A 56166-nucleotide genomic window follows, 5' to 3' on the forward strand; every position below is an offset into this window, starting at 1 on the left:
TCCACCAACCCCGCGGTCATCGCCTTCCTGCGCGAACACGAGGACGACCTCGTCCTGTGCGTCCACAACTTCTCCCGCTTCGCCCAGCCCACCGAACTCGACCTGCGGGCCTACGACGGACGGCATCCCGTCGAACTCGTCGGCGGAGTACGCTTTCCCGCCATCGGTGAACTCCCCTATCTCCTCACCCTCGCGGGCCACGGCTTCTACTGGTTCCGGCTCTCCCGAGTCGCATCCCGTATCGGCCGACGACGCTGAGCGCGCGGCGCCGAGGAAAGGACGCCTCACCATGCCGAAGACCGTATCGCCCAGGCCGCGCGGCGAGGCCGGCCCCGACCGGCCGATGTCCTCCCTGACCGGGCTGCTCAGCGAATGGCTGCCCAGGCAGCGCTGGTTCGCGGGCCGGGACCGGCCCGTCACGGACCTCGCCCTGCTGTCCATGACCGAGCTGTTCCCGGGCTGTCTGCATCTGCTGGTGCACACCGGGCAGGGCGGTGTCCCGGCGCCCGGCGGCCCGCCCCCGGCCGGCGCCTGCTACCAGTTGCTGCTCGGCATGCGCGCGCATCCGGCGCCGCATCTGGAACGGGCGTTCATAGGCCGGGTGCGGGAAGGCCCGCTCGCGGGCGTCGCCCTCTACGACGCGCTGCACGACCCGCGTTCGGCCGCGCTGCTCCTGGAGCGGCTGCGGCAGCCGGGCACGGCGGGCCCGCTGCGCTTCGAGGCGGATGCGGCCGTGCGGGTGCCCGGCGGGCTCGCGCCGCGTCTGCTGGACGCGGAGCAGTCCAACTCCTCGCTGGTGTACGGCGACGCGTACATCCTGAAGGTGTTCCGCCGGGTGGAGCCCGGCATCAACCCGGACCTGGAGGTGCCGGGGGCGCTGGCCGGCGAGGGCTGCACGCGGGTGCCCGCGCCGGTCGCCTGGTTCCGGACGACCGAGCCGCGGCCGGCGACGCTCGGGGTGCTCCAGCCGTTCCTGCCGGACGCCGCCGACGGCTGGACGCTGGCGCTGCGCGCGCTCGCCGCGGGGGACGATTTCACCACCGAGGCCTATGAGTTGGGGCAGGCCACGGCCGATGTGCATGTGGCGCTCGCCACCGCCTTCCCGTCCGCGGGCGGCGGCGAGAACGGTCACACGGTGGCCGCGATGACCGCCCGGCTGGAGGCGGCCGCGCACTGTGTGCCGGCCCTCGCGCCGTTCGTCCCCAGGCTGCGCACCGCGTTCGGGGCGCTGGACGGCCACGACGCCGCGCCGCCCGCCCAGCGCATCCACGGCGACCTGCATCTCGGGCAGGTGCTGCGGGCCGGGCGGAACTGGTTCGTCATCGATTTCGAGGGCGAGCCCTCGCGCCCGCTCTCCGAGCGGCGCAGCGCGCAGTCGCCGGTGCGGGACGTCGCCGGCATGCTGCGCTCCTTCGACTACGCGGCCCGGCAGCGGCGCCCCTGGCATCCCGAGTGGGCCGACCGCTGCCGGGAGGCCTACTGCGCGGGCTATGCCGCCCGGGCCGGGTGGGACCCGCGCCGAAAGCACGCGCTGCTGCGAGCCCACGAGACCGACCGGGCGGTGTACGAGGCCGTGTACGAGGCCCGGCACCGTCCCGACTGGCTGCCCGTTCCCATGGCCGCGATCGAGCGGCTCGTCGTCAGGGAAGGCTGACACCATGGCACTGCGCGACACCTCGCTCCCCGGGCCGTCGGGCCCCGCGACGACGACGGCGCTCCGGCTGGATCCGGCCGACCGCGAGCGGCTGCTCGCCGGCGCCCACCACGACCCGCACGCCCTGCTGGGGGCCCACCCGGTGCCGGGCGGCACCCTGTTCCGGGCGCTGCGTCCCTTCGCCCGCGCGGTGAGCGTGCTGGTAGACGGGATGCGCAGCGCACTGGTCCACGAGGGCGACGGGCTCTTCTCGGCCGTGCTGCCGCACGCGACGATCCCGGCGTACACGCTGCTGGTCGAATACGCCGAATACGCCGAGAACACCGAGAACACCGAAAACGGGGTCACCGTCCACGAGACGGCCGACCCCTACTGCTTTCTGCCCGCCCTCGGCGAGCTGGATCTGCATCTGATCGGCGAGGGCCGGCACGAGCGGCTGTGGCGGGCGCTGGGCGCCGAGCCCATGACGCACCAGGGCGTGGCGGGCACCCGCTTCTCGGTGTGGGCGCCGAACGCCCGGGGCGTGCGGGTCACCGGCGACTTCACCAGCTGGGACGGCACGCAGTACCCGATGCGTTCGCTCGGCTCCTCGGGTGTCTGGGAACTGTTCGTGCCGGGCGTGGGCGAGGGCGCCCGGTACAAGTTCGAGATCACCTCGCGCCGCGGCGACCGGTTCCTCAAGGCGGACCCGATGGCGCGCCGCACGGAGGTGCCGCCCGCGACGGCCTCCGTGGTGACCTCCTCGCACTACGAGTGGGGCGACGACGCGTGGCTGGCGCACCGCGCGGACATCCCGGTGCACGAGGCGCCGTTCTCCGTGTACGAGGTCCATCTGCCGTCCTGGCGACCAGGACTGACCTATCGTCAGCTTGCCGATGAACTCCCCGCGTACGTGAACGAGTTGGGCTTCACCCATGTGGAGCTGATGCCGGTCGCCGAGCACCCCTTCGGCGGCTCCTGGGGCTACCAGGTCACCGGCTTCTACGCACCGACCGCCCGCCTCGGCACCCCCGACGACTTCAAGTACCTGGTCGACGCCCTGCACCGGGCGGGCATCGGCGTCCTCATGGACTGGGTACCGGCCCACTTCCCCAAGGACGACTGGGCGCTGGGCCGGTTCGACGGTGATCCGTTGTACGAGCCCGGGGACTCCCGGCGCGCGGAGCATCCCGACTGGGGGACGTACGAGTTCGACTTCGGGCGCCGCGAGGTGCGCAACTTCCTGGTTGCCAACGCCGTGTACTGGTGCGAGGAGTTCCACATCGACGGCCTGCGCGTGGACGCCGTCGCCTCCATGCTCTACCTCGACTACTCACGCGACTCGGGCCAGTGGACACCGAATGTGTTCGGCGGACGCGAGGACCTGGACGCGGTGGCGTTCCTGCAGGAGATGAACGCCACCGTCTACCGCCGCTGCCCGGGCGTGGTCACCATCGCCGAGGAGTCGACCGCCTGGGACAGCGTCACCCGGCCCACGGACAGCGGCGGCCTCGGCTTCGGCCTGAAGTGGAACATGGGCTGGATGCACGACTCGCTCCAGTACATGCGGCACGAGCCGGTGCACCGCACGTACCACCACCACGAGATGACCTTCTCCATGGTGTACGCCTACAGCGAGAACTACATCCTGCCGATCTCCCACGACGAGGTCGTGCACGGCAAGCGCTCACTGGTCTCGAAGATGCCCGGCGACTGGTGGCGGCAACGCGCCGACCACCGCACCTACCTCGCCTTCATGTGGGCCCACCCCGGCAAACAACTCCTCTTCATGGGCCAGGAGTTCGCCCAGGGCGCCGAATGGTCCGAAACACACGGCCCCGACTGGCGGCTGCTCGACCCCGGCTACCCGGCCGAACCCGACCACCGCGGCGTCCTCGACCTCGTACGCGACCTCAACACCGTCTACCGCGCCACCCCCGCCCTGTGGCAACGCGACACCGACCCCACCGGCTTCCAGTGGATCACCGCCGACAGCGCCGACGCCGCCGACGACAACGTGTTCGCGTTCCTGAGGTACGACGCCGACGGGACACCCCTGCTGTCGGTGTCCCACTTCTCCCCCGTCGTCCGCCACGACTACCGGCTCGCCGTGCCGAAGGGCGTTGCCGCGTGGCGGGAGGCGCTCAACACCGACAGCGCGCGCTACGGGGGCAGCGACATCACCGACCGGGGTCTCATCGTGCCGCGGGACGGGCACCTGTGTCTCACCCTGCCGCCGCTCGCCACGGTGTGGCTGGTACCGGCGCCCGCGGACCGGTCCGATCAGTTCCCCGATCTTGACCCCAATCGCGCTCGCCTGGGCTAGATTCGAGCACCGTCGGCCACAAAGGTGTTCGACGGCGTCACCCTCCGTACATCCCAGGAGCAGCGCATGCGCGAACTCGCCCTCGCTCCAGACCTCGCCCCTGACCTGACCGGCGGGCTCGCCGACACCGTCTTCGACACCGCGGCCCGCGACCCCACCCTGCCGGTGCTGGCCCGCCGCACGGACGACACCCCGGCCGGATGGCGTCAGGTGACGGCCGTCGAACTGCGGGACGAGGTGGTGGACCTGGCCAAGGGCCTGGTCGCCTGCGGGATCTCACCGGGCCACCGGGTCGCCGTGATGGCCCGCACCCGTTACGAGTGGACCGTGTTCGGCCACGCCCTGTGGACGGTGGGCGCGGAGATCGTGGCGATCCATCCGCACTCCTCGCGCGAGCAGGTCGAGTGGATCCTGCGCGACGCCGACTGTGTGGCCGTGCTGGTGGAGGACGAACAGGGCGTCATGACGGTGGGCACCCTGTGCGCGCGGCTGCCCCGGCTGCGACACGTGTGGCAGCTGGACACGGACGCGCTGCCGCAGCTCGTGGAGCGGGGCGCGGTCATCCCGCTGACCACCGTGGAGTCGCTGCGCCGGATCGTGCTGCCGGACTCGACCGCGGTCGTCGCCTACACCTCCGGCACCTCGGGCCGCCCGCTGGGCTGCGCGCTGAGCCACCGCGGACTGGCGTATCCGTGCGACACGCTGCTCGCGGGCTGGGCGCACACGGCGGCGCCACCGGGCGAGCAGGCGTCCGTGCTGGCCTTCCTGCCGTTCTCGCACGTGTACGGGCTGATGATCCAGGTGCTGTGCCTGCGCGGCGGCATCCTGCTGGGCCATGAGCCCGAGACGACCGACGCGGCGCTGGCCTCGGCGCTGCGCACCTTCCGGCCCACCTACTTCTACGGGGTGCCGTCCCTGTTCGAGAAGCTGTACAAGAACTTCCTGCGCGCGGCCCAGCAGGCCGGCCGGGGCGCGCTGTTCGAGCGGGCGGCGCGGACGGCGCGGGACTTCGCCGCGGCCGAGGAGCGGCGGCGGCTGGGCACGGGGGCAGGACCCGGGTTCGACCTGCGGCTCCAGCACGCCCTGTACGAGCGGACGGTGTACCGCAGGCTGCGGGCCACGCTGGGCGGCCGGGTGGTCCGCGGCAGCTCGGGCGGCTCGTCGCTCAGCCGGGAGCTGTCCCTCTTCTACGAGGGCATCGGCGTCTATGTGAACGACGGCTACGGGCTGACCGAGTCGGGCGGCGGGATCACCATGCAGCCGCTGGGCCGGGAGAAGTCGGGCACCGTGGGCCAGGCCCTGCCGGGCACCCGGATCCAGATCGCCGAGGACGGGGAGATCCTGGTGCGCGGCCCGTCGGTGTTCCAGGGCTACGTCAACGACGAGGCGGCGACGCGGTGGGCACTGCGCGGCGGCTGGCTGGCCACCGGGGACCTCGGGCGGCTGGACTCCGAGGGCTATCTGACCATCACGGGCCGCAAGAAGGACGTCATCATCACCAGCAGCGGCAAGTGCGTGGCGCCGGCCCCGCTGGAGCAGCGGCTGCGCATGCATCCCCTCGTCCACCAGGCGGTGGTCGTGGGCGACGACCGGCCGTGCGTGGGTGCCCTGATCACCCTGGACCCGGAGTTCCTCGCGCACTGGCGCTCGACGCCGGCGTCGCAGGGCGAGGCGCCCGGCCGGGACGTGCGGGAGGAGAACGCGCTGCGGGAGGAGATCGCGCGGGCCGTGGCCGCCGCCAACAGCGCCGTGTCACGCTCGGAGTCCATCCGGGTGCACCGGGTGCTGCCCACGCCGTTCGACACGTCCAACGGGCTGCTGACGCCGTCGATGAAACTGCGCCGGGACGCCATCGCCCGGCACTACGCCGCCGAGATCGACGCGATGTACCAGGCACGCTCGGAGGCCCTGCGGCGGCCGCCGCGGGAGGAGCCGGCCGACTGGGACGACTCGGACAGCGTGTTCCGTTGATCGGGAGGCGTAGCCGGGCCGCGCGCGGGAACCCAGCCCAGGAAGGGAAAGGCCGGGACGGCAGTCCGGTACACACGGCGCTGGGGATGACAATGGCGACCGGACCACGACGGAACAACACACCCCTCTCGGAGGAGGCCTTCGACCGCTGGGTCTCCTTCCCGGGTGAGCTGCGCAATGTGACCGGTGCCCGGCTCGCCGCGCAGGACTTCCTCGGCGACCTCGCGCGCAGAACGCCGCCGTCCGCGCCCGAGTACTGGGACGACATCCTGCTGGTGGTGACGGAGCTGGCCGCAAACGCCGTGCAGTACGCGCCGGGGCCGTTCGCCCTGCGGATGCGCCGCACGTTCGACGGTGTGCACATCACGATGCACGACACCAGCACCGTGCGTCCCGAGCCGCGGCCCTTCACCCCGCGCACGGGTGGCGGCGGCGTCGGGTGGCGGCTCGTGGACACGCTGTGCGACCAGGTCAGTGTGGTGGTCACCGACGGCGGCAAGGACATCCACGCCTTCCTGCCCTGGTGAGCGGCCGGGCCGTGCACACGGCACGGCGTCATCCGGGGCGCTGCGCGACCACGCCGCACCTCGTCACCGACAGCTGGCTCCGGTGCCGGTGCCCGGCGCCGGCTCGCCGCCCTTGACAGCCGCCTCAGGGCCCGGGCACGCAGCCGCCGCACCCCGGGGTCGGCACCGCTCGTATGGAGCGCGCCGGTCGGCGACGCCACGTCGGCCGGCTCGCCGCCGTGCGCCGGCGGTGGTCCGGGCCCCCGGTGCGGCACGGCCGTCGGGGGGCATGCCGGGCGGCGTGCGGGTTACTCCGGTTCCTGGCGGGGCAGACGGTGCCCACGCGTTCGAGCTGCCGCTCCCGGTGGCGGAACCACCCGGGGCGCGGTGGGATCGGTGTGGTGCGCAGCAGCGATCCGGTGCGGGGGAGCACGTCGAACCGGACCCGCCCGCAGCCGCAGAAGGGATGGACACCGTGACACGACCCAGGATCCTGGTGGTGGGCGCAGGCTTCGCCGGTGTGGAGTGCGTTCGCCGCCTGGAGCGGAAGCTGGCCCCCGACGAGGCCGACGTCACGCTGGTGACGCCGTACTCGTACCAGCTCTATATGCCGCTGCTGCCGCAGGTCGCCTCCGGCGTGCTGACGCCCCAGTCGATCGCGCTGTCGCTGCGCCGCAGCAGGCGGTATCGCACCCGGATCATCCCGGGCGGTGCCATCGGCGTGGATCTGAGGGCCAAGGTGTGCGTGATCCAGACGATCACCGACAAGGTCGTCGACGAACCGTACGACTACCTCGTGCTCGCCCCGGGCAGTGTGACCCGCACCTTCGACATTCCCGGCCTGACCGATCACGCCTACGGCATGAAGACCCTCGCGGAGGCCGCCTATGTACGCGACCACGTCATCTCGCAGCTCGACCTCGCCGACGCCAGCGACGACCCCGCCGAACGCGCCGCGCGGCTGCAGTTCGTGGTGGTCGGCGGCGGTTACGCCGGCACCGAGACCGCGGCCTGTCTGCAACGCCTGACGCACGGCGCGCTGCGCCGCTACCCGCGGCTGGACCCGGCCCTGATCAAGTGGCACCTGATCGACATCGCGCCCCGGCTGATGCCGGAGCTGGGCGACAAGCTCGGCCGCAGCGCCCAGGAGATTCTGCGCCGGCGCGGGATCGAGATCTCCCTGGGGGTCTCGATCGCGAAGGCGGGCCCGAAGGAGGTCACCTTCACCGACGGCCGGGTGGTGCCCACCCGCACGCTGATCTGGACGGCAGGAGTCGTCGCCAGCCCGCTGATCGCGACGCTCGGCGCGGACACCGTGCGCGGGCGGCTCGCGGTCACCGCGCAGATGACGCTGCCGGGGCACCACGGGGTGTTCGCGCTGGGCGACGCCGCCGCCGTCCCGGACCAGGCCAAACCCGAGGGTGGCGCGGTCTGCCCGCCGACCGCGCAGCACGCCATCCGTCAGGGCAAGCGGGTCGCCGACAATGTCATCGCGACGCTGCGCAACCAGCCGCTGCGCCCGTACGCGCACCGTGACCTCGGGCTCGTCGTCGACCTCGGGGGCCGGGACGCCGTCTCCAAGCCGCTGGGCGTCGAACTGCGCGGTCTGCCCGCGCAGGCCGTCGCCCGCGGCTATCACTGGTCGGCGCTGCGCACCAGTGTCGCCAAGACCCGGGTCATGACCAACTGGCTGCTCAACGCCATCGGCGGCGACGATTTCGTGCGCACCGGGTTCCAGGCGCGCCGCCCCGCGAAGCTCAAGGACTTCGAGTACACCAACGCGTATCTGACGCCCGACCAGGTGCGGGCACATGTGGCGGGCCTGCCCCTGGACAGTCCTGCGGACTGAACCGCCCGCCGGCGCCCGGTTGGAGCCGGGGACCGGCCGGCGGCCCCGCCGGCATCCGGCACCCGGCCCGTACCGGGGTCCGGCGCGGATCGTGGCCATGCCATGCTGGGTCGCAGATCATGTGGCGGACCAGGACGTGACACGGGAGAGAGCGCGGCGGTGTGAGGACAGCGGAACGGTCGGTGCGGACGGAGCCGTGGGACCGGCTCGCGGCCTGGGACCCGGGGCTGCTCCGGCTCACCGCGGGGCTGCGCACGGTGACGGCCATCGCCCTGACCCTGCTCGTCCTGGCGCTGCTGCGGGCCGATGTGACCCATCTGGTGGCCGGGGCCATGGCGGCGATGGTCGCCACCTTCGCCATCCGTGAGAAGCGGCGCGACCAGCAGGCCGTGACGCTGGCGCTGGGCCTGCCGGTGGCGCTGGTCTCCCTGTCGCTCGGCGCGCTGCTGAACACGCGCGTGGTGATCGGTGACCTGTTCTTCGTGGCGCTCATCTTCTGCGCGGTCTACGGCCGCCGGTTCGGCGACCGGGGCACGGCGCTCGGTCTGATCGGCTTCCAGATCTACTTCCTTTCCCTCTTCGTGCGCGCGAGCGTGCCGTCGCTGCCCGGGCTGTACGGGGCGCTCCTGCTGGCCTTCGGATGCAGCGCGGTCGCCCGGTTCGTGCTGGTGGCGCAGACGCCCGCGGGCATCCTGGACCGGCTGCGCCGGGCCTTCAGGGCCCGGCTCGGCCAGTTGGTCGCGGCCCAGATCGACCTGCTGGACGCCGGCCCCGACGACATGGACAAGGCCCTGGAAGTGGTCCGGGTCAGGACCGCGCGGCTGCACGAGAGCGCGCTGATGATCCAGGGCCGGCTCGCGGACGGCGCCTTGGACGAGGCGGTGGCGGGGCTGCTCCAGCGGCGCATCGCGGAGGCCGAGATCGCCGCGGAACGGCTCGGTCTGTTGCTGCTGACCGCGCGCAGCGCCGAGCGCGCGACCACGCTCACCCTGCATCTGCCGGGCGCGCCGCCGCCCTCGGGCGTCGCACAACCGGTGCGGGACGAGACGATGACGGCGCTGCGCCGGGACCTTCAGGCGCTGCGCCTGCTGGTGCTGCGGCCGACCGGCGCGGACCGGGGGACGGCGCTGTCCCGGGTCCGCAACCGGCTGCTCGGCTACCGGGAGGAGGAGAACCTGCCGCACGCGTCGCCCGCCGTGCAGGACGTCTTCCGGGGTCTTGGCGAGAGCGCGCGGGCCGTCCTCGGGCTGCGTATCGCCCTGGACGGGCCGCAGGACGAGTCCGGCGACACGCCCGCGACGACCCGCTCGCGCGAGGAGCTGGACACGGAGGACGCGGCGATCGGCGGCGGCGAGGAGCGCGCGGCGGACGAGGCGGCGCCCACCGGGCTGCGACGGCCCACCACGCGCTCGGCCGCGCAGGTGGCCGCGGGTTCGGCGCTCGCCATCGTCGGCGGTGAGCTGCTGTCCAGCCAGCGCTGGTACTGGGCGGTGCTGACCTGCTGGATCGTGTTCCTCAACACCGCGTCGACGGGCGAGATCCTGGTGAAGGGCTACCGCCGGCTGCTGGGCACGGTCCTCGGTGTGGTGGCGGGCATCGGGCTCGCGGGTCTGGTCGGCCACCACACGTGGACGGCGTTCGCGCTGGTGCTGCTGTTCATCTTCGCGATGTTCTACACGGCCCCGCTGTCCTACACGCTGATGTCGTTCTTCGTCACGGCGATGCTGGGACTGCTGTACACCCTGCTCAACACCTACAGCCTGGCCGTCCTGGTGCTGCGGGTGGAGGAGACGGCGCTGGGCGCGGCCTGCGGCATCATCGCGGCGGCGGTGGTGCTGCCGGTGGCAACGGACCGCCGTACGAACGAACTGCTGGTCACCGTGCTGGACCGGCTGGCGGACATCACACGGTCCGCGGTCGACCAGCTGAGCGGGGCGCCCCCGGTGGAGCTGCTGGACCGGGCGCGGGAGCTGGACCAGGCGCTGGCGGACCTGCGTGCCTCGGCGCAGCCGCTCATCCACCCGATCACGCCGCTGCGCTCGCGCAGGGACACCGTGCGCTATGTGGTGGCGCTGCTGGAGACGTGCGCCTACCATGCCCGGTCCCTGGCGGCGACCGCCGTGCTCCTGCCGTCGCATCCGTCGATGGCGGCGGACCCGCGGCTGCGCGGCGCGGGCGGCAGGATCGTGCGCAATATCGAGGCGATCGCCGCGCAGATCAGGGACGGGCAGGCGGCGGCCGGGGTCGAGACCGGCCCGAGCATCGCGTCCCTGTTGCGGCCGGGCACACCGGCCACCCCGCGCTACGGGCAGGTCACCGACCGGGTGCTGCGCCACCTGCAACGGCTGGACGAGGCGGTGGTGGGCCTGGCCCGGCCGCTCCGGGTGCCGGTCGAGCGCGACACGAAGTGAGCAGAGGCCACGCCAGGGGCCAAGTGGGCGCGGGGCCGCGGTGGTTCAGCGGGACGTCGGGCCGCCGGTGCCGCGTCGCCGGCCGAGCGCCTCGGCACGGACGCGGGCACAACTGCGGCTGATGAGACGCGAGACATGCATCTGGGAGATGCCGAGGCGGTCGGCGATGCGGCTTTGGGTCATGTCCTCGAAGAAGCGCATATAGAGGATGGCCCGTTCCCGCTCGGGCAGCCGGCGCAGGCCCTCCTTGGCGGATTCCCGGTCGACGACGACGTCGTAGGAGGGGTCGGCCGCGCCGAGGACGTCCGCGAGCGGGTGCCCCCCGCCGTCGGGGGCCGGTTCGGCGTCCAGGGACAGGGTGCTGAAGCTCTCCAGGGCCTCCAGGCCGGTGCCGACCTCGTCCTCGGTGAGGCCGGTGTGGCGGGCGATGTCGGTGACCGAGGGTTCGCCGGCGCCGGGGTGCTGGGTGAGTTCGCGGCGGGCCAGGCGGACCCGGTTGCGCAGGTCCTGCACCCGGCGGGGCACCCGCAGGGCCCACATCCGGTCCCGGAAGTGCCGCTTGATCTCTCCGGTGATGGTGGGCACGGCATAGCTCTCGAAGGGGCCGCGGACCGGATCGTACCGGTCGACGGCCTTGACGAGGCCGAGCGCGGCCACCTGCCGCAGATCCTCGATGGACTCGCCGCGGTCGCGGAACCGGCCGGCGATCCGGTGGGCCATGGGCAGCCAGGCCGTCACCAGTTCCTCACGCACCTCGTCGCGGCGGGGTCCGTCGGCCGACTCGGCGAGCCGGGCGAACAGGGCCGCGGTGTCGGGGGCGTCGTCGTGGGGCCGCTTGCTTGTGGACAGTTGAGTGAGCATGCGGTTATCGCTCCTGGACTGTGGGTTCAGGGAGGTGGGTCGTACCGCTCCCGTGGGGCGCGCCTCGGAGCACGACACTCCGTCTGCCCTTGCCCTGGGGGAACAAACACGGACCAAGGCCACGAGCCCGAGGCCGCGGCTCGGGGGCGGCGTGCCTTCGCCGCGCCGGGCCCCGGGCCCCGGGCCGGACAGTGAAACAGGTCACGCGACCCGGTTTCCGGTGCCCGAGCGCCCCAGGGACGGTTTACCGTTCATCCATACCGGGACCGCGGTCGACCGCTCCGGTCCTGCCCGGCCCACCAGGTACCGCCCTGGCTGGTGACCCCCGCCCAGCCAGGGCTCTTTTCCGCCCGCCGGGCCGGATCCACGCGATTCCCCGCCCCCGAGGTGCCCGGGGCGGCGGCAGCGGCTGAAATGGGCGTAGGGAGAACTCCGGAATCCCCGGCCCGCGAGGAGCCCTGCGCCATGACCAAAGCGATAAAACTGCTGACCGCCCTCCCGCAACAACAGCGCGAGCGCCTCATGGAGCTGGCGCGGGAGGTGTCCTTCCCGGAGGACACCAGGATCTTCGAGGCCGGGGGCACGGCCGACCGGTTCTGGGTGATCCGGTCGGGTGCGGTCAACCTCGACCAGCAGGTGACGACCCATCAGCGGGTGACGGTGGCGAGCCTCGGCGCGGGCGACCTGCTCGGCTGGTCATGGCTCTTCCCGCCGTACACCTGGGACTTCGGCGCCGTGGCGTTCAGCTTCGTACGGGCCTACGAGTACGACGCCTCCGCGGTGCTCGCGCTCAGCGTGGAGGACCCGCTGCTCGGGCTGTCGCTGGTGCGGACCGTCGCCGAAATCCTCGCCCACCGCCTGGAGTTGACGCGGGGCAAGCTCATGGAGCAGTACACGCTGCACCGGCGCAGCAGGCTCTAGCGCCTCAGCCTCGGTAGCGGCGCAGCGCGGGCACCGCCGCGGCCAGCGCCAGCATCACCACGACCACCAGCAGGCCGCCGCCCGCGACGGCCGCGCGCGGCCCGAAGGCGGAGCCCGCCGTGCCGTGCAGCACGTCGGCCAGGCGCGGACCGCCCGCGACGACGACCGTGAACACCCCCTGCATGCGCCCGCGCATCTCGTCGGTGGCGGCGGACAGCAGGATCGCCCCGCGGAAGACCATGGAGACCATGTCGGCGACGCCCGCGGCGGCGAGGAACGCCAGCGCCATCCAGAGGTTGCGGCTCAGCCCGAAGCCCGCGACGGCCACGCCCCAGCCGACCACCGCGCCGATGACCATCAAGCCGTGCCGGCGTGCCCGGGAGAACGTGCCGGAGAACAGCCCGCCGATCACCGCGCCGACGGGGATCCCGGCGAACAGCACACCGAGCGCCAGACCTTCGCCGTAGGGGGCGTAGGTCTGCGCGGCCAGTTGCGGGAACAGGGCGCGGGGCATGCCGAACACCATGGCGACGATGTCGGCGACGAAGGACAGCAACAGCACCTTGTGCAGGGAGATGTAGCGGAAGCCGGCCGCGATCTCCCGCAGGCCGGCCCGCCGGGCCTGCGCCTTGCCGAGCGGCGGCAGCGCCGGCAGCCGCGCGACCGCCCACACCGTGACGCACAGCGCCACGGCGTCGATGAGGTACAGCTCGGGCAGGCCGACGACCGGGATCAGCGCGCCGGCCAGCAGCGGCCCGGCCACCAGGCCGGTCTGCATCACCGTCGAGCCGAGGGCGTTGGCCGCGGGCAGTTCCTCCGCGGGGACGAGCCGGGCGATGGAGGCGCTGCGCGCCGGGGAGTTGAGGCCGAAGAACGCCTGCTGCACGGCGAGCAGGACCATCAGGACGACCACCGAGTCCATACCGGCGACGGCCTGCGCCCAGAACAGCAGCGAGGTGACCGCGATGCCGATGTTGGTCACCAGCAGCAGTCTGCGGCGGTCCACCGTGTCCGCGACCGCGCCGCCCCACAGCGCGAACACCACCATGGGCAGCAGCCCGGCGAGGCTCGCGTAGCCGACCCAGGCGGAGGAGTGCGTGATGTCGTAGATCTGTTTGGGCACGGCGACGGCCGTGAGCTGGCTGCCCACCGCGGTGACGACCGTCGAGGACCACAGCCTGCGGTAGGCGGGGCGACGCAGGGGACGGGTGTCCATCGCCCAGCGGCGCCAGCCGCCCGACGGCCGTGCCGCCGGGGCGGGGGTGTCGGGCCGTGCCGCGGCGCTGTCGCCGGTGCTCTCGCTCGTGTCCACAGGCTTCCTGGTTGCTCGTTACATCTTTCGATTCGGGCTTCACTATGGCAGCAGCGGCCCCATCGGCCGCAACGCTGTGCCCGATCGTCTCAGGATCCGGTGACGAGCAGCGCGCCGAGCGTGATCATGGTCACCGCGACCAGGCCGTCCAGGACCCGCCAGGCCCGTGGCCCGGCGAGCACCCGGCCGAGCAGCCGGGCACCGAAGCCGAGCGCCGCGAACCAGCACAGGCTGGCCAGGGCCGCGCCGAGACCGAACGTCCAGCGCAGCGGGCCGCGGTCGGCGGCCAGCGAACCGAGCAGGAACACGGTGTCCAGATAGACATGCGGGTTGAGCCAGGTCAGCGCGAGACAGGTGAGCACCGCCCGCCGCCCGGAGCCCGCCGCCGTGCCCTCCGTTCGCAGACCGGCGGCGGCCGGCCGCAGGACGCGGCGGGCGGCGAGCACGCCGTAGCAGAGCAGAAAGCCGCCGCCGATCAGCGCGACCGCCCTCAGCGCCCCGGGCCGGGCGAGGACGAGCGCTCCGACGCCGCCGACGCCCAGCGCGATCAGCACCAGGTCGGACAGGGCGCAGATGCCGACGACCGCGAGGACCGCGTCCCGTCGGATGCCCTGGCGCAGGACGAACGCGTTCTGGGCTCCGATGGCGACGATGAGCGAGAGGCCGGTGCCGAATCCGGCGGCAGCGGCGGTCAGGGCGGCGGACATGCCGACGACGCTAACCGCGCGATCACCCGGCGTACAGCTAAAGATTTTTACGTAGCATCAGCGGTTCTACAGGCTGTCCGGGAGAAGCGGAGGAGGTGAGCGGCCGCCATGGTGCCGGAGCTGCCCCTGGATCAGGTGCGGACACTGCTCGCGGTGGTGGACGAGGGCACGTTCGACGCGGCGGCGGCCGCCCTGCACCTGACGCCCTCGGCGGTCAGCCAGCGGGTCAAGGCGCTGGAGCAGCGCACGGGCCGGGTGCTGCTGCGGCGGACCAAGCCGGTGCTGCCGACGGAGTCCGGCGCGGTGCTGGTGCGGTTCGCCAGGCAGCTGGCCCGGCTGGACCGGGACGCGCGCGGTGAGCTGGGGCTCAGCGGGGCCGGTGAGCCCACGCGGGTGTCGGTGGCGGTGAACGCGGACTCGCTCGCCACCTGGTTCCTGCCGGCGCTGCGACGGGTGCCCGGCGAGCAGCGGCTCTGTTTCGAACTGCGCCGCGAGGACGAGGACCACACGGCGGCGCTGTTGCGGGAGGGGCAGGTGATGGCAGCGGTGACCTCGTCGCCCGATCCGGTGCCGGGCTGTTCGGTGCGCCTGCTCGGGCGGATGCGCTACCTCCCCGTGGCGAGCCCGGAGTTCGCCGCGGAGCATCTGGCGGGGCCGCCGGCCGAGGCGCTGGCCGCGGCGCCGGTGGTCGTCTTCGACCGGCGCGACGACTTCCAGGACGACTTCATCCGTGCGCTGGACGCCGGCTTCGGCGCCGCGAGCGCGCACCGGCACTATGTGCCCACCTCGGAGGGGTTCGCCGAGGCGGTCGCCACGGGCCTCGGCTGGGGCATGGTCCCCGAGTCCCAGGCCGACCCGCTGCTGCGCACCGGCCGGCTGGTCCGCCTCGCCCCCGGCCGCTGGGCCGAGGTCCCCCTGTACTGGCAGCAGTGGAAACTCGACTCCCCCGCACTGGCGACGCTGGCCGACGCGGTGACGACGACAGCGAGGGAGAACCTGCGCCGCTGAAGGAACGCCCGCAAGGAACGCGAGGCTGTGTCGACATACGGCTTCGCCGCGATGGGGTGGCGCGGGTCGGTCTCGGTCTTGCGGCGCAGGTTCCTGATGTGCGCGTCGACGGCCCCTTCCGTGGAGCCCGGTCGAAACCATGGGGTCGTCTGCAGCAACTTCCGCCGGGAGAAGACCCGTTCCGGCTCGGCGGCCATGGCCGGCAGGATCTGGAACTCGGCCGGTGCGCACTCCACCGGCACACCGTCGCAGCGCACTTCGTGCCGTACCGGGTCGACACCGACGCCGCCGGCGCGCACGACGGGGTCCTCGTACACGCCGACGCCCCGGCCGCCGCGCCGCAGCACCGTCCGGACACGGGCCGTCAGCTCGCGCGGGCTGTAGGGGTCGGTCAGGTGGTCGTCGGCGCCCGGCGCCGGACCGAGCGGCGGATCGTCCCCGGCGGCGCGGGCGGTGCGCATGAACGCGGGGATGTCGTCGGTGTCGGGCGGACCGCCGCGCAGTGCCCGGCACACCCCCGAAGCCGTCGACCACGGGGAGCATCGGGTCCAGGACCACCGGGTCGGGTGCGCGGCGTCGGCCCGTCCAGGGCGGCGGCACCGTCGTGCATCGCCGTGGCGGTGTGACCCTCAGCCGGCAGCGAGCGGCGGATGAGTTCGGCCTGTGTCTCGTCGTCCTCGGCGACCAGCACATGTGCGCACACGCGGCGGATCCTCGGCGGTGTTTCGGCGCCGGGTCATGTGCCGGCTTCGCCGACACATGTGAGGACGCGTCGGGCAGCGCCACGCCACCACGGGCCTTACAGCGAAGCGCCCGGTTTCCCCTTGGTGTACAGCCATGTGTGGAACAGGCTCTTCAGGTCCTTCCCGGACTCCTTCTCGGCCAGCCGCACGAACTCCTCGGTGGTGCCGTGCCCGTCGCGGTGCTGGGTGGGCCAGGCACGCAGGATCCGGAAGAACGCGTGGTCGCCGACGGCCTTGCGCAGTTCGTGCAGGGTCATGGCGCCACGGTCGTACACCGGGTCCTCGAAGAGGTTGTCGCCGCTGCCCGGGTCGCCCGGCGGGATGTCCCACAGGTCGTCGTCCTCGGGGCTGGCGTACAACTCGTCGAAGATCTCCTGCGCGGTGTCGCCGCCGTGCTGTTCGTCGTAGAGCCACTCGGCGTAGCTCGCGAAGCCCTCGTTGAGCCAGATGTCCTTCCAGGAGGTGATGGCGACCGAGTCGCCGAACCACTGGTGGGCGATCTCGTGGACGAAGGTCGCCAGGTCGGGTGCCGAGTCGTAGACGGGCCGGCTCTGGCTCTCCAGGGCGTACCCGACGTGCGGGGCGTGGTCGACGATCGATCCCGCGGCCCGGTACGGGTAGGGGCCGAACAGCTTGCTCTCCCACTCCAGCACGGAGGGCAGCTTCTTCAGAACGGACGCCGACGCCTTCGCCTCCCGGGGGTCGACGGCGTTGTACACCTGGATGCCGTCGCCCGTGGTGTACCGCTCGACCTCGAACTTCCCGACCGAGGCCGTGGCCAGGTAGGCGGCCATCGGCTCGCTCTGGCGCCAGCGGAAGGTGGTGCGGCCGTCGGCGGTGTTCTGCCCGAGCAGGACGCCGTTGGCGACGGCGGTGCGCCCCTCGGGGACGGTGATCGTGAAGTCGTACGAGGACTTGTCCAGGGGGTGGTTGTTCGCCGGGAACCAGGTCATCGAGCCCTGCGGCTGGCCCGCGACGAACGCGCCGTCGTCGGTGTGGATCCAGCCGTCCTGGGAGCCGTCCTGGTCGATGAGGGGCTGGGGCGTGCCGTTGTAGTCGACCCTGACCTGGAACTCCTGGTCCTTGTCGAGGGCTCGGCGCGGGGTGACGACCAGTTCCTGGCCGCTGCGCCTGACGTCCGCGCTCTCGCGGTCGACGGTGACGCCGGTGACGGTCAGCCCCTGCAGGTCGAGGTCGAAGCTGGACAGCTCGTGCGTGGCGCGGGCGGTGAGGACGGCCGTGCCGTCGAGATGCCGGGCGTCGGTGTCGTAACGGAGCGTCAGGTCGTAGTGCTTGACGTGGTATCCGCCGTTGCCGGCGAGCGGGAAGTAGGTGTCGCCCAGGCCGGACGCTCCGGGCGCGGCGGCCACGGACGGTCCGGCGGCGCCGAGCAGCGCCGCCATGGCGACGGGGACGGTGGCGAGGACGGCCTCGCGGCGCAGCACCGTGGTGCGTCGTCCTGGGCCCTGCTGTGGGGGTGGCGTCACATGCGCTCCTTGGGAGGGATGGCCGGCATCGATCTGCCACAGACTAGAGGCGATTTCGCCTGTATTACCCACGTTCGGGGCACGTCGCGCCGCGTCGTCCACCGGTCGGCCGTTCTCGTCACCGTACGCTCGCGGCACCGTCCGCGCCCGCAGAGAGGTCCCCGATCGTGAGCGTACGTGTGCGCAGCGTCCATGAACCGCCCGAGCCCGACGACGGTCTGCGGGTGCTGGTCGACCGGCTGTGGCCGCGTGGCCTGGCCGAGGACGCCGCCGGCATCGACGAGTGGCCCAGGACCCTGACCCCGTCCGCCGAGCTGCGCCAGTGGTACCACGCGGGCAACGGCGACTACGGGGAGTTCCGCCGCCGTTACGCGGCCGAACTGGAGAAGCCGGAGGCCGCCGCGCTGCTCGACGGACTGCGCGCGTCGGCACGCACCGGACCGGTGACGCTGCTCACCGCGTCCAAGAACCCGCACCAGGGCCACGCCGCGGCCCTGGCGGCACACCTGAACAACTGACCCACCGACCGGCACCGGGCGGCTCGCTCCCGCACGCAATCCGCCCACCGACCGACGGGCGGCTGCGGCTTGCTCCCCCGCTCACCCGGTCCACTGACCCGCTGACCGGCACGGGCAACTCGCTCTGCCACTCAATCCGCCCACCGACCGGCACGGGCGGCCCCCTCCCCCACTCACCCCGCCCACCGACGGCACAGGCGGCCCATTCCCCTGCTCACCCGGTCCACCGACCCGCCGACCGGCGCCGGCGGCTCACTCCCCCACTGACCCGGTCCACTGACCCGCTGACCGGCACATGCGGCTCACTCCACTCACCCCGCCCACCGACCCGCCGACCGGCGTCGGCGGCGCGCTCCCTCGGTCACCCGGTCTGGCGGGCCGCGGCGCGGCCCGCGGCGCGGCCGGAGAACAGGCAGCCGCCGAGGAAGGTGCCCTCCAGCGCGTTGTAGCCGTGGACGCCGCCACCGCCGAACCCGGCCACCTCGCCCGCCGCGTACAGCCCGCCGACGGGCTGCCCGTCGGCGCCCAGGGCGCGGGAGTCCAGGTCGGTCTGGATGCCGCCGAGCGTCTTGCGGGTGAGGATGTGCAGCTTGACGCCGATGAGCGGGCCCGCGGCGGCGTCGAGGACACGGTGCGGGACGGCGACCCGGCCGAGGCGGTCACCGATGTAGCGGCGGGCGTTGTGGATGCCCTGCACCTGGGAGTCCTTGCTGTAGGGCTGGTCGATCTGCAGGTCACGCGCCTCGATCTGGCGGCGTACCGCGGCCGGGTCGAGCAGGGGCCGCTCGGTGAGGGCGTTCATCTTCTCGACGAGCCGTTCCAGGGTGTCGGCGGTCACGAAGTCCGCTCCGTGGCGCACGAAGTCCCGCACCGGCCCGGGGGCGCCCTTGCCGAGCAGCCGGTCGCGCAGCACCGCCTTGCGGTCCTTGGCGGTGATGTCGGGGTTCTGCTCGGAGCCGGACAGCGCGAACTCCTTCTCGATGATCTTCCGGGTGAGGACGAACCAGGAGTGGTCGTGGTCCTTGAGGTCCTCGGTGGTGCGCAGGTGCCTGAGGGTGCTCAGCGTGTCGTAGCCGGGCAGGCAGGGGTCGGGCAGCCGGCGGCCGAGCGCGTCCAGCCAGATCGGGGAGGGTCCGGACAGGATGCGGATGCCGTGCCCGGGCCAGATGGGGTCCCAGTCGCGCAGGCCCTCGGTGTAGTGCCACATGCGGTCCCGGTTGACCAGGCGCGCGCCCGCCCGTGCGCTGATGTCGAGCATCCGGCCGTCGACATGGGCGGGGACGCCGGTGACCATGTGCGCGGGGGGTGCACCGAGCCGTTCGGGCCAGAACCGGCGCACCATGTCGTGGTTGGCGCCGATGCCGCCGCTGGTGACGATCACGGCCTGGGCGGTGAGTGCGAAGTCGCCGGTCCGGTCGCGGCTGGAGGCGGCCCCGCGGGGCGCGTCGTCGGGGGCGAGGACGGTGCCGCGCACCCCGGCCGCCTCGCCCGCCTCGACGACGAGTTCGTCCACCCGGTGGCGGTGGTGGAAGGTGAGCAGTCCGTCCCGGGCGGCCCGCCGGGCATGGCGCACGAACGGTTCGAGCACGCCGCTGCCGGTGCCCCAGGCGATATGGAAGCGCGGCACGGAGTTGCCGTGCCCGTCGGCGCGCAGATCGCCGCGTTCGGCCCAGCCGACGGTGGGCAGCAGGGAGATGCCGTGCCCCTTGAGCCAGGACCGCTTCTCGCCGGCCGCGAACTCGACGTAGGCGCGGGCCCAGCGCGCCGCCCAGGAGTCCTCGTCGTCGAGCCGGTCGAACTGCGCGCTGCCCTGCCAGTCGTTCCAGGCGAGGTCGAAGGAGTCCTTGATGCCGAGGCGCCGCTGCTCCGGGGAGTCGACGAGGAAGAGCCCGCCGAAGGACCAGTGCGCCTGGCCGCCGAGGTTGGCGGCGTTCTCCTGGTCGACCAGGGCCACGCGCCTGCCCCGGCTGGTGAGTTCGTGCGTCGCGACCAGGCCGGCGAGACCCGCTCCGACGACGATGACGTCCGCGTCCATGGTGTGCGTTCCCTTCCCTCTACGACTCGTGCGGGCTGGTGCTGCCGTCGGTCAGCAGCGCGGTGAGCAGGTGGCCGAGCCAGGCGCGGGCCGCGTCCACGTCCCGGTCCAGCAGCAGTTGGGTGGTGACTCCGTCGTAGGCGGCGACCACGGCGTGCGCGGCGCCGTCGGCACCGCCGAGCACGGCGGGCAGCGCGGTGCGGCCCGCGGCCCGGGTCAGCCGGTCCGCGATCGCCCCTCTGAGGCGGGCCCGGTGGTCGAGGAGTGCCTGGGCCACGGCGGGGCGGCGGGCGGCGTGCACCAAAAAGTCCGTCTTGACCAGCAGCCAGTCCACATCCAGCAGAAGCACCTCGGTGACCCGGGCCACGGCGGCGGGTACGTCGAGGGCCGGTCCGTCAAGGGCCAGCGCGTCGGCCACCTGCTCTGCGATGAGGTCGGCCCGGTCCCGGTAGAGGGCGAAGAACAGCTCGTCCAGGCTGGCGAAGTTGGAGTAGAAGGCGCCCCTGCTGAAGCCGGCGGCCTCGCACACCTCCTCGATGGAGACGCGGCCGAACCCCTTCGCGGCGAACACCGTGAACGCGGCGTCGAGCAGCCTGGCCCGGGTCCTCACCCGGCGCCGGGTCACCCGCCCCGCCGTCTGCTGCGTCACCATCGGACCTCCGTTCGATGCGCGAATGTATCGGATACGCCGATGTATCGAAAGGGGTGGGAAGGACGGCGGGAGGAGCGCCGCACACCGGCACACGACCCGCGATCATGGGAACACATTTTCGATTCGCGGGTTACGCTGGGACTATGGCCACGCATTTCCAGGGCTCCCTGTTCGACCAGACCGACGAACTGCGGCTCACCGCCCTCGACGGCGCGCGCCGGACCGAACTGGGCGCAGGCGCCTGGATCGACGTACTGCCCGGCTGGCTGAGCGGGGCGGACGCCCTGTTCGAGCGACTGGCCCGGGGTGTGCCGTGGCACGCGGAGCGGCGCACGATGTACGACAGCGTCGTCGACGTACCGCGGCTGCTCGCCTTCTACGAGGCGGACGCCCCGCTGCCGCACCCCGTGCTGGCCGAGGCCCGCGACGCGCTCTCCCGTCATTACGCCGGCGAACTGGGCGAGCCCTTCAGCACGGCCGGCCTGTGCTACTACCGCGACGGCCGGGACAGCGTCGCCTGGCACGGCGACCGGATCGGGCGGGGCGCCCGCGAGGACACCATGGTGGCGATCCTCTCCGTGGGCACGCCCCGGGACCTGCTGCTGCGCCCGGCGGGCGGCGGCCACTCGGTCCGCCGCCCGCTCGGCCACGGCGATCTCATCGTGATGGGCGGCTCCTGCCAGCGGACCTGGGAGCACTGCGTACCGAAGACGACGCGCGCCACCGGGCCGCGCATCAGCGTCCAGTTCCGGCCGCACGGCGTACGGTGACCCCGGCATCCCGTGCACCCCGCGCACCGCGGCGGCCGGAATGTCTGGTTGGCTGTCGACCGTCAGGCAGCACGCTCAGGACTCGGGGAGATCATGCGGGCAGACGTACGCCAAGTCGCCGACGGCGCCTACCTGGTGCACGGCAGCAACACCAACTGGGTCATCCTCACGGACGGGGACACGGCGACCCTGGTGGACACCGGCTACCCCGGGGACCGGCACCTGGTCCTCGACTCCCTGGCCACCGTGGGCATCAAGCCCGAGGCGGTCGCGGCCGTGCTGATCACCCACGCGCACAACGACCACCTGGGCTCGGCCGAGTACCTGCGCAGCACCTACGGAACCCCGGTCCGGCTGCACGAGGCCGAAGTCCCGCACGCCCGCCGGGAGTTCCTTCAGCAGGTGTCCGTGGGCGCGGTACTGCGCAACGCCTGGCGGCCGGGCGTCGTGCCGTGGCTCGCGCATGTGCTGCGTGTCGGGGGCACCCAGCAGCACCCGGTCACCGCTCCCGAGGCGTTCCGCACCGTGGGCGCGCTGGACCTGCCGGGCCGGCCGGTCCCGGTGCACACCCCCGGCCACACCGACGGACACACCGTCTACCACCTGCCCCACCTCGGCATCGTCATCTCCGGCGACGCCCTGGTCAGCGGCCACCGCACCTCCCGGCTGCGCGGGCCCCAGCTGCTGCCGGTCATGTTCGACCACGCCCGGGCCCGCGCAGTGGACTCGCTGGAGCTGATCGCGCGGCTCGACGGGGACATCCTGCTGCCGGGCCACGGGCCGGTGCACCGCGGGCCCGTGCGCGAGGCCGCGGCGCAGGCACGGGACCGGGCGCGCTGAACCACACCCGCAAGGCCGTAAGGTTCATGCCATGGCCTTGCAGATCAGCGCCACCAACCCGGAGCATCCCGCGCTCCTTCTCGAACTCCCCTGGAGCCTGCCCCTTCAGGAGTGGCCCGAAGAACACCTCGTGCCACTCCCCCGCGGCATCTCCCGGCACGTGGTCCGCTACGCCCGGGCCGGCACCGAGATCATCGCCGTCAAGGAACTAGCGGAGCGGCCCGCGCTGCGCGAGTACGAGCTGCTGCGCGACCTGGACCGGCTCGGCATACCCGCCGTCGACCCGCTGGCCATGATCACCGGCCGCGCCGACAGCGCCGGGCAGCCGCTGGAGTCGGTGCTGGTCACCCGGCATCTGCGCGGCTCGATGCCGTACCGCTCGATGTTCGAGACGACGATGCGGCCGGAGACCATGCACCGGCTCATGGACGCCCTGGCCGTGCTGCTGGTGCGGCTGCATCTGGCCGGTTTCGCCTGGGGCGACTGCTCACTGTCCAACACACTCTTCCGGCGCGACGCGGGCGCGTACGCCGCCTACCTGGTGGACGCCGAGACCGGCGAACTGCACCCACGGCTCAGCCCCGGGCAGCGGGAGTACGACCTCGACCTGGCCCGTGTGAACATCAGCGGTGAACTGCTGGACCTGGAGGCGTCCGGGGGGCTGCACCCCTCCGTCGACCCCGTCGAGTTCGGCCACGAGATCCGCACCCGCTACGACGGACTGTGGCAGGAGCTGACCCGCACCTCGGTGTACCCGGCGGGCAAGTACCACTACATCGAGCGCCGCATCCGGCGCCTGAACGACCTCGGCTTCGACGTGGCCGAGATGCAGATCGAGCACTCCTCGAACGGCGACTCCGTCACCTTCGTGCCCAAGGTCGTCGACGCGGGTCACCACCAGCGCCAGCTGCTGCGTCTGACCGGCCTGGACACCGAGGAGAACCAGGCCCGCCGGCTGCTGAACGACCTGGAGAGCTGGATGGCGACCCAGGAGGACTACGCGCCCGGTGACCCCCTCGCCACCCGTCCGGAGGTGCTGGCCCACCGCTGGGTGCGGGATGTGTTCCGGCCGACCGTGGGGGCGGTGCCGCTGCAACTGCGCGGCGCGATGGATCCCGCGGAGATCTACCACGAACTGCTCGAACACCGGTGGTACCTGTCGGAGCGGGAGCAGCACGACATAGGGCTCGACAGGGTGGTCGCCGACTACATCGCGAACGTCCTGCCGAAGGCCCGGGCGACGCTGGAGCCCACGACACCCGCATGACGCTCCGCCGGATCGGCCGGCGTGTCGTTCGTCCGCGTGCGGCGCCGTTGCAGCCGGGCACGCCGTTCCCCGCACCCCCTGCGGGGCGCGGCGGAGTCAGGCGGCGCTGCGTCGGTGTGTTGATCGTCGGGAGCGGCGCGGTGGGACGGTGCGCACCGTTCTTACGGGGCGCCGCCGGGGACGTGTGTGATCGGGCCGGCGATCCGTCAGGGCTGGGGGATCACGGCCACCGGGCAGGGTGCGTGGTGCAGAACGCCGTGGGCCACCGAACCGATGCGGGCGCCCACCGGTGTGCGGTGGGCACGGCGGCCCACGACCATCAGCTGGGCCCGCGCGGCGACCGACAGCAGCACCTGGCCCGCGCTGCCCATCTCGACGTGCTCGGTGACGGGGACGTCGGGGAACCGCTCGCGCCACGGCGCGAGCGCGGCGGCCAGCGCCTCCTTCTCGTACGGCTCCAGGCCCCCGGCGTCGTCGAGGAGCTTCAACGAACCCGGGCTGTAGGCGAAGACGGGCGGCAGGGTCCAGGCCCGGACCGCGCGCAGCGCGGCCCGGCGGGCCGCGGCCGTCTCGAACGCGAACCGCAGGGCGGCGGCGCTGTCCTCCGGGCCGCCCTGCTGGCCCACGACCACCTCACGGCCGGCCGCCTCGGCGCTGGCCCGGTCGTCGGCGCGCACCAGCACGACCGGCCGCGCGGCCTCCGCGATCACCTGCTGTCCGACGGAGCCGAGCAGGAACCCGACGACCGCCGCCTGCCCGCGCGAGCCGAGCACCAGCAGCTCCGCGTCGGCCGCGGCGGCGACCAGCGGCTCGACGGCATGCCCCTCGACGACGTCGACGGACACCGTCAGCTCCGGGTGGCGCTCGGTGACCGTGCGCACCGCGTCCGCGGTCGCGCCCCGCACCCAGCCGGCCTGGGTGTCCCGGTCCGCCGCCCCGGCCGCACTGTGCGGCTGGAACCGCCACGCGTGCACCACCCGCAGCGGCCGGTCCCGGCGCACGGCCTCGCGGGCCGCCCACGCCAGCGCGGCCAGGCTCTCCTCACTGCCGTCGAACCCTGCCGTGATCGGGCGTGTCATGCGCCGGCCTCCTCGTCGTCGCGCGTCTGCGGGCTCCAGTCTTCCCCACCGGGCCCGCGCGCCGGCCCGGCGGGGGTACCCAAGCCCGGTGCGGCGAAGCCGGACGATCGAACATACGATGGGCCCAGCCGGTGCGGTGACGAGGGCGACACCGTCCCTGGACATGACCGCTCGGGGTGGGAGACACATGGCACAGGCCGCCGACGCAACACGGACCGTCATCATGACTGTGGACGACGACCCGGGTGTGTCCCGTGCCGTCGCCCGGGACCTGCGGCGCCGCTACGGCCAGTCGTACCGGATCGTGCGCGCGGAGTCCGGCGAGTCCGCGCTGGACGCGCTGCGCGAGCTGAAGCTGCGCGGCGATCTCGTCGCCGTGATCCTGGCCGACTACCGGATGCCGCAGATGAACGGCATCGAATTCCTGGAGCAGGCCCTCGACGTGTACCCGGTCGCCCGGCGGGTGCTGCTGACGGCGTACGCGGACACGAACGCGGCGATCGACGCGATCAACGTCGTGGACCTCGACCACTATCTGCTCAAGCCGTGGGACCCGCCGGAGGAGAAGCTCTACCCGGTCCTTGACGACCTGCTGGAGGCGTGGCGGGCCAGCGACCACCGGCCCGTGCCCAGCACCAAGGTCGTGGGCCACCGCTGGTCGGCCCGCTCCTCGGACGTACGGGAGTTCCTGGCCCGCAACCAGGTGCCGTACCGCTGGTACTCGGTCGACGAGCCGGAGGGCGGGCGGCTGCTGGCCGCGGCCGGGCAGGACGGTCAGCGGCTCCCGCTGGTGATCACGCCGGACGGTGCGGTGCTGGTCGAGCCGGAGGCGCCCGAGCTGGCCGCGAAGGTGGGCCTCGCGACGACGCCGACGGCCGACTTCTACGACCTGGTCGTCATCGGCGGCGGCCCCGCCGGGCTCGGCGCGGCCGTGTACGGGGCCTCGGAGGGGCTGCGGACGGTGCTGGTGGAACGGTCGGCGACCGGCGGGCAGGCCGGGCAGAGCTCCCGGATCGAGAACTACCTGGGTTTCCCGGACGGCGTCTCCGGCGCACAGCTCACCGACCGGGCCCGGCGGCAGGCCGCCAAGTTCGGTGCCGAGATCCTCACCGCGCGCGAGGTGACCGGCCTTGAGGTCAACGGGGCGGCCCGGGTGGTGCGGTTCGCGGACGGCTCCGCGGTGGCGGCGCACAGCGTGATCCTGGCGACCGGGGTGCAGTACCGGCAGCTGACCGCCGACGGCTGCGACGGCCTGACCGGCTGCGGGGTGTTCTACGGCTCCGCGCTGACCGAGGCCGCCTCCTGCCAGGGGCACGACGTGTACATCGTCGGCGGCGCCAACTCGGCGGGCCAGGCGGCGATGTATCTGGCCCGGGGCGCGAAGTCGGTGACGCTGCTGGTGCGCGGCCCGGATCTGTCGGCGTCCATGTCGTACTACCTGATCCAGCAGATCAACGAGGCGCCGAACATCTCCGTGCGCTCCCACACCGTCGTCGAGGCCGCGCACGGCACGGACCGTCTGGAGCAGCTGACGCTGCGCGACTCGGTGACCGGTGAGACCGAATGCGTCGACGCCCAGTGGATGTTCGTGTTCATCGGCGCGGCCCCGCTCACCGACTGGCTGGACGGCACGGTGCTGCGCGACGAGCGCGGGTTCATCCTGGCCGGGCCGGATCTGACGGCCGACGGCCGGCCCCCGGCGGGCTGGGAGCTGGACCGGCCGCCGTACCACCTGGAGACCAGCGTTCCCGGTGTGTTCGTGGCGGGCGACGCCCACGCCGAGTCCGCCAAGCGGGTCGCGTCGGCCGTCGGCGAGGGAGCCATGGCCGTGATGCTCGTCCACCGGTATCTGGAGCAGTCATGAGCGGTCGTGCGATGCCGTGCAGTCCCCAGGAGATCGGTTCGCTGTTCCTGTTCGAGAAGCTGGAAGAGGAACAGCTCGGCCGGTTGTGCCGCGAGGGGCGGGTGGAGCTGTTCGAGCCCGGCCCGGTGTACACCGAGGGCGAGCCCGCCACCTGTTTCTACGTCATGATCGAGGGCACCGTCGTGCTGTCCCGCCGGGTGGCCGGCGACGACATCGAGGTCACCCGGACCTCGCAGCGCGGGGTGTACGGGGGCGCCATGCAGGCCTATCTGGGCGACCGGGTGCGGCAGGTGTACAACAACTCGATGCGTGTCACCGAGCCGACGCGGTTCTTCGTGCTGCCCGCCGACACGTTCGCGAGCATCATCGGCGAGTGGTTCCCGATGGCGGTGCATCTGCTGGAGGGGCTGTTCTTCGGTTCGAAGAACACACAGGCGGCCGTCGGACAGCGTGAACGGCTGCTGGCGCTCGGCTCGTTGTCGGCGGGTCTCACCCATGAGCTGAACAACCCGGCGGCCGCCGCCGTGCGGGCCACCGCGACCCTGCGCGAGCGGGTGGCGAAGATGCGGCACAAGCTGGCCGTGATCGCCGAAGGCCCGTTCTCCCGGGAGGCGTTGGCGGACCTGGTGGAGATCCAGGAACGCACCGCCGAACGGGTCGGCAAGGCGCCCGCGCTCAGCCCGCTGGAGGCCGCCGACCGGGAGGACGCCCTCACCGACTGGCTCGACGACCACGGCATCGACAACGGCTGGCAGCTAGCGCCCACCTTCGTGCAGGCGGGGCTCGACATCGACTGGCTGGAGCAGGTCGGGGCCGCGGTCGGCGAGGAGATCCTGCCCAATGCGGTCGGCTGGCTCAACTACACCGTCGAGACCGAGCTGTTGATGAACGAGATCGAGGACTCCACCACCCGTGTCTCGCACCTGGTCGACGCGGCCAAGCAGTACTCCCAGCTGGACCGGGCGCCCTACCGGGTGGTGGACGTGCACGAACTCCTCGACAGCACACTGCTGATGCTGTCCGGCAAGATCGGCCCGCGGATCGAGGTCGTCAAGGAGTACGACCGTACGCTGCCGCCGGTGCCGGCCTATCCGGCGGAGCTGAACCAGGTGTGGACCAACCTGATCGACAACGCGGTCGGGGCCATCAACAGCGCGGGCGGCGAAGGCAGGTTGACGGTCCGCACGGCGCCGGACCACGAGCGGATGCTGGTCGAGTTCCGCGACACCGGGCCGGGTGTGGCGCCGGAGATCCGCGACCGTATCTTCGACCCGTTCTTCACCACCAAGCCGGTCGGCGAGGGTACCGGGCTCGGCCTGGACATCTCCTGGCGGATCGTCGTCAACAAGCATCACGGCACCCTCCGGGTGGAGTCGGTGCCCGGCGACACCCGCTTCCAGGTCCTGCTCCCGCTGACCGCCGAGACCCCCGCGGCCGAGACCCCCGAGGAGACAGCATGACCGACGCCGCCATCGACCCCGCCGTCCCGCCGAGCGGCAGCGGCTGTGTGGAGTGCGACGAGACCGGCGGGTGGTGGTTCCACCTCCGGCGCTGCGCGATGTGCGGGCACATCGGCTGCTGCGACGACTCGCCCTCCCGGCACGCCACCGCCCACTACGCGGCCACCGGCCACGCGGTGATCCGCAGTTTCGAGCCGGGCGAGGAATGGTTCTGGAACTACGCCACGAACGAGTTGTACGAGTCCGGCCCCGAACTGGCGCCGCCGACCGCCCATCCGGCCGACCAGCCCGTCCCAGGACCGGCCGGCCGAGTCCCCGCGGACTGGGCCGAGACCCTGCGCTGACCCGCCACACCGCGCGCCCGTACGCCGGGGGTGCCGACGTGCGGCTCCGCCGCGGGGGCGCGATCAGTACGCGGTGACCGCTGCCCCGCAGCGCGGCCCGTCGGGGAGACGGGCGCCGAACGACACGCCCGCGATTGGTCCACAGGGTGGTGTCGACGCGGGTTCCTGGGGACGTCGACGCGGTCGATGTCCGGCGCATAGCCCGAACCGATGTAGAGGGCGGGGGTGTTGGCGCCGGCTTTCGGCGTCACGGGCACACTGACGGTCTCGACGGTCGGCCAGTCGCCGGTGGAGGGGAACGTGTGCCGGCCGGCGCCGCCGGAGCCCGCGTGTATCTCCACAGAGCGGGCGACGCCGCTGACGTGGCCGATCCGCACCAGGTGGGTGCCGGGCCGGTCGACCACCACGTCGTTGAAGCGGAGCGTGCCGCCGAGGCAGAGGTTGCCGGCCTTCTTGCCGCCGAAGCAGGCGGAGCAGTCGGCGACGGAGGAGGACCGGTGAGGGTGTCGGCGGCCGACTCGGCCGCGTAGCCGGCCGTGGTGAGCGCGCCGCCGCCGGAGGTGACGGCGAACAGCCGGGAACATGGGCGGGCAGCGCCTCGGTGATCCGGTCACGGTGTGTGCCGAGGTTCTCGTGGTGCCATAGGTGACGGACGCTGCAACACCCTTGCCACCTGGGAGAACTCGGTCGACGACCGCTGGTACGACCGCGCCCTGCCGGGCCTGGCACGCGGGCCCTGGCGGCTGGAGCGAACTCGACGTCGGCGACGGCGGCGACGGCGACGGCGACGGGATGGACGGTCTGACCAGGGCCGAGCGGCAGAGCTACGCCACCCTGTGGACGATCGCCAAGTCCCCGCTGTTCACGGGCGACGATCTCACCCTCCTCGACGCCCGCGGCCCGGCCCTGCTCACCGATCGCGAGGTCATCGCCGTCGGCCAGGGCGTCACCCCGCCCACGCGCCCGGTCACCCGCTCCGACCCGCAGCAGGTGTGTGCGGCGAGTAACCCCGACGGCGGCCGCACCGCCGCCCTGTTCAACCTCGCGAACACCCCCGCCGCCGTCACCGCCGGCTGGTCCTCGTTCGGCTTCACCGGCAAGGCGGTCGGCACTCGACGCCGGTGTCGATGCGCCGACCGCGGGAGTGCTTCTGTCGGTCGGCGATGGGCCCGATGTCCAAGGGCCAGGAGAGGTCCAGGCGGACGGGGCGGCCGGTGGCGGCTGTCGCCCGCTGCCGGTCGGCGACGTCGGCGGCGTTGTCGTACGGGTCGCCGTTCCTGGTTCTCGGCCGTCCCGGCGACCGGGCAACCGGTGGGCCCGCGCGCCACCGGGTGAACGACGGCCGACCGGCTGTGTGTCAGCCGCGCGGAGGTGACGGCGCACGAGAAGGTGGCCTCGCCCGGACCCGGGCGGCCCCAACCAGGCGGCCCGAAACCGGGCGATTGAACGGACCGATACAGAGGGGAGTGGAGATCGGATGATCTCAGCAACCGTGGGCAGGGGCGCGGTACTCGGAGCGGTGGCGCTGTCGCTGCTCGGCGTGCCCGCACAGGCCGCGCCCGGCCAGGCCCGCGCCGAGTCGGCGGCCGCGCTGCCGGCCCCGGACACCGCGGCGCTGCGCGAGGTGCTGCGTTCGGCGGTGGCGCAGGGCGCCCCCGGCGCCATGGCCCGGATCGACGACAACGGAGCCATGTACACGGCGGCGCGGGGCTTCGCCGACCGGGGCGCCCAGCGGGCCATCCACGCCACCGACCGTTTCCGCATCGGCAGCGTCACCAAGACCTTCTCGGCCGTCGTACTGCTGCAACTGATGGACGAGCGCAAGCTCAGCCTCGACGCGTCCGTCAACCGCTATCTGCCCGGCCTGCTGCCCGACGACCGGATCACGGTACGGCACCTGCTGAGCCACCGCAGCGGCCTGTACGACTACACCAACGACCTGTTCGCGAAGACCGTCTCCGGCTTCGAGGCGGTGCGCGACAAGGTCTACACCTACCGCCAGTTGGTGGACCTCTCCCTGAAGAAGCCGCGCACCGACCCGCCGGGCACCGCCTACTCCTACTCGAACACCAACTTCGTGGTGGCCGGGATGCTGATCGAGAAGCTCACCGGGCGCTCGGTGCGCTCCGCGTACGAGAACCGCATCTTCAAGCCGCTCAAGCTGAACGACACCGCGTACGTGCACCCCGACGTCAAGATCCCGGGGCGTTACGCCCGCGGCTACCTCACCCCCGACAGGGCCGGGGCGCCCCTGGTCGACTCGACCGAGCAGACCGCCTCCTGGGCGCAGAGCGCGGGGGCCATCATCTCCAGCCCCCGGGACCTCAACACCTTCCTGTCGGCGCTCGCCGGCGGCAGACTGCTCTCGTCCGCCGCGCTCTCGGAGATGAAACGCTTCACGAAGGTGAACAGCACGACGGCGTACGGTCTGGGGCTGCGCCGCCGCGACCTGTCCTGCGGCGTCTCGGTCTACGGCCACACGGGCGTCGTCCAGGGCTACTACACCTACGCCTTCACCAATAAGGACGGCCGGCGCAGCGTGACCGCGCTCGCCAACACCTCGAACAACACCACGGTGCTCAACACGATGGCGGGCACACTGGAGTCGGCGTTCTGCGGAAAGCGGTCGAATCCGAAGCGGGCCAAGGCGGTCTTCGAGCGCACCGAGGACGTCGCTCCCACGGTGGTGCGTCACTGAGCGACCCCGCGGGAACCCTCGCCGGCCGCCCGGGCGTTGACCACGGGGACCCACCCACCGGGCCCGATCCTCCCCTTCTCCTGGGCGGCGCGATGAGCGAGCTGGTATCCGGGGGCAATCTGCCCCTGCCGGGCGGCATGCTGACCCTGCGCGTGCCCGGCCCTTTCGACGTGTCCGCCCTCGTCACTGGTGCGAGCGGGAAGGTCGGCGGCGACGCCGACTTCGTGTTCTACAACCAGCCGGCCGCCCCGGGCGTCCGGTTGCGCGGTGACACGCTGAGCGTGGAGCCGGACCGGCTGCGTGCCGGGGCGGTCCGGGTCACCGTGGCCGTCAGCGCCGCCGAGCCCGGCACACCCCTCGGCCGGCTGCCCGCCGCCACCCTGCGCATCAGCGATCAACAGGGCCGTCCCCTCGCCCGGTTCGAGCCGCCACGCCCCGGACCCGAGACGGTGCTGCTGCTCGCCGAGCTGTACCGCCGGGGCGCCGTCTGGAAGCTCCGGGCGATCGGGCAGGGCTATGCCGACGGACTGGCCGGGCTGGCCCGGGACTTCGGGGTGGAGGTGAGCGAGGACGCCCCGGCGCCCGCTGCCCCGGTCGCCGCGCCCCGGCCCGCTGCCGTGCCCCGGCCCGCCGTCCTCGCCGACGCCCTGCCCGCACCCGCCGTCCTCGCCGCCGCCCTGCCCGCACCCGGCGGCCTCGCCGCCGCCCCCGTATCCGGCCTCGCCGCCTCCGGCGCGCCCCGCCTCACCGTCTCCCCCGCGCCCGATCCGGAGGGCCCTCTCGCCCTCGTCAACGCCGCCCGCGCCCGGGCCGGTGCGCCACCCGTCGTCCTCGACGCCCGGCTGGCCGCCGCAGCGCGCGCCCATGCGGCCACCATGGCCGAGGCGGGCCGCCTCGGCACCGAGAGCCGGGACGGCACCTCGCTCCACCAGCGGATCACCGCGAACGGATTCGCGTACGCGACGGTCGGTGAGCACCTGGTCTCGGGACCGCGCACCCCCGCCGAGTTGCGGTGGTCGGCTGGACCGCCCGGCTGGAGACCTCGCTGCACCGGTCGCAGTCCATCGGCTCGATGCTGCGCGGCGGTTCCGGTGAGGCGGTGCAGCTGCTGCTCCAGGGCGAGGGGCATGTCGTGGTGCGGCCGAGCGAGGCGACCCCGCAGAAGGCACAGCAGCACTGACCCGCCCGGCGGCGCGAGCCGCGCGGCCCGCGCCGGCCCCCTGGTGGCCTTGATCCGTCCGGGGGGAGTTGACCTGTCCGGCGTCCCCGGGTGACGGTGCCCGTCGGCGCGGTTTCCCCCCGCCCTCCACCGCGCCGGAAAGGGTGACAGCCTTGATCGGCATTCCGGACATCGAAGCCGCGGCGCAGACCATCGCCCCGCATGTCGTACGCACCCCGACCGTGCCGAGTCCCGGGCTGTCCGCGCTGCTCGGCGCCCCGGTCACCGCGAAGCTCGAACTGCTCCAGCGCACCGGCTCGTTCAAGGCGCGCGGTGCCACGGCGAAACTGCTGTCGCTGAGCGAGGCCGAGCGTGCGGCCGGGGTGGTCGCGGTCAGCGGCGGCAATCACGGCGTCGCCCTCGCGGTGATGGCCGCCGCCCTCGATGTGAAGGCGACGGTCGTCATGCCGCGGACGGCGCCCGCCCGGTCGATCGGGATCACGCAAGAGGCCGGGGCGACGGTCCGGCTGACCGACGGCATGGACAGCGCGTTCGCGCTGGTGAGGGAGTTGCGGGACGAAGGTCTCACCCTGGTCCACCCCTTCGACGACCCACTCGTGATCGCCGCGCAGGGCACGGTCGGACTGGAGTTCGCGGACGACGCCGACGAACTGACCGACGTGATCGTCAGCATCGGTGGCGGCGGACTGATCGCCGGGGTGGCCGCGGCGCTGCGCGCCCGCCGGCCTGATGTGCGCGTGTGGGGTGTGGAGACCGAGGGCGCCCAGGCCATGTCCGAGGCGCTGGCCGCGGGCGGGCCGGTGCCGGTCGCGCTGTCCTCGGTGGTCACCACGCTGAGCGCCCCGTCCGTGTCGCGGCTGACCTACGACCATGTCGCCGCGCTGGTCGAGGAGGTCCTGGTGGTTCCCGACCGGGAGGCCGTGCGGGGCTGTCTCGACCTCGCCGAGCACGCCAAGGTGTGGGCCGAGCCGGCCGCCGGCTGTCTGCTGCCCGCGGCCCGCCGGGTGCTGGAGCGGGTGGGCGACGGCGCGCGGCTCGGTCTTGTGGTGTGCGGGGGCAACGCGACGCCCGGTGAACTCATGGGCCTGGCGGAGCGGTTCGGGCTGCGCTGACGGGCGGCCCGGCGCCGCGATCCGCCGCCTTCACCTGCGGGACGGCCCGCGGAAACCGCCCGTTCGACCGGAACGCGCGGGCCACGCCGGCTAGTTGAACAAAAGGCAGGAATCGCCCCCGAGTTGCGGCTGCGTTGAACACTGGGTGTCGCGCCCCGCGTACTTGTGGGAAAGACCGCGCAGGGGTTCAGCGAGGGATGGCCATGGCCAAGACACACGTCCGTGCGCACGAGTGGGTGGCCGGACGGTACCGGCTCCTGGAGGTCGTCCAGCGCGGGACCAACCGCGTCTGCTGGTACGCCGAGGACGTCGAGACGGGTCGGCCCCGTCTGGTGACCCGGGTGGAACTGCCGGCGGACGGGACGGAGGGGACCGGGCGGCGGACCGCCGCCCGTGTCCTGCGCACCTGCGAGATCATGGCGCGACTGCGGCCCGGCCGGGTCGCCGCGGTCGTCGACGCGGTCGAGGAGGCGGGCGCGCTGTGGACGGTCGCCGAGTGGATCGACGGCACGCCCCTGGACGAACTCCTCGCCCGGCAGGGCGCGCTCCCCTACCCGCGGGCCGCCCGGATCGGTCTCGAACTGCTCGACGTCCTGGAGGCCGCGCACGGCGAGGGCGTCACCCACGGCGAACTCAGCCCCGGCCAGGTCTTCGTCCGGGACGAGGGCCCGGTCGTGGTCACGGGGTTCGGCTGGGCGGGCACCACCCTCGCCCCTCGGGTCACCGCACCGTCGTACGCCTCCCCCGAGCAGGCCCGCGACCAGCGGATCGGCCCGGCCGCCGACCTGTGGGCGCTCGGCGCCATCCTCTACACCATGACCGAGGGCCGGCCGCCGTTCCGCGACCGGGGCGGGCCCGAGGCCACGCTCAGGGGCGTGGACCGGCTGCCGCTGCGCACGCCGCTGCGCGCGGGCCCGCTGACCTCGGCGGTGCAGGGGCTGCTGCGCAAGGAGTCATGGGAGCGGCTGCCGCGGACCCAGGCCCGCGAGGCCCTGACCCGTGTGCTCACCGAGGACGCGGGGGACGACGGGCCGGCCGGTCCCGGGTCCCGGCCGCGCACCCGCCGGGGACGGAGCGGACGGGTCCTGGCCGCGGGGACCGCGCTGGCCGTCGTCACCGTGTCCGGTGCCGCCCTGTACGCCACCCGGGGCCTGCCCGCGACCGAGCCCTCCGCCGCCGCCCCGCCGCCCAGGACGACCGCCGCGGCCACCCCCGCCGGCTCCTCCCCCGCGGCCACCCCCGCCCCGACCGCCCCGACCGCCTCCGCCACCGGGCCCGCCCGCCCGGGACCGGGCGTCCTGCCGAACGGCTACCGCGGCCACACCGCCGCGGAGGGTTTCACCGTGGCCCTGCCCGACGGCTGGAAACGGCTGCGCACCACACGCGGCAGCGACCTCTCCTACCGCGTCACCTACGGACCGGGCGGATCCGATCCGCGCACCCTGGCCGTCACCTACAGCCGGCGGCTCGGCGCGGACCCGGTCGCCGTGTGGCGCAACGACGTCCAGCCCGGCCTGGAGCGAAGCGAGGGCTTCCGGCGGATCGGCACCATCAGGGCGACCACGTACCAGGGGTACGAGGCCGCCGACATGGAATGGCTCTCGGGCAGCGGACACGACCGGGTGCGCACCTTCGGCCGTGGCTTCCTGCTCGGCGACCACCGCGGCTACTCCCTGCGCTTCACGACCGCGGCCGACGCCTGGGACGCCGCGGACAGCCGGTACGCGCTCGACACGTTTCTGCGCACCTTCCGCGTGCCGAAGGACTGAGCCGCCCACCGCCCCACCGCGCCGCGTGAACGCCCGCAACCGGAGACCGAGTTGGCCGGGGGCGCGGGGCGCGCGGGGAATTTTTGGCACACCACTGAGCAACTTGCGCTCCACAGGGGTACTGGAGGGCACTACGTCGACGTCCTGGGAGGTGCTGAGTGAAACCCCGTGTGCACAAGACCCTGGTGGTGCAACTCCGGGCGGGCGGCACGGACCGCTTCCCCGTGCTCGCCCATCTGACCTACGACGCCGGTGATCCGTTCGCCGTCACGGCGGTGTTCGCACACGACGGCCATGTGCTCGCCCGCTGGCGGCTGGACCGCGAGATGCTGGCCGAGGGCCTGCGCGGGCCGGTGGGCATGGGCGACGTACGGCTGCGCCCGGTCGCCACCGGGATGTGGCGGGAACTGCGCATCGACCTCTTCGGCGACGTCAGGCCGGGCGGCGGCCGGCATCACGCGGCGGTGTTCGCGTGGGCGCCCGCCGTCGCCGCGTTCCTGCGGGAGACCCGCGAGGCCGTGCCGCCCGGGCGTGAGGAGGTACCGGTCGACGATGTCGTGGCGGAGATCCTCGCCACGGGCTGAGCGGCGCCCCGCACGTGCGGGCTCGGGCCGCACGTGCGGGCTCAGCGCGTGGTGTGGCGGCGGCGCACCCACAGCGGCACCAGGTACCAGCACAGCACGTACCAGGCCACCACCGCGGCCACCAGCCACCCCACGGCGGGGTGGTGCTTCGTGGCCACCCGGAGGATCAGCAGCAGCGAGGCGGACATGGTGGCCAGCAGCAGGAAAAGGCCGACGAAGGTGAGCCGGGACGCCCAGTTGACAGCCTGCGGTTTCACACGCCGCCCGGAGACGATGCGGTGCAGCGAGACCGGTCCGATGAGGGCGCCGGTGGCGCAGGCGCCGAGCACGACGGTCACCGTGTAGATGACCCGGTCGGCGTGGGCCAAGTGGTCGTACTTGCCGCTGAAGACGACGGTGAGCAGGAAGCCGAACAGGATCTGCACGCCCGTCTGGGCGACGCGGACCTCCTGGATGAGGTCGCCCCACATCCGGTCGGCCCGTTCCTCCGCGCTCTCGTCGCGCCCCGTCCGGCCACCCGCCTGCGTCATGCGATGCGGGTAACCGCACCGCCGGTCGTTCAAACGGCGGACGCCCCTGCCGACGGTCCTCCACCCGGGCCTTGATCCGGTTGTCGTACCGGGCCCCGATCGCCGCGAGGGTGTGCGCGGGCAGGGGCGGCAGTTCGGCGGCGGCCGCGTTGGCACGGGCCTGTCCGGGCGTGCGGGCGTCCGGGATCACGGTGGTCACGCCGGGCTGTTCGACGATCCGGCGCAGGGCGAGCGGGGCCGGGGCGCGTCCCTCGGGGGCGAGGGCGGCACCCGCGCGATGCTGCCGGCGCCCGCCTCCCGGGCGTCGGGCAGCACCTGGCGCAACGGCTTCGTACGGAACGGGTCGAGGGCGGCCGGGGTGTCCAGGACGTCGAAGACGTCGTCCGAGGAGTACACCGGCGCGGCGGGCAGTGCAGTTGCACCAGGTCGATGCGGTCGACTTCGAGGTTGCGCCGCGAACGGCCGTTCCACGCAGGGAAGTTGTCCAGATCGTGGTTCTGCGGGTTCTGGTCGACGCGGCGGCCCGTCTTCGTGGCCACACCAGCACGCTCGGGTCCGGCCTGCCGCGCGGGAAGCCAGGTCGGGGGCCACTGGACGGCGCCGGTCCTGGACGCCGACACCGAGGCGGCCGTGCCGTGATGGTCTGCTCGCTGCGTCCGCCGCCGTAGACGTCGGCCGTGCCGAGGAAGGTCACTCCGGACTCGGCCGCCGCCTCCGGCACGGCGAGGGCGTCCTTGTCGTCCACGTCGCCCCAGCCGGCGCCCAGTTGCCCTGTGCCGAGGCCCGCCGGCCCGACCTGCCGATCACGCGTTCGTCCATGGGGTGCGGGGCCGGGGTCGCGGGCGATGCCGTCCATGCCGCCGACGGCGAGCGCGGCGAGGGCGGGTTCGCCGCCCGTGCCGCGTCGGGGCCGGTGAGCCGACCGGCCAGGCAGGCGGTCAGCTGGCGCGGACGGGGGCGCGCGGCACGTCGCCGGTGCCGCCGCGCGGGTGCGGGTGCGGCGTGCGGCCGGTCAGGCCTCGGTGGTGCGGCACTCCGGGTGGCCCCAGCCCTGGGGGTTCTTGGCGATGGGCTCGCCGGCCGCGTAGGGGCGGCCGCACACGCAGCGGCCGGCGAACTTGGCCTTGATGGTGCGGGCGGAGGAGCCGCCGCCGGACCGGCGGGGCGTCTTGCGCCGGGGGGCGGCGGACGGGGTGTCGGGCGACGGCGGCGGCTGGGGCGAGCCGAGGGCGCTGCCCGCCGGCTCCTGCGCCAGGGCCGCCTGGCTGGCCGCCCGGTCGGCGAAGTCGTTCAGCGGGTCGCCGTCGACCTGGTGGGCGGGGACGTAGCGGAACTCGACCGCGCGGCCTTCCAGCAGCTCGTCGATGCGCACCACCAGGTCCTGGTTGGCGACGGGCTTGCCTGCTGCCGTACGCCAGCCGTTGCGCTTCCAGCCGGGCAGCCAGGTGGTGACGGCCTTCATCGCGTACTGGGAGTCCATCCGGACCTCCAGCGGGACGCCGGGATCGGTAGCGGCCAGCAGGCGTTCCAGGGCGGTCAGTTCGGCGACGTTGTTGGTGGCCCTGCCGAGCGGTCCCGCCGCCCAGCGGGCCGGCGCCTCCGCCTCGTCGGACACCACCCAGGCCCAGCCGGCCGGGCCGGGGTTCCCCTTGCACGCCCCGTCGCACGCGGCCACCACACGTTCACCCATGGGCACGATCATGCCATGGCCGCGCGGGCCGTCCCTCCGGGGCCGGTCACGGACGGCCGTGACCGGGTCGAGGGGACCGCGGGGCGTCCCGGCGGCGGCCCGCGCGCCGGACCGGGCGGCCTGCCCGAGACTGGAAGCGGCGGGCGGGGCACGACGGGCTACGACGGCACGGCACGGGACGGGACGGCACGGGACGGCACGGGACGGGACGGCACGGGACGGCACGGCACGGCACGGGACGGGACGGCACGGCACGGCACGGGACGGCACGGCACGGCAAGGGACGGGCACGGCACGGGACGGGACGGCATGACGGACTCGACGGCGGCAGGCACGATGCGGGCGTGGTCGGTGACCGCTCCGGGACCGGTGGAGGGCGAACCCCTCCACCTCGCGACCCGGCCGGTGCCGGTCCCCGGGGACGACGAGCTGCTGGTGCGGGTGCGTGCCTGCGGGGTGTGCCGCACCGACCTGCACATCACCGAGGGGGACCTGCCGGTGCACCGGCCCGGGGTGACACCCGGGCACGAGGTGGTCGGGGAGGTGGCCGGGGCGGGCGCGGCCGTCGAGGGCTTCGCCGTGGGCGACCGGGTCGGTGTGGCGTGGCTGCGGCGCACCGACGGCAGCTGCGCCTACTGCCGGCGGGGCGCGGAGAACCTGTGCCCGCGGTCGGAGTACACCGGCTGGGACGCCGACGGCGGTTACGCCGAGTACACGACCGTGCCGGCCGCGTTCGCCTACCGGCTGCCCGGCGCCGTCGCGGACGTGGCGCTGGCGCCGCTGCTGTGCGCCGGGATCATCGGCTACCGCGCGCTGCGCCGGGCCGCGCTGCCGCCGGGCGGCCGGCTCGGGCTGTACGGCTTCGGGGGCAGCGCGCATCTGTGCGCGCAGGTGGCGCTCGCCCAGGGCGCCACGGTGCACGTCCTGACCCGCGGCGCGCACTCCCGGCGGCTCGCCCTGGACCTGGGCGCCGCCTCGGCACGCGACGCGTACGAGGCGCCGCCCGAGCCGCTGGACTGCGCCGTCCTGTTCGCCCCGGTGGGCGATCTGGTGCCGGTCGCCCTGCGGGCGCTGGACCGGGGCGGTGTGCTGTCCGTCGCGGGCATCCACCTCAGCGATGTGCCGGCGCTGCACTACGAGACGGACCTGTTCTACGAGAAGGAGTTGCGCAGCGTCACCTCCAACACCCGTGCGGACGGCCGGGAGTTCCTGGACCTGGCCGCGCGGCACGCAGTGCGCGCGAGGACCCACCCCTATCCGCTCTCGCGGGCACCGCAGGCGCTCAGGGACCTCAAGGCCGGCCGCTTCGACGGTGCGGCGGTCCTGCTCAACGACTTCTCCTGACCCCGGACGCCGGGCCCCGGGGCGGGCGGGTCACTCGCCGGCGTGCACCTTCTTCAGCTCGGCGATGTCGAGTTTGCCCATCGCGTACATGGCCCGGGTGGTGCGGGCCGCCTTCTCCGGGTCGGCGTCGTTGAGCATCTCGACGAGCCCGTCCGGGACCACCTGCCAGGAGACGCCGAACCGGTCCTTGAGCCAGCCGCAGGGGCCCGCCGTACCGCCGTTCTCGGTGAGCCTGGCCCAGTAGTGGTCGACCTCGTCCTGGTCCGCGCAGAGGATCTGGAAGGAGACCGACTCGTTGAAGACGAACTCCGGGCCGCCGTTCAGCGCGACGAACTTCTGGCCGTTGGCCGTGAACTCGACGGTGAGGACGGAGCCGGCCGGGCCGGGACCGGCCTCGTTGTAGCGGCCGATCCGGCCGATTCCGGAGTTCTTGAAGATCGACACGTAGTGGTGGGCGGCCTCCTCGGCCTGCCCGTCGAACCAGAGACAGGTGGTGAATCCGTCGGCGGTCATGGGTACCTCCTGGGGCGTGGAACACGGTCACCCATACAGACCGTCCCACCCTACGAAACTCATCGCCGGCCGCCCGGCATGCGGGGAACCGCGCGACCAGCCACCACGGCGCCGCGCCCCGGCCCTTCCCGAGGAGCGTCAGGCGGCCAGGCACAGTCCCCGGGTGGGCGCGGCGGACGGGCGCCGGGCCGCGGCGGTCTGCCGGGCCAGCTCGCCGTGGGCCCGGGACAGCAGGTCGCCGAGGCCCAGCCCGAGGGCCCGGGCCGCCGCCGCGAGGACCTCGGAGGACGCCTCCTTGCGGCCCCGTTCGACCTCGGAGAGGTACGGCACGGAGATCCGGGCCGTGTCGGCGACGTCCTTGAGCGTGCGCTGCTGCGCCTGGCGCTCGCCGCGCAGCACATCCCCGACCAGGTCGCGCCACAAGGGGTCGCCGGGCGCGGGGGCCGGGGTGTCGGGGCGGCCGGCCCTGGGACGCAGGGGGACGACTCGGGCATCGTTCGGCGTGTGGCTGCTCATTCGGACAGCCTAGAGTTCCCGGGCGCGGAAGGGCCCGGTGTTGCGCCCTGGGTGGAATCGTGCACGGAGAGGGATCCGGGAACCGTGCTGCGAGACACGTTCGGCGAGGCCGCCGAGCTGTACGAGCGGGCGCGGCTCCGTTGTCCGCGGTCGCTGGTGGCGGCCCTCGGCCGGCCGGCGGGCATCGGGGCGGGCAGCCGGATACCGGAGATCGGCCCGGGGACGGGCAAGCTCACCGTCGAACTGGCCGGGTGGGCCGCCGGAGCATGGCCGTGGAGCTGGGCCCGGCGCGCGCCGCCGTCGCCCGGCGACGGCCGCGGGCCCACCCGACGGCAGAAGTCGTGGTGGCCGATTTCGAGCGGTCGGAGCTGTCGGCCGAGCCGTTCGACACGGTGGTGCGGGCGACCGCGTTCCACTGGATCGAGCCGGCGCCGCGCGTGGTGAAGACGGCCCGGGCGCTGTGCCCCTGCGGGTGTCCCGCCCTGGTCACGACCCACCATGTGGCGGGCGGCACAGCGGAGTTCTTCGAAGGGGCGCCGCGGTGCCACGGCGCTGGGCCCCGGCCGCCCCGCCGGGTCTGCGGCTCGTCCCGGAGTCCGAAACGGCCACGGACAACCGTGAGTTGACCGAGTCACCGGACTTCGGCGACGTCACGGTGACCGGGCATCCGCAGGAGATCACATAGACGACCGACGCGTATGTCGACCTCCTGCTCACCTGCTTGGACCACCGGGCGACGGACCCGGCCGGCGTGGACTGCTGTCCTGCATCCGCGAGTTGATCGACCCACGGTACGGCGGCAGCACCAGCTGATCACGATCCGGCGCCGGACGGACTGAATCCCGCGGCACCATTTTGCGCCACGCCGTCACCCGGGGCGCATGCCCCGACGGGCCTCGGGTAGGCGAAGCGCGAACGAGGAATGGCGCGCTGGTTCACGGGTACCGGAGCCGGCACGACAGGGCACTTGGACCGCGGTCGCGGCACCCGCGCCGCGGATCCGGACAACACACGTGACTTCGTGGGGAGAGGGCAATGGACACCGCCGGGATCCGGTCGGAAGCAGTCGTCGTCGAGAAGACCGCCGAGGACGGAACGGGCGAGCGTCCTCTGCCGGGGATCGAGGATCCGAAGTCGGTCGCGCCGCGTGACGCGCGGGAACTGTCGCGCCAGTTCTTCCAGCGGCTGACGGAGCTGGAGGAGGGTACGCCGGAGTACCAGTACGCGCGCAACACGCTCATCGAGATGAACATGTCGCTGGTGCGGTTCGCGGCCGGCCGGTTCCGGGGCCGCGGTGACGACATGGAGGACATCGTCCAGACCGGGATGATCGGTCTGATCAAGGCGATCGACCGGTTCGAACTCTCCCGTGAGGTGGAGTTCACCTCGTTCGCGGTCCCCTACATCGTCGGAGAGATCAAGCGGTTCTTCCGCGACACCACGTGGGCGGTGCACGTGCCGCGGCGGCTCCAGGAGTTGCGTGTCGAACTCGCCAAGGCCCGTGAGGAGTTGTCCAGCCGGCTGGACCGGGAGCCGACGACCGCGGAGCTGGCCGCGCTGATGGACATCCCCGAGAACGAGGTGGTCGAGGGCCAGCTGGCCGCCAACGGGTACAACTCCGCGTCCCTGGACGCCGCGCTCACCGGTGACGGCCCGGAGGACGGCGAGGCGGTCCTCGCCGACTTCATCGGCATCGAGGAGGAGGGACTGCGGCTGGTCGAGGACTTCCAGTCCCTGGCCCCGCTGATCGAGGACCTCGGCGAGCGCGACCGGCAGATCCTGCATCTGCGGTTCGTGGAGGAGGCCACCCAGGCGGAGATCGGCGAACGGCTCGGTTGCTCGCAGATGCATGTCTCGCGCCTGATCAAGCGGGTCATCGCCCGGCTGCGCCGGGGCATGCTGGGCGAACTCGGCTACGCCTGAGCCCGGCGCCGGGCCCGGCTCGGTGGCCCGGTGGCCTCAGCGGGCCAGGGTGAGCAGGGCGCGTACCCGTTTGCCGACGGGTACGCGCTCGGCGGTCACCTCGGCGGCCAGGGCGTGCACGATCTCCAGACCGTGCCGTCCGACGCGTTCGGGATCGCGCGGATAGCGCCGGGGCAGTGCCACGCTGCTGTCGTAGACGCAGACCGTGACCGCCGCGTCGGTGCCCTCCAGCTCCAGGATGTACGGGCCGTTGCTGTGCCGGTCCGCGTTGGTGACCAACTCGCTGACCACCAGGAGCAGTTCCTCGTCGGTACGGTCGTCGATGGTGGCCCGCCAGGCGGTCCTGAGCTGTTGGAGGAAGAGCGCGGCGAAGGACCGTGCCGCTGCGATGCATCCCGGCTCGCCGGTGTAGTGCGCCGCCCGCCGAAGCGGTTCCACGGGCACGTCGAAACCAGTCGGTATCACTGCCCCGTCCAGGTGCTCGAACATCTGTGTCTCTCTCGGAGGCCGATCTGGCCGATCACTGCTGCTCCAGTGCTCGTACCCCGAGCGGGACCCCGCAGTCCCCGTCACCGTTCGCCCACCGCGCACAGCGGAGATCATGACGACACCCCGGGGACACCTGGAGGGTATCCGGTCCGGGACGGACCGACCGAGCCCACCGGGAAACCCCGGCGCGGTCCCGTGCGGCGGGGCCGCCGACGGGGCCGGGCGGGCGGTGGCCCCCGACCGCGGCCCGGCCGGCGCACCCCGCGGACGGACCACCGGGCGGGCGGGCGGCCCCGGCGCTGCTTAGCGTGGCAGCGTGCGCCCCACAACCGTCGCCGACCGGGCCGTGAGCCGCCACGGCTGGGTCCAGGCCGTGGCCGCGGTGCTGGCCGGGCTTGCCGCCATGCTGGCGGTGGCGGCGCTGGGCCTGTGGGCGGCCGGGGCCACGCGGCTTCCGGACGGCGCGTTCGCCCGGGTCGTGGTGGCGACCGTGGTGACGGCGGTCGGCGGCAGCGTCGAGCTGTCCGGGAACGCCGGGGTGTTCGCGCAGACCCGGGCGGGGCTCGCGGTGCTCCCGCTGTCGGTCACCCTGACCGGGGCGCTCGTGATCGGCTGGGCGTTCCTGCGTCCGCTGCGGCACCGGCCGGTCGGCGGCGCCGGGCCATCGGCCGGGTGGGCCGCCCGGATCGCGGTGCCGTGGCTGCTCGCGCTGATCGGCCTGGCCCTCGCCGCCCGTCACACCTTCGCCGTCGACGTCCGGGGCGGCACGCTCAGCGATCTCACCGGCCTGTTCGGCGTGACGCCGACGCTCGGGTTCACCACGAACGTACCGCTGACGGTGCTGTTCGGACTGCTGTGGCTGGCCGGTGTGCTGCTGCTGGCGCTGCTGGTGTCGCGCGCACCGCCGCTGCCCGGCCGGCCGGCGCGGTTCTGGGAAGCGGCGCGCCCCGCCGCGTCCGCCGCCGTCACGCTGCTGCTCGCGTACGTCGTGCTGGGTGCGGTGGCCGGGTTGGTGACGGCGGCCACGCGCGGGCACGCCGCGCAGACCTTCGCGGTGCTCCTGCTGGGCCTGCCCAACCTGGCGTGGCTCGCGCTGACCCTCGGTCTGGGTGCCACCTGGCACGGCCGGGTGGACGGCCCGTTCGGGCTGCCCCTGCCGCACATTCTGGACGAGGTGCTGCGCACCCCCGACGTCTCGACGCTGAACCTGCGCACGCTCACCGAGCACGACGGCAGGGCGTGGTGGCTGCTGGTCGCGGCCGTGGTGCTGGTGCCGGCCGCCGCGTTCGTGACGGCGGTGCGGTCACCGGCCCGCGTGCCGCCGCGGCGGCACGCGCTGTCCTTCGCCGTGGCGCTCGCCGCCGCGGCGGCGATGATCGGTCTCGTCGGCCGGATCTCGGCGCACTACGGCCTGTCGGTCCTGGGCATCGGCGATCTGGGCGGCGGGCTGTCCGGAGAGCTGCTGCTGTGGCCCGAACTGGGTCCTGCGGTGGGCATCGCGGCGCTGTGGGGACTTGTCGCCGGATTCCTCGGCTCGCTGCTGGCGCTCCCGGTACGACGCCGGACCGGGACCGGGCGTGAACACGGGACGCGAACACGCTGACCCGGCCGGCCGAGCGCAGGCTCGCGCCCGGCCCGGGGTCTCTCACGAGTCACCGTCCGCTCCCACGGCACCGGACGGGCCGTGGCCGGCCGACGGGTGGTCCGGGTGCTCTTGGTCGGTGGCGTAGGTGCTCAGCCGCCTGCCGTCGCCGTACACCCATCGGCCCTCGCCTGCGTCGTACAGCCACATCGACTCCCCGTCGATCACCACCCCGATCCGCAGGCCGCGGGTGCGCTCACGGAAGGTCTCGCCGTCCAGGGCGTCGTCGGCGAGGTCCGCGACGGCCGCCCGGTAGTCGGCGAGGGCCTGTTCGGCGCGGGCGAGCAGCGGGCGCGGATCGGCCGTGTCGCGGGGCGGGCCGCCCTCGTCGGGCGGATCCTGCGGCAGGGCGAGGAGATGGCGGCCGTCGACCCAGGCGATCCAGTCGTCGGCGCACCGGATGTGCGCCCAGTCGCCGCGCCGTTCGACGAGCTGGACCGGCAGCATCGGGTCGAGGAGCACCGTGGGCCGGGTGGGGTCGGGCGTCTCCCAGGCGGGGAGCCCGGACCGGGGGACGACATGGGTGGGCCTGAAGCCGGAGCCGGTCATCGCGCACCGCCCGCTGCCGTGCCACGGCGGGCCCGGGCGGCGTCCACGGCCGGACCACGGGCGCCCTCGCGCTCACCGGCCGGCCGGGCAGCCGTCGCCCGGGGGCGGAACCGGGGGCCCGCCCGGCGCCGGCTCGGCCCGCGTACGCGCGCACACCTCGGCAGGGGGCCCGGGTCGGTCTCCGGGACCGGTCCGGGCGCCGAAGGGGCGACCAGCCGCTCCACCATGCCCGGAATTCTACCGATTCACCCCTCTGGGTGCCCGCCCGGTCGGGACGCGGACGGCCGGCGCCGAACGGCCGTCGCGGCAGGTCAGGCGACGGGCAGGACGAGCCCCGGGACGGTGCGCTGCATCCGCAGGGCGTCGACGGACTCGGCGAGCAGTTCGTACTCCGTGGTGTCGTCGCTCGCGGCGATCCGCACCAGCCGCCCGCCCGCCAACTCGTCAGCGGCCAGATCCTGTCGGACGTCGTCGGCACACCAGGCGCGGAGCAGTCCCGGCACGTCGGGCACGCTGTCCGCCACCGGGACGAGCGCGCCGGGCGGCACATTGGGGTTCTCGGGGCGCGGATCGAGGCGTTCGGCGATCCAGGAGGCCCGGTCGCGCAGCCACCACAGGGCGAGGGCCAGGGTGGGCGCACGGTAGGTGCCCAGCGGTACGCCGATGCGCTGTCCGTCGCACATCCCGTACGCCGTGACATGGCACAGGAATTCGTCGTGCACGCTCACTCCCCCGTCGCCTCGCTGGTCCGTGCCGGCTGGTCCTCGCCTTCCGCGCGGCCCGAATGCGGTGAAGTGCCCCTGACATTCGAGTATCTTCACTACTGAAACGCTGTCACCATGGCTTTCCGGCCACTCTCCTGGCATATTCGCGCTCTCGCATGGCCGGAATACGATCCCTGACGCGGTGCCGTCGTCATGCCGAGAGGTGATCGACTGGGCCCGCGGCGACGGGCAGCGTGGTCACACCGGATCGGCACACCGGCGATCCGCCTCCCGACCAGCAGGGACGACCTCGATGGAGGCTGATTCGCCATGTCCGTGAACACCGAACGTCACCACGGCGCCGCCGCTCGCTGCTTCGAGGCATGGAACGCCACCGCGCCAGGGCCCGCACGAAGGCGGTCGCCGCGGCCTGGTCCGTGGCGGGCGGCTACACCGACCCTTTCGCCGAGTCCGGGAGCACGAGCGGATCCCGGCCGTGATGGCGGCGGCGCGGGAGCGGTTCCCCGGCGGAGGGCCGGACCATCCGGGTCCCGGGGCTTCCTCGACCGGGTGCCCGCCGCGGCCTGTCGGCCCGCCCGCGGGACGGACCCGCACGACGAACCCCTAACGGGCCCGTACGACAGACCCGTACGGCGAACCCGCAATAGCGACGGACCGTAAGACGGACCCGACGGCTCCACGCGACGGCTTGCCGCGCGCGCCGGAGCCGTCGACCCGGCCGGCGCCGGGCGGGGCCAGGCGCCGGCTTCGGGTGTCCCTACGCGGTGACGATCGCGTCGATCCGGGCCAGTTCGTCCGCGTCGAAGTCCAGGTTGCGGACGGTCGCGACGCTGTCCTCGATCTGCTGCGGGCTGCTCGCGCCGACGAGCGCGGAGGTCACCCGGCCGCCGCGCAGCACCCAGGCGAGGGCGAGCTGGGCCAGGGTCTGGCCGCGGCCCTTGGCGATCTCGTCCAGGGCGCGCAGCTTGCCGACCAGTTCCCCGGTCACCGCTTCAGCCGTCAGGAAGGGGCTGTCGCCGGCCGCCCGCGAGCCCTCCGGGATGCCGTCGAGATAACGGGCGGTGAGCAGGCCCTGCTCCAGCGGGGAGTAGGCGATCGAACCGACCTCCAGCTCGTCCAGGGCGTCCAGCAGTCTCTCGTCCTCGGGGCGGCGGTCGAGCATCGAGTACCGCGGCTGGTGGATGAGCAGCGGGGTGCCCAGCTCGCCCAGGATGCGGGCGGCCTCACGGGTCTGCTCGGCCGAGTAGTTGGAGACGCCGACGTACAGGGCCTTGCCCTGCTGGACCGCGGAGTGCAGCGCGCCCATCGTCTCTTCCAGGGGGGTCTCCGGGTCGAAGCGGTGCGAGTAGAAGATGTCGACGTACTCCAGGCCCATCCGCGCGAGGCTCTGGTCGAGCGAGGACAACAGGTACTTGCGCGAGCCCCACTCGCCGTACGGGCCGGGCCACATCAGATACCCGGCCTTGGTGGAGATGACGAGTTCGTCGCGGTACGCCCCGAAATCCGCCGCCAGCGCCTCCCCGAGGGCCGACTCGGCGGCGCCGGGCGGCGGGCCGTAGTTGTTCGCCAGGTCGAAGTGGGTGACGCCGAGGTCGAAGGCGCGGCGCAGGATGGCGCGCTGGGCCTGCACCGTACGGTCGGGGCCGAAGTTGTGCCACAGGCCGAGGGACAGGGCGGGGAGCTTCAGGCCGCTGCGTCCGGTGCGCCGGTAGGGCAGGTCGGCGTAGCGGTCGGGGTGTGCGGTGTACAACGCGACTCCAGAGGGGTTGGCACACGGTCGGTCCCACTCTTGCCCGGCCCGCGGGCAGCGGTCCAACAGGCGAATCCGATGGGATTCAACGACTACGCTTCTCAATCATGGAACTGCGTCATCTCCGGCACTTCGTCGCGGTCGCCGAGGACCAGCACTTCACCCGGGCCGCGGAGCGGCTGATGGTCTCCCAGTCGGGCCTTTCGGCGTCGGTCCGGGCGCTGGAGCGCGAGCTGCGGGCGCCGCTGTTCGTGCGCACCACCCGCCGGGTGACCCTGACCGAGGCGGGGCGCGCGCTGCTGGCCGAGGCGGAACGGATCCTGGCCCGGGTACGGGCCGCGCACGAGGCGGTCGCCGCCGTGCAGGGCGTGCTGCGCGGGACGCTGGCGGTGGGCACCGAGCAGTGCATCGCCGGGGTGGACGTGGCGGCGCTGCTGGCCGCGTTCCGGCGGCGCCACCCGGACGTGGAGATCCTGCTGCGGCAGGCGGGCTCCGGCACGCTGGCCGAGGACGTCGCGGCCGGCCGGCTCGACCTGGCCTTCGCCTACCGCACCCAGGACGACACGGACCAGTTGCGCTCGGTGGCGCTGACCAGCGAGCCGATGACCGTGCTGTGCCATCCCAGCCACCGGCTTGCCACGGCCGGGGCGGCGCTGGTCCCGGCCGACGTCGGCGGGGAGGTCTTCGTCGACTTCCACCCGGACTGGGGGCCGCGGCGCACCACCGACGGGGCGTTCGCCGCGGCCGGGGTCCGCCGTACGGTGTCGCTGGAGGTCAACGACGTACACAGCCTGCTCGACCTGGTCGACGAGAACCTGGGGATCGCCGCCGTGCCCCGTCACTTCCGCCACAAGCGTCCCTCGCTCACGGCGCTGCCGCTGAAGGGCACCGGCGAGGCGGAGTACGAGACGGTCGCGCTGCTCCCGGCCGAGCGGGCCACCAGCCCGGCGGCCCGTGCACTGATGACCCTGCTGGGGACGGGGGACCCGGCACCGCCCCAGGGCGAGCCCCGCCCCTGCTGACCGTGCCATCCCCCGGCGCGGCCGGCTGTCCGCCGCGTACCACCGCCACGGCCGGGACCGCGGACGACGACAGAACTCACCCGCCGGAACGCACTGTCCGGCACGGCCAGGATCGCAGCGGCAGGCCCGCTCGCCCGGGCAGCGGGCCCTCCGCCGGTGCGGAGGCTGCCACGGCGATTCGACAGCCGACCGGTCCCGCTCGGCGAGGGCGGCGAACCGCACGATCGCCGCCGCACCGGTACGGTACGCAGCCGGCGCGGTCCCGTCCGCCGCGTACCACCGCCACGGCCGGGACCGCGGACGACGACAGAACTCACCCGCCGGAACGCACTGTCCGGCCCGCCGACGCGACCTGCCCGGCACCCGGGCCACGGCCGCCGCGCCGGCCTCGACCAGCGCCATGCCCACGACGTTCCACGGACGCGGTCCGACAGCAGCACCCGTCATGGCGACCGCCGCGAGGGCGACGGCAAGCCGGGTTCCGGACGCAGGGCGGCGGGCGATGCGCGATGGTGGACGTATGCATGCCAGGGACATCCTCATCGACGGCTACGGCCGTATCCAAGAAGAAGTCCACGCCGCCCTCGACGGCCTCGGCCCGGACGAGCTGAACGCCCGCCCGGTCCCCGACGCCAACTCGGTCGCCTGGCTGGTCTGGCACCTCACCCGGGTCCAGGACGACCATGTCGCCGACGCCTTCGACCTCGACCAGGTGTGGCTGGCCCAGGGCTGGGAGAAGCGTTTCGGCCTGGGCCTGCCGCGCCATGACACGGGCTACGGCCACAGCGCGGCGAAGGTCGCCAAGGTACGGGTCGACACCGGCGGACTGCTGACCGGGTACTACGACGCCGTGCACGAGCAGACCCTCGGGCTGCTGCGCGAACTGCCCGCCAAGGACCTCGAACGAATCGTGGACGAGCGCTGGGACCCGCCGGTCACCCTGGGCGTCCGGCTGGTCAGCGTCCTGTCCGACGACCTCCAGCACATCGGGCAGGCCGCCTATGTGCGGGGGCTGCTGGGCAGCGCCGCGGCGTGACCCCGCAGGACGACGCCGCGGTCAGGCCCGCGAGTCCTCAGGCAGACGGTGCGGTACCGGCGGGCTGGAGCAGGTCCCAGCGGTTGCCGTACCGGTCCTGGAAGACGGCGACGGTGCCGTACGGCTCCTCGCGCGGCTCCTCCAGGAAGGTCACGCCACCGGCGCGCATCCGGGCATGGTCGCGGGCGAAGTCGTCGGTGTGCAGGAAGAAGCCGACCCGGCCACCGGTCTGGTCCCCGACCCGGGCGCGCTGCTGCTCGTCCTTCGCCCGGGCCAGCAGCAGGCCGGTGCCGTGCCGCTCCGGGCCCGGCGCGACGACGACCCAGCGCGAGCCGTCGGGCCGGGGGGTGTCCTCGACGAGCCGGAAGCCGAGGGCCCGGGTGTAGAAGCCGATCGCCTCGTCGTAGTCGTCGACGACAAGGGTGACCAGGGAGATATGTCTCATCGGGGCCTCTCGGTGGGGTGGACGGTGGCCGAGGTTATACGTAAAACGCGAGGGGTGCCAATCATCCCCGGCCTCCGCTCGGACAGGGAGGCCGGCCCGGTCCGGGCCGGGGTCGGGTCAGCGGTTCTCCTCGCCCTGGGCGACCTCCACCCGATGGTGGAAGTCGATCATTCCGGTCCCCACGGCGACGCTGGAGAGGGCGGCGCAGGCGGCCAGCAGGACGGCGATCCAGGGGACGGCACGGCGCGCCGCGTGCGGCGCGGACAGAAGGGCCTGGACGCGCCGGGGCACGGGTCCGGTCGTCGCGGCGGGCGCGAAGTCCGGGCGGGCGGAGCGGACGTTCTGGCCGGCGAGTGCGGCCCGGGCGATGGCGCGGGCGGTCAGCCGCCGGTCGCCGACGGCTCCGGCCGCGACCTCGTCGGCGGCCCGTTCGGCCGCGAGCCGGACGCTCTCGCGGACCGGGCGCAGCGCGGGGTGGCAGTGCGCGGCGAGTTCGGCGGCGGCGAGGAAGAAATGGTGGCCGGCCGCGTTGTGTGCCCGTTCGTGGGCGAACAGCGCCTCGCGTTCGGCGGCGTCCAGGCTGCGCAGCATGGCGGTGGTGACGACGATGCGGTGCGGTCTGCCGGGCAGCGCGTAGGCGTCCGGCCGTGGCGAGTCGACCACACACAGGTCGCCCGCGGCGGGCCCGTGCGCGGCCTCGGTGCGGGCGCTGCGGAAGGCGCGCAGTTGGCGCAGCACGGAGCGCGCCAGCGTGCACGCGCACACGGCGAGCACGCCGACCGAGGTCGCGGCGAGCGGCACGACGAGGAGGTCGGAGGCGGTGCGCAGGGGGTGGACCAGCTCGCCGAGCGCGGCGAAGAGGGGCAGTTTGAGCAGTCCGGTCAGGACGAACGCGCCGAGCGCGGCCAGGGAACAGCCCGCGACGACGAGGGTCGAGGCCGTGATCACCCAGAGCGCCGCGGCGGGCGCGAGCCGGTCTAGAGCGCGACGGGCCAGCGCCGGCACGGCGAACGGCAGCAGCAGCGGAAGCAGCAGCGCCGCGGTCATCGCTCACCGGGTTCGAGCAGGTCGCGCAGGACGCGCTCGTCGTCCGGGCTGAGCTGGGCGACGAAGCGGGCCAGCACCGTCTCCCGGTCGCTGTCGCGGTCGAGTTCGGTGTGCATACGGCGGGCGGTCAGGCCCTGCGCGTCCTGGACCGGGACGTACGCGTAGCCGCGGCCCTGGCGGTGCCGGTCCACGACGCCCTTCTCGTGCAGCCGGGACAGGATCGTCGTGACGGTGGTGCGGGCGAGGTCCGCGCCGAGGCTCCGCTGCACCTGACCGGGCGTCTGCGGCCCCTCGGCGGCCCACAGGGCGGCCATGACGCTCGCTTCCAGCTCGCCGGCCGGCCGGCGTTCGTCTTTCGAGTCGCCCATGGGAACGCCCCTCACCTCCGTCTTCGTCCACCGTGCACCGTCCACCAGAACGTCTACACGATTGTGGTAAGCGGGCCTCCATGGTACGGCCGCGCCCGCACGCCCATGAGGAAAGGGGGCCGCGACCGAGACGACAAGGAACGTCCGCCCCGGCCGTCTGCGGTGCCCGCGTGCGGGCCGGTTCCGCGCACGGCCACTTGGGCATGGCCGCTTGGGCATGGCCGCTTGGGCATGGCCGCTTGGGCATGGCCGCGCCCGGTCCGTCGGCCGGCCGCGCGGACCACGGCGAGCCGCGCCGGCTCCCCGTCGGTCAGCCGCAGCGCGCCCGCGGCGATGGTCTCGACGAGATGGACCGCATCGCCGGTGCCGGGAACGGCGAGCAGGTGCGGGCCCCGGTGCGGCGTCCAGGCGATGCGCATCTGCGCCGGGCTCGCGCCGTACGCCCGGCCTCCTGGGGTGTCCCCACGGCGCCGCGCTCACCTCCCGCTCCGGCCACGGTGTGGAAGGGGACGAACGCGATGCCCCGTTCACCGCAGGTCCGCAGCAGTTCGTCGGCGGTGGTGTCGGGCCGGTCGAGCGCGTACCGGTTCTGGACGCGGAGCACGGGCGCGATCTCCAGCGCCCCGGCGAGAGGGCGGGGTTCGACGGGGAGAGACCGAGGTGCCGGATCAGACCCGCCTCCGGCGGCCCGGCGAGGGCGCCGAAGTGCTCGGCGATCGAGTCCTGCCGCATCCGGCGCTGATCGACCACGTCGAGCTGGTCGCGGCCGAGCCGACGCAGATTCTCCAGGAAGTGGCCGCGCAGCCGGGCCGACGGGGCCCACGCGCGCGCTGGTCGCGGTGCGGGCCGATGTTGGCCACGATGACGAGGCCGGCCTGGCTGGGGCCGAATGCGCTGTTGATCAGTTCGTAGGAGGAGCGCGGCGGGGAGAAGGAGAAGGCGGCCGTGCCGATGTGGTTCACACCGAGTTCGACCACCCTGTGCAGGACGGCGATCGAGCGTGCGGGGTCGCTCGGCACGCCGAGGTGGAGGGCCGCGCTGCCCGTCAGCCGCATCGCGCCGAAGCCGACGCGGCGAACGGGCAGGTCGCCGAGTGTCCGGACGCCCACGGCGGCCGCGGTGAGCCGAGTGTCCGGATGCCCGCGGCGGCCACCACGTTACGCAGACATGCCGCCCGTGCAGCGGCCCGGCATTGCACCAGGCCAGGCGGTCGTCAGGCCCCTCATCAGCGGTCAAGCGGTGCCCCGAAGCCCGGCGGCAACACCCCCCCGGGGCATCACCTCGACAGGGGGCACACAGCCATACCGGACCCGGGGGCCAGGCGCCCCATTGCGGGGCCACGGAAAAGGTAACGGGGCGGACGCGGGCCTGTCGCCTTGGCGGGGTGCGGGAACGCATGCCCCGCGGTCCGGTGTCAGCAGTAGAGGTTGGCGCCGGGTGTGACCCCGAGGATCTGGGTGAAGCGCTGGTAGGCGTCGACGCGGCTTTGGACCTGGGCGGGGTTGCGGCCGTCGCATTCGAGGGAGCCGTTGATGGAGCGGATGGTCTGGCCGAAGCCGGCGCCGCCCACCATGGCGTTGTGCGGGGTCATGGTGCCGGGGCCGGACTGGGTGTTCCAGTACCACAGGCCGGTCTTCCAGGCGACGGAGGCGTTGTTCTCGACCTGCCAGGGGTTGTTCAGCAGGTCGATGCCGAGGGCGTCGCCCGCGGCCTTGTAGTTGAAGTTCCAGCTGAGCTGGATCGGGCCGCGGCCGTAGTAGGCGGCCTGGCCTGCGGGGCAGCCGTAGGACTGGTTCCAGTCGCAGTAGTGGGGGTAGTTGGCGGTGTTCTGCTCGACGATGTGGACGAGGCCGCCGGTCTCGTGGTTGACGTTGGCGAGGAAGGCCGCGGCCTCCTGCTTCTTGACGGTGTCGCTGCCGGTGGTGGCGAAGCCGGGGTAGGCACCGAGCGCGGCGGTCAGCCCGCTGTAGGTGTAGAACGGGTTCCGGCTCGGGAACATCTGGTTGAACTGCGCCTCGCTGACCACGAATCCGGCGGCGGAGGCGGTGGGGGCCGACTGGAACACCAGCGCGGCGCCTCCGAGGGCGAGTGAGGCCAGCAGTGCGGCGATACGGCGCCTGAGCATGCGTCAACTCCTTTGCGGAGCACGGCCCTACCGGTGCGGCGCGGCCGTGGTGGGGGTTGGGCACACTCAACCGCGTTGGTCTGTACCAGTCAAGGGTGTAGACCAGTCAAGCGTGAACGAGCGCGGTCCGCGCCGCGTCCGCCGACCGGTCGGCCCACGGCGGGACAGGCGGTGCCTCATGACGTCCCGCCGGACGCCGAAGGGCGAGACGGGCCCGGGCCGCATCGCGCCGTCATCTCCTACACGAACGGCAGACCCCCGGTACGACACCTCGCTCCCCCGGACCGGGAGAATCGCCGTATGACCATCGCAGCGCATCCGCTCGTCGCCCGCGCCCGCCGTATCGCGGACCAGTTGCTCACCCCGGCGGCGGAACGCGTCGACCAGGAGGGCGTGCCCGCGGGCCATATCGAGGCGATCAAGGACTCGGGCCTGCTCGGGGTGGGCGCGCCGGTGGCGTACGGCGGTTCGGCGGCTCCCGCGGCCGTCGTCCGGCGGACCGCGGAGATCCTGGCCGGTGCGTGCTGTTCGACGTGGTTCGTGCAGACCCAGCACCACACGCCCGTGCTCACCCTGGCGAAGAGCGAACACCCGGTGCGTGAGCGGCTGTTGGGTCCGCTCTCCCGCGGTGAGCTGTTGTCCGGGGTGGCCTACGCCCATCTGCGGGCCCATCCGCGCATCCCGGTACGGGTGACACGGGAGCGGGGCGGCCTGCGGTTCACGGGCACGGTCCCCTGGTACACCGGGTGGGGGCTCAACGACGTCATGCTGCTGGCCGGGGTGACCGACGCCGACGAGGTGCTGTTCGCCTTCGCCGAGGCACGGGAGCAGGCGGGGCTGCGGGCCTCACCGCCGATGCGTCTTGCGGCGCTCACCGCGTCCCGCACGGTCTCGCTGGAGCTGACGGGTCTGTGGCTGCCGGAGGAGGCGGTGGCGCTGCGGATGCCGTACCCGCGGTGGGCGGCGACCGACCGGCCGAAGACGCTGAACACCTCTCCGGCGGTGTTCGGCATCGCGGAGGCGGCGCTCGCCCTGCTGGACGAGGGCACCGCGGGGCCGCTGCGGGCCCGGCTGTCCGAGGTCCGCGGCCGGGCCTACGCCCTCGCCGACCGGCCCGTCGCGCACGGGGATCCGAGGGAGCGGCTGGCGGTGCGCGCCGAGGCGTACGAACTGCTGCGTACGGCCACCACCGCGGCGGTCGTGGCCGGCGGCGGACGTGCCATGTCGCTCGCCTCGCCCGCCCAACGGCTCGCCCGCGAGGCCCTGTTCCTCCTGGTCCAGGGCCAGACGGCGGAATCCCGCCGAGCCCACCTGGACGCCCTCACCGCAGCAGCGTCCTGACCGGGCCACGCCACCGTCGGCCTCCGGGCCGGCGCGGCTCCCGGGGGCGGAGCGCGGCGCCTTGGGTTCCGGGGCGGTCGCGGGTTCGGCGGAGCGCTGACGGCCAGGGCCACCGCCAAGCGGGCCCGGCGGGGCGCCAGGGCCAGGGCCGCTGCCAAGCGCGCCCGGCGGGGCGCCAAGGCCAGGGCCGCTGCCAAGCGCGCCCGGCGGGGCGCCAAGGCCACGGCCGCTGCCAAGCAGGCCCCGCGGGGCGCCAAGGCCACGGCCGCTGCAAAGCAGGCCCCGCGGGGCGCCAAGGCCACGGCCGCTGCAAAGCAGGCCCCGCGGGGCGTCAAGGCCGGCGCTTCGGCCCCGTGCTCGCCCCGGCGCCGGTCGGCCGACCGCGAGACCCCCGACCCCCGCACCTGGCCCCTCTCCCGGGCACACGGCCGGTGCGACGGCTCCCCCGCGGGGGTCAGCTCCCGAACGGGACCTGGAGGGGCGGGCCGGCGGGATGGTGCGACGGGTGCTGCCACAGGCCGCGGGCGGCCAGGCGGGGCAGAACGCCCTCTCCGAACCAGTACGCCTCCTCCAGGGCGGATAGCCGGACAGCACGAACTCGTCGACGCCGAGGGCGTGGTACTCCTCGATCCGGTCGGCGACCTCCTCGTGGCTGCCGACCAGGGCTGTGCCCGCCCCGCCGCGTACCAGCCCGATCCCGGCCCACAGGTTGGGGTGGCTCTCCAGTCCGCCGCGGTCGCCGCCGTGCAGCGCGAGCATGCGCCGCTGGCCCTCCGACTCGCGCCGGGCGAGACCGGCCTGCACGGACCGCACGGTCTGCGGATCGAAACCGGCGAGCAGCCGGTCCGCCTCGGCCCATGCCTGCGCGGAGGCGCCCCGGGTGATCACGTGTAGCCGGATGCCGAAGCGGAGTGTGCGGCCCTCGGCGGCCGCAAGACACCGGATCCAGTCGGTTTTCTCGGCGACCTGCCCGGGCGGCTCGCCCCAGGTCAGCGAAGAGGGCGCCCGCCATCTCCGCGGCCGCGTCGGCCGCCTGCACCTTGGCCGCCGCGACCGCGCTGGACGCCTCGGCCGCCGAGTCGTCGGTGAGTTCGGCGCGGGCCGCGTCCACGGCACGGGGGGCCTTACGCAGCAGCGCCTCTGCCGCCCGTACCCGCAGGGCGAGTTCACCGAAGCGCTGGATCGGCAGGGGTCCTCGGCGGCG

At 73.5% G+C, this 56166-nt stretch carries 47 protein-coding genes and 6 pseudogenes; 30 read left to right on the forward strand and 23 right to left on the reverse strand.

What is annotated here, in order from left to right; genetic code table 11:
• The 7 genes from ABT245_RS32380 to ABT245_RS32410 form a co-directional block, all read left to right on the forward strand.
• Window positions 1–258, forward strand: a 258-nt coding sequence (locus tag ABT245_RS32380) for an alpha-glucosidase C-terminal domain-containing protein (protein WP_351740522.1), incomplete at its 5' end; no start/stop codon positions are given.
• Window positions 259–289: 31 nt separating this feature from the next.
• A complete protein-coding gene (locus ABT245_RS32385; protein WP_351740525.1) occupies window positions 290–1654 on the forward strand; it encodes a maltokinase N-terminal cap-like domain-containing protein in 1365 nt (454 codons plus the stop codon).
• Between the two features lie 4 nt (window positions 1655–1658).
• Window positions 1659–3959 carry a 1,4-alpha-glucan branching enzyme gene (gene glgB, locus ABT245_RS32390; RefSeq protein ID WP_351740528.1) on the forward strand — a complete coding sequence of 767 codons (2301 nt, stop codon included), beginning with the start codon at window positions 1659–1661 and terminating at the stop codon, window positions 3957–3959.
• Window positions 3960–4025: 66 nt separating this feature from the next.
• Window positions 4026–5930, forward strand: coding sequence for an AMP-dependent synthetase/ligase (locus ABT245_RS32395; protein WP_351740531.1), 1905 nt, complete (start codon window positions 4026–4028; stop codon window positions 5928–5930).
• A 92-nt stretch (window positions 5931–6022) separates the two neighbouring features.
• Entirely contained in the window at window positions 6023–6457 is a 435-nt protein-coding gene (locus ABT245_RS32400; protein ID WP_351740673.1) for an ATP-binding protein, read from the forward strand.
• 445 nt (window positions 6458–6902) lie between these two features.
• A complete protein-coding gene (locus tag ABT245_RS32405; RefSeq protein ID WP_351740534.1) occupies window positions 6903–8285 on the forward strand; it encodes an NAD(P)/FAD-dependent oxidoreductase in 1383 nt (460 codons plus the stop codon).
• Window positions 8286–8467: 182 nt separating this feature from the next.
• Window positions 8468–10696 (forward strand): FUSC family protein, encoded by a 2229-nt coding sequence (locus tag ABT245_RS32410; protein WP_351740537.1) that lies wholly within the window; start codon window positions 8468–8470, stop codon window positions 10694–10696.
• Between the two features lie 45 nt (window positions 10697–10741).
• On the opposite strand, the gene ABT245_RS32415 is transcribed toward ABT245_RS32410, so the two are convergent.
• A complete protein-coding gene (locus ABT245_RS32415) occupies window positions 10742–11557 on the reverse strand; it encodes a SigB/SigF/SigG family RNA polymerase sigma factor (RefSeq protein ID WP_351740540.1) in 816 nt (271 codons plus the stop codon).
• Window positions 11558–12022: 465 nt separating this feature from the next.
• Between ABT245_RS32415 and ABT245_RS32420 the strand changes: the two genes are divergently transcribed.
• Window positions 12023–12478 carry a cyclic nucleotide-binding domain-containing protein gene (locus ABT245_RS32420; RefSeq protein ID WP_351740542.1) on the forward strand — a complete coding sequence of 152 codons (456 nt, stop codon included), beginning with the start codon at window positions 12023–12025 and terminating at the stop codon, window positions 12476–12478.
• 4 nt (window positions 12479–12482) lie between these two features.
• On the opposite strand, the gene ABT245_RS32425 is transcribed toward ABT245_RS32420, so the two are convergent.
• Together ABT245_RS32425 and ABT245_RS32430 are read right to left on the reverse strand one after the other, a co-directional pair.
• Window positions 12483–13790, reverse strand: a complete 1308-nt coding sequence (locus ABT245_RS32425; RefSeq protein WP_351740545.1) for an MFS transporter — start codon at window positions 13788–13790, stop codon at window positions 12483–12485.
• A gap of 89 nt (window positions 13791–13879) precedes the next feature.
• A complete protein-coding gene (locus ABT245_RS32430; RefSeq protein ID WP_351740548.1) occupies window positions 13880–14497 on the reverse strand; it encodes a LysE/ArgO family amino acid transporter in 618 nt (205 codons plus the stop codon).
• A 108-nt stretch (window positions 14498–14605) separates the two neighbouring features.
• Here ABT245_RS32430 and ABT245_RS32435 point away from each other — a divergent pair, with 108 nt between their 5' ends.
• Complete coding sequence (locus ABT245_RS32435) at window positions 14606–15505, forward strand: LysR family transcriptional regulator ArgP (protein WP_351740551.1); 900 nt, start codon at window positions 14606–14608, stop codon at window positions 15503–15505.
• 50 nt (window positions 15506–15555) lie between these two features.
• Here ABT245_RS32435 and ABT245_RS32440 read toward each other — a convergent pair.
• Both ABT245_RS32440 and ABT245_RS32445 read right to left on the reverse strand, forming a co-directional pair.
• Window positions 15556–16208, reverse strand: a pseudogene (locus ABT245_RS32440) (response regulator transcription factor); the annotation flags it as partial.
• Between the two features lie 96 nt (window positions 16209–16304).
• Window positions 16305–17651, reverse strand: coding sequence for a M1 family metallopeptidase (locus tag ABT245_RS32445; RefSeq protein WP_351740675.1), 1347 nt, complete (start codon window positions 17649–17651; stop codon window positions 16305–16307).
• Window positions 17652–17902: 251 nt separating this feature from the next.
• On the opposite strand from ABT245_RS32445, the gene ABT245_RS32450 reads away from it, so the two are divergent.
• The gene (locus tag ABT245_RS32450; RefSeq protein WP_351740553.1) at window positions 17903–18253 is read left to right on the forward strand and encodes a DUF488 domain-containing protein; all 351 of its coding nucleotides are present in this window, start codon (window positions 17903–17905) and stop codon (window positions 18251–18253) included.
• A 361-nt stretch (window positions 18254–18614) separates the two neighbouring features.
• On the opposite strand, the gene ABT245_RS32455 is transcribed toward ABT245_RS32450, so the two are convergent.
• A complete protein-coding gene (locus ABT245_RS32455; RefSeq protein WP_351740556.1) occupies window positions 18615–20288 on the reverse strand; it encodes an FAD-binding dehydrogenase in 1674 nt (557 codons plus the stop codon).
• Between the two features lie 19 nt (window positions 20289–20307).
• Window positions 20308–20940, reverse strand: a complete 633-nt coding sequence (locus ABT245_RS32460; protein ID WP_351740559.1) for a TetR/AcrR family transcriptional regulator — start codon at window positions 20938–20940, stop codon at window positions 20308–20310.
• Window positions 20941–21083: 143 nt separating this feature from the next.
• Between ABT245_RS32460 and ABT245_RS32465 the strand changes: the two genes are divergently transcribed.
• The 3 genes from ABT245_RS32465 (at window position 21084) to ABT245_RS32475 (ending at window position 23817) form a co-directional block, all read left to right on the forward strand.
• On the forward strand, window positions 21084–21710 hold the full coding sequence (locus ABT245_RS32465) for an alpha-ketoglutarate-dependent dioxygenase AlkB (protein WP_351740561.1): 627 nt from the start codon (window positions 21084–21086) through the stop codon (window positions 21708–21710).
• A 93-nt stretch (window positions 21711–21803) separates the two neighbouring features.
• The gene (locus ABT245_RS32470; RefSeq protein WP_351740564.1) at window positions 21804–22550 is read left to right on the forward strand and encodes an MBL fold metallo-hydrolase; all 747 of its coding nucleotides are present in this window, start codon (window positions 21804–21806) and stop codon (window positions 22548–22550) included.
• 31 nt (window positions 22551–22581) lie between these two features.
• Entirely contained in the window at window positions 22582–23817 is a 1236-nt protein-coding gene (locus ABT245_RS32475) for a DUF4032 domain-containing protein (protein ID WP_351740567.1), read from the forward strand.
• 206 nt (window positions 23818–24023) lie between these two features.
• On the opposite strand, the gene ABT245_RS32480 is transcribed toward ABT245_RS32475, so the two are convergent.
• Complete coding sequence (locus ABT245_RS32480) at window positions 24024–24896, reverse strand: universal stress protein (RefSeq protein ID WP_351740569.1); 873 nt, start codon at window positions 24894–24896, stop codon at window positions 24024–24026.
• Between the two features lie 187 nt (window positions 24897–25083).
• On the opposite strand from ABT245_RS32480, the gene ABT245_RS32485 reads away from it, so the two are divergent.
• The 9 genes and pseudogenes from ABT245_RS32485 (at window position 25084) to ABT245_RS32530 (ending at window position 35907) form a co-directional block, all read left to right on the forward strand.
• On the forward strand, window positions 25084–26760 hold the full coding sequence (locus ABT245_RS32485) for an NAD(P)/FAD-dependent oxidoreductase (protein ID WP_351740572.1): 1677 nt from the start codon (window positions 25084–25086) through the stop codon (window positions 26758–26760).
• On the forward strand, window positions 26757–28220 hold the full coding sequence (locus ABT245_RS32490) for an ATP-binding protein (RefSeq protein ID WP_351740574.1): 1464 nt from the start codon (window positions 26757–26759) through the stop codon (window positions 28218–28220). Before ABT245_RS32485 ends, ABT245_RS32490 begins: the two co-directional genes overlap by 4 nt.
• Window positions 28217–28564 carry a UBP-type zinc finger domain-containing protein gene (locus ABT245_RS32495; RefSeq protein ID WP_351740576.1) on the forward strand — a complete coding sequence of 116 codons (348 nt, stop codon included), beginning with the start codon at window positions 28217–28219 and terminating at the stop codon, window positions 28562–28564. Before ABT245_RS32490 ends, ABT245_RS32495 begins: the two co-directional genes overlap by 4 nt.
• A 656-nt stretch (window positions 28565–29220) precedes the next feature.
• Window positions 29221–29668: pseudogene (locus ABT245_RS32505) on the forward strand (alpha-galactosidase D); the annotation flags it as partial.
• A 373-nt stretch (window positions 29669–30041) separates the two neighbouring features.
• Entirely contained in the window at window positions 30042–31262 is a 1221-nt protein-coding gene (locus tag ABT245_RS32510) for a serine hydrolase domain-containing protein (RefSeq protein WP_351740579.1), read from the forward strand.
• 92 nt (window positions 31263–31354) lie between these two features.
• Window positions 31355–32536 carry a TerD family protein gene (locus ABT245_RS32515; RefSeq protein ID WP_351740581.1) on the forward strand — a complete coding sequence of 394 codons (1182 nt, stop codon included), beginning with the start codon at window positions 31355–31357 and terminating at the stop codon, window positions 32534–32536.
• Window positions 32537–32594: 58 nt separating this feature from the next.
• A complete protein-coding gene (locus tag ABT245_RS32520) occupies window positions 32595–33554 on the forward strand; it encodes a threonine/serine dehydratase family protein (protein ID WP_351740583.1) in 960 nt (319 codons plus the stop codon).
• Between the two features lie 197 nt (window positions 33555–33751).
• Window positions 33752–35323, forward strand: a complete 1572-nt coding sequence (locus ABT245_RS32525) for a serine/threonine-protein kinase (RefSeq protein WP_351740586.1) — start codon at window positions 33752–33754, stop codon at window positions 35321–35323.
• Window positions 35324–35481: 158 nt separating this feature from the next.
• Window positions 35482–35907 carry an SsgA family sporulation/cell division regulator gene (locus tag ABT245_RS32530; protein ID WP_351740588.1) on the forward strand — a complete coding sequence of 142 codons (426 nt, stop codon included), beginning with the start codon at window positions 35482–35484 and terminating at the stop codon, window positions 35905–35907.
• 41 nt (window positions 35908–35948) lie between these two features.
• On the opposite strand, the gene ABT245_RS32535 is transcribed toward ABT245_RS32530, so the two are convergent.
• From ABT245_RS32535 to ABT245_RS32545, 3 genes and pseudogenes are all read right to left on the reverse strand, one after another.
• On the reverse strand, window positions 35949–36437 hold the full coding sequence (locus tag ABT245_RS32535) for a DUF6328 family protein (protein WP_351740590.1): 489 nt from the start codon (window positions 36435–36437) through the stop codon (window positions 35949–35951).
• A 49-nt stretch (window positions 36438–36486) separates the two neighbouring features.
• A pseudogene (locus tag ABT245_RS32540) lies at window positions 36487–37256 on the reverse strand (aldo/keto reductase); the annotation flags it as partial.
• 193 nt (window positions 37257–37449) lie between these two features.
• Entirely contained in the window at window positions 37450–38139 is a 690-nt protein-coding gene (locus ABT245_RS32545; protein WP_351740593.1) for a ribonuclease H family protein, read from the reverse strand.
• A 324-nt stretch (window positions 38140–38463) separates the two neighbouring features.
• Here ABT245_RS32545 and ABT245_RS32550 point away from each other — a divergent pair, with 324 nt between their 5' ends.
• Complete coding sequence (locus ABT245_RS32550) at window positions 38464–39471, forward strand: zinc-binding alcohol dehydrogenase family protein (RefSeq protein WP_351740678.1); 1008 nt, start codon at window positions 38464–38466, stop codon at window positions 39469–39471.
• Between the two features lie 30 nt (window positions 39472–39501).
• Here the strand turns inward: ABT245_RS32550 and ABT245_RS32555 are convergent, their stop codons facing one another.
• Together ABT245_RS32555 and ABT245_RS32560 are read right to left on the reverse strand one after the other, a co-directional pair.
• The gene (locus ABT245_RS32555) at window positions 39502–39984 is read right to left on the reverse strand and encodes a VOC family protein (RefSeq protein WP_351740596.1); all 483 of its coding nucleotides are present in this window, start codon (window positions 39982–39984) and stop codon (window positions 39502–39504) included.
• Between the two features lie 138 nt (window positions 39985–40122).
• On the reverse strand, window positions 40123–40500 hold the full coding sequence (locus ABT245_RS32560) for a helix-turn-helix domain-containing protein (protein ID WP_351740599.1): 378 nt from the start codon (window positions 40498–40500) through the stop codon (window positions 40123–40125).
• A gap of 266 nt (window positions 40501–40766) precedes the next feature.
• On the opposite strand from ABT245_RS32560, the pseudogene ABT245_RS32565 reads away from it, so the two are divergent.
• From ABT245_RS32565 to ABT245_RS32575, 3 genes and pseudogenes are all read left to right on the forward strand, one after another.
• Window positions 40767–40901, forward strand: a pseudogene (locus ABT245_RS32565) (class I SAM-dependent methyltransferase); the annotation flags it as partial.
• A 140-nt stretch (window positions 40902–41041) separates the two neighbouring features.
• Window positions 41042–41185 (forward strand): hypothetical protein, encoded by a 144-nt coding sequence (locus tag ABT245_RS32570; protein WP_351740685.1) that lies wholly within the window; start codon window positions 41042–41044, stop codon window positions 41183–41185.
• 350 nt (window positions 41186–41535) lie between these two features.
• On the forward strand, window positions 41536–42423 hold the full coding sequence (locus ABT245_RS32575; protein WP_351740602.1) for an RNA polymerase sigma factor SigF: 888 nt from the start codon (window positions 41536–41538) through the stop codon (window positions 42421–42423).
• A gap of 36 nt (window positions 42424–42459) precedes the next feature.
• On the opposite strand, the gene ABT245_RS32580 is transcribed toward ABT245_RS32575, so the two are convergent.
• Window positions 42460–42912, reverse strand: a complete 453-nt coding sequence (locus ABT245_RS32580; RefSeq protein WP_351740605.1) for an ATP-binding protein — start codon at window positions 42910–42912, stop codon at window positions 42460–42462.
• Window positions 42913–43228: 316 nt separating this feature from the next.
• Here ABT245_RS32580 and ABT245_RS32585 point away from each other — a divergent pair, with 316 nt between their 5' ends.
• Complete coding sequence (locus tag ABT245_RS32585) at window positions 43229–44515, forward strand: streptophobe family protein (RefSeq protein ID WP_351740608.1); 1287 nt, start codon at window positions 43229–43231, stop codon at window positions 44513–44515.
• A 42-nt stretch (window positions 44516–44557) separates the two neighbouring features.
• Here the strand turns inward: ABT245_RS32585 and ABT245_RS32590 are convergent, their stop codons facing one another.
• From ABT245_RS32590 to mgrA, 3 genes are all read right to left on the reverse strand, one after another.
• The gene (locus tag ABT245_RS32590; protein WP_351740611.1) at window positions 44558–45103 is read right to left on the reverse strand and encodes a hypothetical protein; all 546 of its coding nucleotides are present in this window, start codon (window positions 45101–45103) and stop codon (window positions 44558–44560) included.
• A 311-nt stretch (window positions 45104–45414) separates the two neighbouring features.
• Window positions 45415–45825 carry a hypothetical protein gene (locus ABT245_RS32595; protein WP_351740613.1) on the reverse strand — a complete coding sequence of 137 codons (411 nt, stop codon included), beginning with the start codon at window positions 45823–45825 and terminating at the stop codon, window positions 45415–45417.
• Window positions 45826–46585: 760 nt separating this feature from the next.
• Window positions 46586–47578 (reverse strand): L-glyceraldehyde 3-phosphate reductase, encoded by a 993-nt coding sequence (gene mgrA / locus ABT245_RS32600; protein WP_351740616.1) that lies wholly within the window; start codon window positions 47576–47578, stop codon window positions 46586–46588.
• Window positions 47579–47685: 107 nt separating this feature from the next.
• On the opposite strand from mgrA, the gene ABT245_RS32605 reads away from it, so the two are divergent.
• Window positions 47686–48600: a LysR family transcriptional regulator gene (locus ABT245_RS32605; RefSeq protein WP_351740618.1), complete on the forward strand. Its 915-nt coding sequence runs from the start codon at window positions 47686–47688 to the stop codon at window positions 48598–48600.
• Between the two features lie 520 nt (window positions 48601–49120).
• Window positions 49121–49636: a mycothiol transferase gene (locus tag ABT245_RS32610; protein WP_351740621.1), complete on the forward strand. Its 516-nt coding sequence runs from the start codon at window positions 49121–49123 to the stop codon at window positions 49634–49636.
• 37 nt (window positions 49637–49673) lie between these two features.
• Here the strand turns inward: ABT245_RS32610 and ABT245_RS32615 are convergent, their stop codons facing one another.
• The 5 genes and pseudogenes from ABT245_RS32615 to ABT245_RS32635 form a co-directional block, all read right to left on the reverse strand.
• The gene (locus ABT245_RS32615) at window positions 49674–50081 is read right to left on the reverse strand and encodes a VOC family protein (RefSeq protein ID WP_351740623.1); all 408 of its coding nucleotides are present in this window, start codon (window positions 50079–50081) and stop codon (window positions 49674–49676) included.
• A 117-nt stretch (window positions 50082–50198) separates the two neighbouring features.
• A complete protein-coding gene (locus ABT245_RS32620) occupies window positions 50199–51128 on the reverse strand; it encodes a M56 family metallopeptidase (protein ID WP_351740626.1) in 930 nt (309 codons plus the stop codon).
• Complete coding sequence (locus ABT245_RS32625; RefSeq protein ID WP_351740629.1) at window positions 51125–51496, reverse strand: BlaI/MecI/CopY family transcriptional regulator; 372 nt, start codon at window positions 51494–51496, stop codon at window positions 51125–51127. Before ABT245_RS32625 ends, ABT245_RS32620 begins: the two co-directional genes overlap by 4 nt.
• Window positions 51497–51768: 272 nt before the next feature.
• Window positions 51769–52605 (reverse strand): annotated as a pseudogene (locus ABT245_RS32630) (aldo/keto reductase); the annotation flags it as partial.
• Window positions 52606–52910: 305 nt separating this feature from the next.
• On the reverse strand, window positions 52911–53621 hold the full coding sequence (locus ABT245_RS32635) for a chitinase (RefSeq protein ID WP_351740632.1): 711 nt from the start codon (window positions 53619–53621) through the stop codon (window positions 52911–52913).
• Between the two features lie 300 nt (window positions 53622–53921).
• Here ABT245_RS32635 and ABT245_RS32640 point away from each other — a divergent pair, with 300 nt between their 5' ends.
• A complete protein-coding gene (locus tag ABT245_RS32640; RefSeq protein WP_351740635.1) occupies window positions 53922–54962 on the forward strand; it encodes an acyl-CoA dehydrogenase family protein in 1041 nt (346 codons plus the stop codon).
• A gap of 454 nt (window positions 54963–55416) precedes the next feature.
• Here the strand turns inward: ABT245_RS32640 and ABT245_RS32645 are convergent.
• Window positions 55417–55955 (reverse strand): annotated as a pseudogene (locus ABT245_RS32645) (LLM class flavin-dependent oxidoreductase); the annotation flags it as partial.
• Between the last annotated feature and the right edge of the window lie 211 nt (window positions 55956–56166).

The organism is Streptomyces sp. NPDC001508 (assembly GCF_040298665.1).
Classification (GTDB): Bacteria; Actinomycetota; Actinomycetes; order Streptomycetales; family Streptomycetaceae; genus Streptomyces.

What these genes read in the sequence shown, in the direction of transcription:
- ABT245_RS32625 (WP_351740629.1), bottom strand. Translation starts at nt 51,496, where the DNA reads ATGGGCGACTCGAAAGACGAACGCCGGCCGGCCGGCGAGCTGGAAGCG.
- ABT245_RS32460 (WP_351740559.1), bottom strand. Translation starts at nt 20,940, where the DNA reads ATGGTGACGCAGCAGACGGCGGGGCGGGTGACCCGGCGCCGGGTGAGG.
- ABT245_RS32525 (WP_351740586.1), top strand. Translation starts at nt 33,752, where the DNA reads ATGGCCATGGCCAAGACACACGTCCGTGCGCACGAGTGGGTGGCCGGA.
- ABT245_RS32605 (WP_351740618.1), top strand. Translation starts at nt 47,686, where the DNA reads ATGGAACTGCGTCATCTCCGGCACTTCGTCGCGGTCGCCGAGGACCAG.
- ABT245_RS32395 (WP_351740531.1), top strand. Translation starts at nt 4,026, where the DNA reads ATGCGCGAACTCGCCCTCGCTCCAGACCTCGCCCCTGACCTGACCGGC.
- ABT245_RS32560 (WP_351740599.1), bottom strand. Translation starts at nt 40,500, where the DNA reads ATGAGCAGCCACACGCCGAACGATGCCCGAGTCGTCCCCCTGCGTCCC.
- ABT245_RS32555 (WP_351740596.1), bottom strand. Translation starts at nt 39,984, where the DNA reads ATGACCGCCGACGGATTCACCACCTGTCTCTGGTTCGACGGGCAGGCC.
- ABT245_RS32535 (WP_351740590.1), bottom strand. Translation starts at nt 36,437, where the DNA reads ATGACGCAGGCGGGTGGCCGGACGGGGCGCGACGAGAGCGCGGAGGAA.
- ABT245_RS32470 (WP_351740564.1), top strand. Translation starts at nt 21,804, where the DNA reads ATGCGGGCAGACGTACGCCAAGTCGCCGACGGCGCCTACCTGGTGCAC.
- ABT245_RS32590 (WP_351740611.1), bottom strand. Translation starts at nt 45,103, where the DNA reads ATGACCGGCTCCGGCTTCAGGCCCACCCATGTCGTCCCCCGGTCCGGG.
- ABT245_RS32495 (WP_351740576.1), top strand. Translation starts at nt 28,217, where the DNA reads ATGACCGACGCCGCCATCGACCCCGCCGTCCCGCCGAGCGGCAGCGGC.
- ABT245_RS32420 (WP_351740542.1), top strand. Translation starts at nt 12,023, where the DNA reads ATGACCAAAGCGATAAAACTGCTGACCGCCCTCCCGCAACAACAGCGC.
- ABT245_RS32435 (WP_351740551.1), top strand. Translation starts at nt 14,606, where the DNA reads ATGGTGCCGGAGCTGCCCCTGGATCAGGTGCGGACACTGCTCGCGGTG.
- ABT245_RS32620 (WP_351740626.1), bottom strand. Translation starts at nt 51,128, where the DNA reads ATGACCGCGGCGCTGCTGCTTCCGCTGCTGCTGCCGTTCGCCGTGCCG.
- ABT245_RS32490 (WP_351740574.1), top strand. Translation starts at nt 26,757, where the DNA reads ATGAGCGGTCGTGCGATGCCGTGCAGTCCCCAGGAGATCGGTTCGCTG.
- ABT245_RS32385 (WP_351740525.1), top strand. Translation starts at nt 290, where the DNA reads ATGCCGAAGACCGTATCGCCCAGGCCGCGCGGCGAGGCCGGCCCCGAC.
- ABT245_RS32405 (WP_351740534.1), top strand. Translation starts at nt 6,903, where the DNA reads ATGGACACCGTGACACGACCCAGGATCCTGGTGGTGGGCGCAGGCTTC.
- ABT245_RS32400 (WP_351740673.1), top strand. Translation starts at nt 6,023, where the DNA reads ATGGCGACCGGACCACGACGGAACAACACACCCCTCTCGGAGGAGGCC.
- ABT245_RS32475 (WP_351740567.1), top strand. Translation starts at nt 22,582, where the DNA reads ATGGCCTTGCAGATCAGCGCCACCAACCCGGAGCATCCCGCGCTCCTT.
- ABT245_RS32515 (WP_351740581.1), top strand. Translation starts at nt 31,355, where the DNA reads ATGAGCGAGCTGGTATCCGGGGGCAATCTGCCCCTGCCGGGCGGCATG.
- ABT245_RS32430 (WP_351740548.1), bottom strand. Translation starts at nt 14,497, where the DNA reads ATGTCCGCCGCCCTGACCGCCGCTGCCGCCGGATTCGGCACCGGCCTC.
- ABT245_RS32575 (WP_351740602.1), top strand. Translation starts at nt 41,536, where the DNA reads ATGGACACCGCCGGGATCCGGTCGGAAGCAGTCGTCGTCGAGAAGACC.
- ABT245_RS32480 (WP_351740569.1), bottom strand. Translation starts at nt 24,896, where the DNA reads ATGACACGCCCGATCACGGCAGGGTTCGACGGCAGTGAGGAGAGCCTG.
- ABT245_RS32635 (WP_351740632.1), bottom strand. Translation starts at nt 53,621, where the DNA reads ATGCTCAGGCGCCGTATCGCCGCACTGCTGGCCTCACTCGCCCTCGGA.
- glgB (WP_351740528.1), top strand. Translation starts at nt 1,659, where the DNA reads ATGGCACTGCGCGACACCTCGCTCCCCGGGCCGTCGGGCCCCGCGACG.
- ABT245_RS32485 (WP_351740572.1), top strand. Translation starts at nt 25,084, where the DNA reads ATGGCACAGGCCGCCGACGCAACACGGACCGTCATCATGACTGTGGAC.
- ABT245_RS32465 (WP_351740561.1), top strand. Translation starts at nt 21,084, where the DNA reads ATGGCCACGCATTTCCAGGGCTCCCTGTTCGACCAGACCGACGAACTG.
- ABT245_RS32610 (WP_351740621.1), top strand. Translation starts at nt 49,121, where the DNA reads ATGCATGCCAGGGACATCCTCATCGACGGCTACGGCCGTATCCAAGAA.
- ABT245_RS32615 (WP_351740623.1), bottom strand. Translation starts at nt 50,081, where the DNA reads ATGAGACATATCTCCCTGGTCACCCTTGTCGTCGACGACTACGACGAG.
- ABT245_RS32640 (WP_351740635.1), top strand. Translation starts at nt 53,922, where the DNA reads ATGACCATCGCAGCGCATCCGCTCGTCGCCCGCGCCCGCCGTATCGCG.
- ABT245_RS32545 (WP_351740593.1), bottom strand. Translation starts at nt 38,139, where the DNA reads ATGATCGTGCCCATGGGTGAACGTGTGGTGGCCGCGTGCGACGGGGCG.
- ABT245_RS32445 (WP_351740675.1), bottom strand. Translation starts at nt 17,651, where the DNA reads ATGGCGGCGCTGCTCGGCGCCGCCGGACCGTCCGTGGCCGCCGCGCCC.
- ABT245_RS32580 (WP_351740605.1), bottom strand. Translation starts at nt 42,912, where the DNA reads ATGTTCGAGCACCTGGACGGGGCAGTGATACCGACTGGTTTCGACGTG.
- ABT245_RS32510 (WP_351740579.1), top strand. Translation starts at nt 30,042, where the DNA reads ATGATCTCAGCAACCGTGGGCAGGGGCGCGGTACTCGGAGCGGTGGCG.
- ABT245_RS32550 (WP_351740678.1), top strand. Translation starts at nt 38,464, where the DNA reads ATGCGGGCGTGGTCGGTGACCGCTCCGGGACCGGTGGAGGGCGAACCC.
- ABT245_RS32415 (WP_351740540.1), bottom strand. Translation starts at nt 11,557, where the DNA reads ATGCTCACTCAACTGTCCACAAGCAAGCGGCCCCACGACGACGCCCCC.
- ABT245_RS32455 (WP_351740556.1), bottom strand. Translation starts at nt 20,288, where the DNA reads ATGGACGCGGACGTCATCGTCGTCGGAGCGGGTCTCGCCGGCCTGGTC.